66 protein-coding genes and 1 pseudogene (1 of these 67 only partly in view) are annotated in these 54,831 nt (G+C 55.0%); 47 read left to right on the top strand and 20 right to left on the bottom strand.

The window, feature by feature from the left end; translation table 11 throughout:
* From cheD to AC14IB_RS07630, 17 genes and pseudogenes are all read left to right on the top strand, one after another.
* On the top strand, window positions 1–150 hold the 3' portion of the coding sequence (gene cheD / locus AC14IB_RS07710; protein WP_484231332.1) for a chemoreceptor glutamine deamidase CheD. It extends 453 nt beyond the left edge of the window; 150 of the gene's 603 nt are visible here — the last part of the coding sequence; its start codon lies beyond the left edge, outside the window; the stop codon is at window positions 148–150.
* Between the two features lies 1 nt (window position 151).
* On the top strand, window positions 152–1,240 hold the full coding sequence (locus AC14IB_RS07705; RefSeq protein ID WP_484231331.1) for a protein-glutamate methylesterase/protein-glutamine glutaminase: 1,089 nt from the start codon (window positions 152–154) through the stop codon (window positions 1,238–1,240).
* A gap of 154 nt (window positions 1,241–1,394) precedes the next feature.
* Complete coding sequence (locus AC14IB_RS07700) at window positions 1,395–1,868, top strand: flagellar basal body-associated FliL family protein (RefSeq protein WP_484231330.1); 474 nt, start codon at window positions 1,395–1,397, stop codon at window positions 1,866–1,868.
* A 12-nt stretch (window positions 1,869–1,880) separates the two neighbouring features.
* The gene (locus tag AC14IB_RS07695) at window positions 1,881–2,852 is read left to right on the top strand and encodes a flagellar motor switch protein FliM (RefSeq protein ID WP_484231329.1); all 972 of its coding nucleotides are present in this window, start codon (window positions 1,881–1,883) and stop codon (window positions 2,850–2,852) included.
* A 122-nt stretch (window positions 2,853–2,974) separates the two neighbouring features.
* Window positions 2,975–3,235: pseudogene (fliN, locus tag AC14IB_RS07690) on the top strand (flagellar motor switch protein FliN); the annotation flags it as partial.
* 10 nt (window positions 3,236–3,245) lie between these two features.
* Complete coding sequence (locus AC14IB_RS07685; RefSeq protein ID WP_484231328.1) at window positions 3,246–3,668, top strand: FliO/MopB family protein; 423 nt, start codon at window positions 3,246–3,248, stop codon at window positions 3,666–3,668.
* A 23-nt stretch (window positions 3,669–3,691) separates the two neighbouring features.
* Window positions 3,692–4,453: a flagellar type III secretion system pore protein FliP gene (gene fliP / locus AC14IB_RS07680; RefSeq protein ID WP_484231347.1), complete on the top strand. Its 762-nt coding sequence runs from the start codon at window positions 3,692–3,694 to the stop codon at window positions 4,451–4,453.
* An 8-nt stretch (window positions 4,454–4,461) separates the two neighbouring features.
* A complete protein-coding gene (fliQ, locus tag AC14IB_RS07675; protein WP_068858975.1) occupies window positions 4,462–4,731 on the top strand; it encodes a flagellar biosynthesis protein FliQ in 270 nt (89 codons plus the stop codon).
* A gap of 13 nt (window positions 4,732–4,744) precedes the next feature.
* Entirely contained in the window at window positions 4,745–5,533 is a 789-nt protein-coding gene (gene fliR / locus AC14IB_RS07670) for a flagellar biosynthetic protein FliR (protein WP_484231327.1), read from the top strand.
* Window positions 5,520–6,680 (top strand): flagellar biosynthesis protein FlhB, encoded by a 1,161-nt coding sequence (gene flhB / locus AC14IB_RS07665; RefSeq protein ID WP_484231326.1) that lies wholly within the window; start codon window positions 5,520–5,522, stop codon window positions 6,678–6,680. Before fliR ends, flhB begins: the two co-directional genes overlap by 14 nt.
* Window positions 6,677–8,794: a flagellar biosynthesis protein FlhA gene (flhA, locus tag AC14IB_RS07660; protein ID WP_484231325.1), complete on the top strand. Its 2,118-nt coding sequence runs from the start codon at window positions 6,677–6,679 to the stop codon at window positions 8,792–8,794. Before flhB ends, flhA begins: the two co-directional genes overlap by 4 nt.
* Before the next feature lie 37 nt (window positions 8,795–8,831).
* Window positions 8,832–10,019: a flagellar biosynthesis protein FlhF gene (locus AC14IB_RS07655; RefSeq protein WP_484231324.1), complete on the top strand. Its 1,188-nt coding sequence runs from the start codon at window positions 8,832–8,834 to the stop codon at window positions 10,017–10,019.
* 26 nt (window positions 10,020–10,045) lie between these two features.
* Complete coding sequence (locus AC14IB_RS07650; RefSeq protein ID WP_484231323.1) at window positions 10,046–10,870, top strand: MinD/ParA family protein; 825 nt, start codon at window positions 10,046–10,048, stop codon at window positions 10,868–10,870.
* Complete coding sequence (locus AC14IB_RS07645) at window positions 10,864–11,601, top strand: RNA polymerase sigma factor FliA (protein WP_484231322.1); 738 nt, start codon at window positions 10,864–10,866, stop codon at window positions 11,599–11,601. Before AC14IB_RS07650 ends, AC14IB_RS07645 begins: the two co-directional genes overlap by 7 nt.
* 22 nt (window positions 11,602–11,623) lie before the next feature.
* On the top strand, window positions 11,624–12,403 hold the full coding sequence (locus AC14IB_RS07640; protein WP_484231321.1) for a flagellar motor protein: 780 nt from the start codon (window positions 11,624–11,626) through the stop codon (window positions 12,401–12,403).
* Between the two features lie 2 nt (window positions 12,404–12,405).
* Window positions 12,406–13,239, top strand: coding sequence for a flagellar motor protein MotD (gene motD, locus AC14IB_RS07635; protein ID WP_484231320.1), 834 nt, complete (start codon window positions 12,406–12,408; stop codon window positions 13,237–13,239).
* Window positions 13,220–14,014 (top strand): DUF2802 domain-containing protein, encoded by a 795-nt coding sequence (locus tag AC14IB_RS07630; RefSeq protein ID WP_484231319.1) that lies wholly within the window; start codon window positions 13,220–13,222, stop codon window positions 14,012–14,014. Before motD ends, AC14IB_RS07630 begins: the two co-directional genes overlap by 20 nt.
* 16 nt (window positions 14,015–14,030) lie before the next feature.
* Here AC14IB_RS07630 and flgN read toward each other — a convergent pair whose 3' ends face one another.
* The 3 genes from flgN to flgA form a co-directional block, all read right to left on the bottom strand.
* Window positions 14,031–14,483 carry a flagellar export chaperone FlgN gene (flgN, locus tag AC14IB_RS07625; protein ID WP_484231318.1) on the bottom strand — a complete coding sequence of 151 codons (453 nt, stop codon included), beginning with the start codon at window positions 14,481–14,483 and terminating at the stop codon, window positions 14,031–14,033.
* A 29-nt stretch (window positions 14,484–14,512) separates the two neighbouring features.
* Window positions 14,513–14,794: a flagellar biosynthesis anti-sigma factor FlgM gene (flgM, locus tag AC14IB_RS07620; RefSeq protein ID WP_484231317.1), complete on the bottom strand. Its 282-nt coding sequence runs from the start codon at window positions 14,792–14,794 to the stop codon at window positions 14,513–14,515.
* A gap of 85 nt (window positions 14,795–14,879) precedes the next feature.
* A complete protein-coding gene (flgA, locus tag AC14IB_RS07615; protein ID WP_484231316.1) occupies window positions 14,880–15,608 on the bottom strand; it encodes a flagellar basal body P-ring formation chaperone FlgA in 729 nt (242 codons plus the stop codon).
* Between the two features lie 238 nt (window positions 15,609–15,846).
* Here flgA and flgB point away from each other — a divergent pair, with 238 nt between their 5' ends.
* From flgB to nadA, 29 genes are all read left to right on the top strand, one after another.
* Entirely contained in the window at window positions 15,847–16,266 is a 420-nt protein-coding gene (gene flgB / locus AC14IB_RS07610) for a flagellar basal body rod protein FlgB (RefSeq protein ID WP_484231315.1), read from the top strand.
* Window positions 16,267–16,268: 2 nt separating this feature from the next.
* Window positions 16,269–16,694 carry a flagellar basal body rod protein FlgC gene (gene flgC, locus AC14IB_RS07605; RefSeq protein WP_068859010.1) on the top strand — a complete coding sequence of 142 codons (426 nt, stop codon included), beginning with the start codon at window positions 16,269–16,271 and terminating at the stop codon, window positions 16,692–16,694.
* A 15-nt stretch (window positions 16,695–16,709) separates the two neighbouring features.
* Window positions 16,710–17,402, top strand: coding sequence for a flagellar hook assembly protein FlgD (locus tag AC14IB_RS07600; RefSeq protein WP_484231314.1), 693 nt, complete (start codon window positions 16,710–16,712; stop codon window positions 17,400–17,402).
* A gap of 32 nt (window positions 17,403–17,434) precedes the next feature.
* Window positions 17,435–18,661, top strand: coding sequence for a flagellar hook protein FlgE (flgE, locus tag AC14IB_RS07595; protein ID WP_484231313.1), 1,227 nt, complete (start codon window positions 17,435–17,437; stop codon window positions 18,659–18,661).
* Window positions 18,662–18,690: 29 nt separating this feature from the next.
* Window positions 18,691–19,431, top strand: a complete 741-nt coding sequence (locus tag AC14IB_RS07590) for a flagellar basal body rod protein FlgF (RefSeq protein WP_068859019.1) — start codon at window positions 18,691–18,693, stop codon at window positions 19,429–19,431.
* 16 nt (window positions 19,432–19,447) lie between these two features.
* Window positions 19,448–20,233 carry a flagellar basal-body rod protein FlgG gene (flgG, locus tag AC14IB_RS07585; RefSeq protein WP_484231312.1) on the top strand — a complete coding sequence of 262 codons (786 nt, stop codon included), beginning with the start codon at window positions 19,448–19,450 and terminating at the stop codon, window positions 20,231–20,233.
* Window positions 20,234–20,248: 15 nt separating this feature from the next.
* On the top strand, window positions 20,249–20,938 hold the full coding sequence (gene flgH / locus AC14IB_RS07580) for a flagellar basal body L-ring protein FlgH (protein WP_484231311.1): 690 nt from the start codon (window positions 20,249–20,251) through the stop codon (window positions 20,936–20,938).
* 10 nt (window positions 20,939–20,948) lie between these two features.
* Complete coding sequence (locus AC14IB_RS07575) at window positions 20,949–22,055, top strand: flagellar basal body P-ring protein FlgI (RefSeq protein WP_484231310.1); 1,107 nt, start codon at window positions 20,949–20,951, stop codon at window positions 22,053–22,055.
* 16 nt (window positions 22,056–22,071) lie between these two features.
* The gene (locus AC14IB_RS07570; RefSeq protein WP_484231309.1) at window positions 22,072–22,464 is read left to right on the top strand and encodes a rod-binding protein; all 393 of its coding nucleotides are present in this window, start codon (window positions 22,072–22,074) and stop codon (window positions 22,462–22,464) included.
* 45 nt (window positions 22,465–22,509) lie between these two features.
* Complete coding sequence (flgK, locus tag AC14IB_RS07565; RefSeq protein ID WP_484231308.1) at window positions 22,510–24,126, top strand: flagellar hook-associated protein FlgK; 1,617 nt, start codon at window positions 22,510–22,512, stop codon at window positions 24,124–24,126.
* A 12-nt stretch (window positions 24,127–24,138) separates the two neighbouring features.
* Window positions 24,139–25,218 carry a flagellar hook-associated protein FlgL gene (gene flgL, locus AC14IB_RS07560; protein WP_484231307.1) on the top strand — a complete coding sequence of 360 codons (1,080 nt, stop codon included), beginning with the start codon at window positions 24,139–24,141 and terminating at the stop codon, window positions 25,216–25,218.
* A gap of 172 nt (window positions 25,219–25,390) precedes the next feature.
* Window positions 25,391–26,539: a flagellin gene (locus AC14IB_RS07555; protein ID WP_484231306.1), complete on the top strand. Its 1,149-nt coding sequence runs from the start codon at window positions 25,391–25,393 to the stop codon at window positions 26,537–26,539.
* A gap of 106 nt (window positions 26,540–26,645) precedes the next feature.
* A complete protein-coding gene (locus tag AC14IB_RS07550; protein ID WP_484231305.1) occupies window positions 26,646–27,008 on the top strand; it encodes a flagellar protein FlaG in 363 nt (120 codons plus the stop codon).
* Between the two features lie 29 nt (window positions 27,009–27,037).
* Window positions 27,038–28,456, top strand: a complete 1,419-nt coding sequence (fliD, locus tag AC14IB_RS07545; protein WP_484231304.1) for a flagellar filament capping protein FliD — start codon at window positions 27,038–27,040, stop codon at window positions 28,454–28,456.
* Window positions 28,457–28,523: 67 nt separating this feature from the next.
* Complete coding sequence (gene fliS / locus AC14IB_RS07540; protein WP_484231303.1) at window positions 28,524–28,979, top strand: flagellar export chaperone FliS; 456 nt, start codon at window positions 28,524–28,526, stop codon at window positions 28,977–28,979.
* Window positions 28,979–29,332, top strand: a complete 354-nt coding sequence (gene fliT / locus AC14IB_RS07535) for a flagellar protein FliT (RefSeq protein ID WP_068859048.1) — start codon at window positions 28,979–28,981, stop codon at window positions 29,330–29,332. The genes fliS and fliT overlap by 1 nt, the downstream gene beginning before the upstream one ends.
* A gap of 32 nt (window positions 29,333–29,364) precedes the next feature.
* Entirely contained in the window at window positions 29,365–29,928 is a 564-nt protein-coding gene (locus tag AC14IB_RS07530; protein WP_068859051.1) for a PilZ domain-containing protein, read from the top strand.
* A gap of 161 nt (window positions 29,929–30,089) precedes the next feature.
* Window positions 30,090–31,169, top strand: coding sequence for a sigma-54 interaction domain-containing protein (locus AC14IB_RS07525; protein ID WP_484231302.1), 1,080 nt, complete (start codon window positions 30,090–30,092; stop codon window positions 31,167–31,169).
* A gap of 15 nt (window positions 31,170–31,184) precedes the next feature.
* On the top strand, window positions 31,185–31,553 hold the full coding sequence (gene fliE, locus AC14IB_RS07520; RefSeq protein ID WP_484231301.1) for a flagellar hook-basal body complex protein FliE: 369 nt from the start codon (window positions 31,185–31,187) through the stop codon (window positions 31,551–31,553).
* Between the two features lie 34 nt (window positions 31,554–31,587).
* Window positions 31,588–33,270, top strand: coding sequence for a flagellar basal-body MS-ring/collar protein FliF (gene fliF / locus AC14IB_RS07515; protein ID WP_484231300.1), 1,683 nt, complete (start codon window positions 31,588–31,590; stop codon window positions 33,268–33,270).
* Window positions 33,260–34,279, top strand: coding sequence for a flagellar motor switch protein FliG (gene fliG / locus AC14IB_RS07510; protein ID WP_484231299.1), 1,020 nt, complete (start codon window positions 33,260–33,262; stop codon window positions 34,277–34,279). Before fliF ends, fliG begins: the two co-directional genes overlap by 11 nt.
* A gap of 25 nt (window positions 34,280–34,304) precedes the next feature.
* Window positions 34,305–34,928, top strand: a complete 624-nt coding sequence (locus AC14IB_RS07505; protein WP_484231298.1) for a FliH/SctL family protein — start codon at window positions 34,305–34,307, stop codon at window positions 34,926–34,928.
* Window positions 34,925–36,295 carry a flagellar protein export ATPase FliI gene (fliI, locus tag AC14IB_RS07500; RefSeq protein WP_484231297.1) on the top strand — a complete coding sequence of 457 codons (1,371 nt, stop codon included), beginning with the start codon at window positions 34,925–34,927 and terminating at the stop codon, window positions 36,293–36,295. Before AC14IB_RS07505 ends, fliI begins: the two co-directional genes overlap by 4 nt.
* Window positions 36,292–36,774 (top strand): flagellar export protein FliJ, encoded by a 483-nt coding sequence (fliJ, locus tag AC14IB_RS07495; protein WP_484231296.1) that lies wholly within the window; start codon window positions 36,292–36,294, stop codon window positions 36,772–36,774. Before fliI ends, fliJ begins: the two co-directional genes overlap by 4 nt.
* Entirely contained in the window at window positions 36,771–38,087 is a 1,317-nt protein-coding gene (locus tag AC14IB_RS07490; protein WP_484231295.1) for a flagellar hook-length control protein FliK, read from the top strand. The genes fliJ and AC14IB_RS07490 overlap by 4 nt, the downstream gene beginning before the upstream one ends.
* Before the next feature lie 58 nt (window positions 38,088–38,145).
* Window positions 38,146–38,862 (top strand): NAD(P)H-dependent oxidoreductase, encoded by a 717-nt coding sequence (locus tag AC14IB_RS07485; protein WP_484231294.1) that lies wholly within the window; start codon window positions 38,146–38,148, stop codon window positions 38,860–38,862.
* Between the two features lies 1 nt (window position 38,863).
* Window positions 38,864–39,766: a sterol desaturase family protein gene (locus AC14IB_RS07480; RefSeq protein ID WP_484231293.1), complete on the top strand. Its 903-nt coding sequence runs from the start codon at window positions 38,864–38,866 to the stop codon at window positions 39,764–39,766.
* Window positions 39,767–39,775: 9 nt separating this feature from the next.
* Entirely contained in the window at window positions 39,776–40,204 is a 429-nt protein-coding gene (locus tag AC14IB_RS07475; RefSeq protein ID WP_484231292.1) for an MAPEG family protein, read from the top strand.
* Window positions 40,205–40,261: 57 nt separating this feature from the next.
* Complete coding sequence (gene nadA, locus AC14IB_RS07470; protein WP_484231291.1) at window positions 40,262–41,317, top strand: quinolinate synthase NadA; 1,056 nt, start codon at window positions 40,262–40,264, stop codon at window positions 41,315–41,317.
* Between the two features lie 10 nt (window positions 41,318–41,327).
* Here the strand turns inward: nadA and AC14IB_RS07465 are convergent, their stop codons facing one another.
* A complete protein-coding gene (locus AC14IB_RS07465; protein WP_484231290.1) occupies window positions 41,328–42,830 on the bottom strand; it encodes a M48 family metalloprotease in 1,503 nt (500 codons plus the stop codon).
* On the opposite strand from AC14IB_RS07465, the gene AC14IB_RS07460 reads away from it, so the two are divergent.
* Window positions 42,813–43,082, top strand: coding sequence for a sulfurtransferase TusA family protein (locus AC14IB_RS07460; protein WP_484231289.1), 270 nt, complete (start codon window positions 42,813–42,815; stop codon window positions 43,080–43,082). The genes AC14IB_RS07465 and AC14IB_RS07460 overlap by 18 nt on opposite strands.
* On the opposite strand, the gene AC14IB_RS07455 is transcribed toward AC14IB_RS07460, so the two are convergent.
* From AC14IB_RS07455 to AC14IB_RS07380, 16 genes are all read right to left on the bottom strand, one after another.
* Window positions 43,079–43,549 (bottom strand): peroxiredoxin, encoded by a 471-nt coding sequence (locus AC14IB_RS07455; protein ID WP_484231288.1) that lies wholly within the window; start codon window positions 43,547–43,549, stop codon window positions 43,079–43,081. The two genes, AC14IB_RS07460 and AC14IB_RS07455, sit on opposite strands and share 4 nt — an antisense overlap.
* Window positions 43,550–43,559: 10 nt before the next feature.
* Window positions 43,560–44,102 carry a glycine cleavage system transcriptional repressor gene (locus AC14IB_RS07450; protein WP_484231287.1) on the bottom strand — a complete coding sequence of 181 codons (543 nt, stop codon included), beginning with the start codon at window positions 44,100–44,102 and terminating at the stop codon, window positions 43,560–43,562.
* Window positions 44,103–44,183: 81 nt separating this feature from the next.
* The gene (gene queC / locus AC14IB_RS07445; protein WP_484231286.1) at window positions 44,184–44,864 is read right to left on the bottom strand and encodes a 7-cyano-7-deazaguanine synthase QueC; all 681 of its coding nucleotides are present in this window, start codon (window positions 44,862–44,864) and stop codon (window positions 44,184–44,186) included.
* Between the two features lie 3 nt (window positions 44,865–44,867).
* On the bottom strand, window positions 44,868–45,524 hold the full coding sequence (gene queE, locus AC14IB_RS07440; RefSeq protein ID WP_484231285.1) for a 7-carboxy-7-deazaguanine synthase QueE: 657 nt from the start codon (window positions 45,522–45,524) through the stop codon (window positions 44,868–44,870).
* On the bottom strand, window positions 45,524–46,456 hold the full coding sequence (locus AC14IB_RS07435; RefSeq protein ID WP_484231284.1) for a YbgF trimerization domain-containing protein: 933 nt from the start codon (window positions 46,454–46,456) through the stop codon (window positions 45,524–45,526). The genes queE and AC14IB_RS07435 overlap by 1 nt, the downstream gene beginning before the upstream one ends.
* Before the next feature lie 82 nt (window positions 46,457–46,538).
* Window positions 46,539–47,192 carry a peptidoglycan-associated lipoprotein Pal gene (gene pal / locus AC14IB_RS07430; RefSeq protein WP_484231346.1) on the bottom strand — a complete coding sequence of 218 codons (654 nt, stop codon included), beginning with the start codon at window positions 47,190–47,192 and terminating at the stop codon, window positions 46,539–46,541.
* Window positions 47,193–47,274: 82 nt separating this feature from the next.
* The gene (tolB, locus tag AC14IB_RS07425; RefSeq protein ID WP_484231283.1) at window positions 47,275–48,579 is read right to left on the bottom strand and encodes a Tol-Pal system beta propeller repeat protein TolB; all 1,305 of its coding nucleotides are present in this window, start codon (window positions 48,577–48,579) and stop codon (window positions 47,275–47,277) included.
* Entirely contained in the window at window positions 48,579–49,391 is an 813-nt protein-coding gene (gene tolA / locus AC14IB_RS07420) for a cell envelope integrity protein TolA (RefSeq protein ID WP_484231282.1), read from the bottom strand. The genes tolB and tolA overlap by 1 nt, the downstream gene beginning before the upstream one ends.
* 8 nt (window positions 49,392–49,399) lie before the next feature.
* Window positions 49,400–49,840 (bottom strand): protein TolR, encoded by a 441-nt coding sequence (gene tolR / locus AC14IB_RS07415; RefSeq protein WP_068859112.1) that lies wholly within the window; start codon window positions 49,838–49,840, stop codon window positions 49,400–49,402.
* A gap of 2 nt (window positions 49,841–49,842) precedes the next feature.
* Window positions 49,843–50,526, bottom strand: coding sequence for a protein TolQ (gene tolQ, locus AC14IB_RS07410; protein WP_484231281.1), 684 nt, complete (start codon window positions 50,524–50,526; stop codon window positions 49,843–49,845).
* Entirely contained in the window at window positions 50,523–50,939 is a 417-nt protein-coding gene (gene ybgC / locus AC14IB_RS07405; RefSeq protein WP_068859117.1) for a tol-pal system-associated acyl-CoA thioesterase, read from the bottom strand. Before ybgC ends, tolQ begins: the two co-directional genes overlap by 4 nt.
* Complete coding sequence (gene ruvB / locus AC14IB_RS07400; RefSeq protein WP_484231280.1) at window positions 50,939–51,961, bottom strand: Holliday junction branch migration DNA helicase RuvB; 1,023 nt, start codon at window positions 51,959–51,961, stop codon at window positions 50,939–50,941. The genes ybgC and ruvB overlap by 1 nt, the downstream gene beginning before the upstream one ends.
* The gene (gene ruvA, locus AC14IB_RS07395; RefSeq protein ID WP_484231279.1) at window positions 51,958–52,566 is read right to left on the bottom strand and encodes a Holliday junction branch migration protein RuvA; all 609 of its coding nucleotides are present in this window, start codon (window positions 52,564–52,566) and stop codon (window positions 51,958–51,960) included. The genes ruvB and ruvA overlap by 4 nt, the downstream gene beginning before the upstream one ends.
* Window positions 52,567–52,618: 52 nt before the next feature.
* The gene (ruvC, locus tag AC14IB_RS07390; RefSeq protein ID WP_068859127.1) at window positions 52,619–53,137 is read right to left on the bottom strand and encodes a crossover junction endodeoxyribonuclease RuvC; all 519 of its coding nucleotides are present in this window, start codon (window positions 53,135–53,137) and stop codon (window positions 52,619–52,621) included.
* A gap of 39 nt (window positions 53,138–53,176) precedes the next feature.
* The gene (locus tag AC14IB_RS07385; RefSeq protein ID WP_484231278.1) at window positions 53,177–53,926 is read right to left on the bottom strand and encodes a YebC/PmpR family DNA-binding transcriptional regulator; all 750 of its coding nucleotides are present in this window, start codon (window positions 53,924–53,926) and stop codon (window positions 53,177–53,179) included.
* A 3-nt stretch (window positions 53,927–53,929) separates the two neighbouring features.
* The coding region (locus AC14IB_RS07380) for an amino acid--tRNA ligase-related protein (protein ID WP_484231277.1) at window positions 53,930–54,831 on the bottom strand (902 nt) is incomplete at its 5' end.

The raw sequence follows: 54,831 nt of genomic DNA, 5'->3' as shown, positions 1-54,831 counted from the left end.
GCTAGTGATCTCGGGGAAACCTGCCCCCGTAAGCTGTATTTTTTTCCGGATAGCGGTCAGGTCAAGCTTCGGCGCCTGCGAGCGGATGAAAGCTCTTTAGTGATTCGCGAAGAGCAAGAGTACCAACAGCGCATGATTCGAGGGGTCTGAAATGACAAGTTTAGCTTCTGATACAGACTCCCTCAGCACACAAAAAATCCGTGTGGTGGTGGTGGATGACTCGCCTTCGATGCGCTTATTGCTGGAGAAAATGATAAATGCCGAAAGCGATATGGTGGTGGTGGGGTGCGCAGAGGACCCATTTGCTGCCCGCGAAATTATTCGTGAGTTACAGCCAGACGTGGTGACCTTAGACATTGAAATGCCTGGCATGGATGGTCTGGACTTTCTCGAACGCCTGATGCGTCTGAATCCCATTCCGGTGCTGATGATTTCCAGCCGCACCGAGCAAGGCAGTGATTTTACCTTGCAGGCGCTGGAGCTGGGCGCGGTAGATGTGGTGTGTAAGCAAGGGTTGGGAGGAAAAGACGGCTTATCCGCGATGGCTAAAGAGGTCACGGATAAAATTCGACTTGCTGACCACAATGCCTCCCAGTCCCGGCGCAGAAACCCCATGCAAGTGATTGACTCTGCCCTTGTTAGTCCAACGAATGCAGCTTTTAACGCGGCCAAAATTATTCTGGTGGGCGCATCTACCGGTGGCACAGAAGCCCTGAAGCAATTTATTGAGGTTCTTCCCCCTAATTCGCCGCCCGTCTTGATTGCCCAGCACATGCCCGAAGGCTTTACGGCACGGTTTGCTAAGCGCTTAGACGATTGTTGCAAGGTAAGAGTAAAAGAAGCCGTGGATAAAGACATTGTGCAAGCTGGTTGGGTGTATATCGCGCCCGGTCACTCACACCTTGAAATTCATCGTCGCAGCGATGGTCGTTTTGAAACGCGTTTATCTAGCGCGCCAGAGGTGAATCGTCATCGCCCTTCAGTCGATGTGCTCTTTGATGCAGCGGCTAAAACCGTAGGCGCCAAAGCCATAGCCGTGTTGTTGACGGGTATGGGAAAAGATGGCGCCGCTGGCTTGCTGCGTTTGCGCGAGCAGGGCGCTTATACGCTGACTCAAAGTGCAGAAAGTTGTGTGGTCTACGGTATGCCCCGAGCGGCAGTGGAGATGGGGGCATCGCAAGCTTGTGGCGCGCCTTCTGAATTGGCGAGCAAGGTGCTTGCCGCCGCCCGTCAGGCCTAAGTCTCACTCCGCCAGTATTTTGACGATCGTCAACGAGACGACGCTTTAAAGTGGCTGCAGATTTATAAGCCATTGAATAATATGGTAAATTTAGTTGGCACATGAGTTGCTTTGTTAACAATATGGCGGGTCAATATTGTTAGGAAATTAACTCATGAACAAGAAAGTCATCATCCTTAGCCTCGTGGGTGTGCTGGTTTTAGCCGGCACTGTGGGTGGCACCTTACTTCTTGCTAAAAACTTTTTGATGCCTCCGGCAGTCAGTGCTGCGGCCACAAGCCCAGCCGCTGAACCTAAGCCATTGGTAAAAGAAGCTCAGTACAAAACCATTGATCCTACTTTTGTCGTCAACATTCAAGACGGCGCTCGCTATCGCTTTTTGCAGGTAGAAGTAGACGTGATGACGCGCGATACCACCGCGATCGCACGGCTCGAAAAGGTCATGCCACGCGTGAAAAGCGAGCTGACCATGCTCTTTGGTTCCTTGCTTCGCGAAAACGTACAAACCATCGATGGGCAAAAAGCACTGCAAGCGCAAGCACTGGAGCTGATTAACAACGTCTTAAAAGAAGAGACAGGGAGTGACGGAATAGCCGCCGTTTATTTCACCAAATTTGTTGTGCAATAAACGGAGCAGGTCATGAACGAGATTCTAGAGCCGGCTGAAATTGATGCGCTCATGCATGAAATGCGTGGACCGGAAACGGCTCAGCCTCAGGCTGCCGATGGCCGCGATCGCTATGACTTTGCCACACAAGACTATGCCGTTCAGCGCCTAATTCCTGCGCTCTCGTTAGTGCAAACGCAATTTGCCGAGGCGTTAAAGCAGCGCTTACGCCAGCTATCCCCCGATATCCAGGGTGTGAGAGCCGAGCGTATTGCGGTCATGAAATTTGGTGAGTTGCAACGCATGCTCACGCCGCCTTGCGATATCAGTGTGATTCTCGCATCGCCCTTGGGTGCTCCCATTTATTTGGTGTTTGAGGCCGACTTGGTCTTTGCCCTGGTCGATCAATTTTTCGGTGGCCGAGGCGGGGTAGGAATTAAGCGACTGCAAAGTGAGTTTTCGCCTTCCGAGGCGCGCTTTATGCAACAGCTTGGGCGCACGTTGCTGCCGGACTTGGGGCAGGCCTGGCATAGCGTGGTGGATATTTCTCCGACGCTGTTAGAGCGCCACAGTGACCTGCGCTTTGTCGATCACCTCAAGCAAAGCGATAACCTGCTGGCCGCGCGCTTCGCGATCACCATGCCCGGTCATGACTGTGGCGTATGGATGTTGGTGCCTTGGGCGGCCATTGATCCTGTTCGGGAGCATCTGGGCGGGCAGGGTCGCGCCAGCCGCCAAGAGCATGATGAGCAGTGGCGTCAGCGCTTGCTCGCCGGTATCGAGGCCACCAGCTTAAGTGTCGTGGCACGTCTGAATGAAAGCACGATGTCGCTCTCTAAGGTCTCACGATTGGCCGTTGGCGATGTGTTGCCGATTGATTCCCCGCAAGGTGTGACGTTGCTCATTGAGGATCTCGCGCTGATGGCGGGTACGTTCGGCACGCATCAAGGGCAGTTAGCCGTGAAAGTCCATCATCAAATTCACCCCATGTCACGAAGTGCCTAATCATGAGCCACGACCACGAGGATAACGCCATGTTTGAAGATTCTGTTGCTGGCGTCACCAGCGAAGCTGCTGAGTTAAAGGAATTAAAGGATGGCGGTGGCCAGGCCGAACGCCCTCTGGCGAACGTCAATCTCGACATGATTATGGATGTCAGCGTGACGGTTTCGATTGAAGTGGGTCGTGCACGCATGAGTATTAATGACCTGCTGAAGCTCAGTCAGGGCGCCATCATTGAGTTGGATCGCATGGCCGGTGAGCCGCTGGATGTGCTTGTTAATGGTACCTTGGTGGCTCGCGGTGAGATTGTGGTAGTGAAAGAAAAGTTTGGCATCATGCTGACCGAGGTCGTCAGCCCTGAAGAACGCTTACGGCGTTTGCGCTGAGGGGCGGGTCATGAACAAGCTCTCAATAGTTTCTTTGCTGCTTCTGTCGCTACCAGCGCAGGCATCCGCTAGTGCCAGTCAGGTCACGCCGCTGTCGTTGGGCAGTGTGTTTTCGGTGATTTTTGGCTTGATCGTGGTGCTGGCCTTACTGCTCGGTACCGCCTGGATCGTTCGGCGCTTGCAGCGGTTACAAACTACGTCTCCCGGCATTTTGCAGCCAATTGCACAGCAGCAATTTGGCTTAAAAGAACGCGTGATGCTGCTGCGTATCGATCAAGAAAATATCCTCATTGCCTGCACCGGCAATGGCATTCGCACCTTGCATACCTGGCAAGGGCCGCTACCTGCGGGAATTAATGCCCAAACCGTAGCGCTTGAAACGGCGCCTTTCGTGGACTATTTGAAGCGGCTCATGGCGGAGCGTCGGTCATGATGCAGGGACTAACAAGCCCGCGCATGGGGGCGCGGAGGCCGCGCCTAGGCAAGGGACTGTTACTGCTCATGTGTTTGCTCATGCCCGTATCGGTTTGGGCTGAAACCAAGGGCTTGCCAATGATGTCCGTAGGCCCAGGGGCTAAGGGCGGCCAAGAGTACAGCGTGTCAATTCAGCTGCTCGCCATCATGACCATGCTGACGCTGTTGCCCGCCATTTTGTTGGGTATGACCGCGTTTCCTCGCATCATTATTGTCTTGGCACTGCTACGCACGGCGCTTGGTACCGGCCAAACCCCGTCGAACCAAATTCTGCTGAGTGCCGCCTTATTTTTAACTCTGTTCATCATGTATCCGATTATGGAGAAAGTGCATGAGCAGGCTGTTGTGCCCTACATGGAAGAGAAGCTCGCCTTTGAGCCTGCACTCGCCAAAGCAGCCGAGCCCATGCGTGGCTTTATGCTGGCGCAAACTCGGGAAGATGACATTGCCTTGTTTGCTGGCATTGCCAAGTTAGACAACTTTCAAACGCCCGCCGATGTGCCATTTCCGGTGCTGGCTGCTGCCTTCTTAACCAGTGAACTAAAAACAGCCTTTCAGATTGGCTTTCTCCTGTTTATTCCCTTTGTCGTGATTGATCTGGTAGTAGCCAGCGTACTTATGGCCATGGGCATGATGATGCTCTCGCCCATGATCGTCTCGCTGCCGTTCAAAATCATGCTGTTCGTTCTGGTGGATGGTTGGGCCTTGCTCATGGGCTCACTCGCCGCCAGTTTCCAAAGCTGAGGTTTGCTATGACACCCGATATGGTGATTGAAATTGGACGTCAGGCCCTCGTGGTGACTGCGCTGCTATCGGCACCGCTCCTGATCTCGGCACTGGCGGTGGGTTTGCTGGTGGGTATGTTTCAAGCGGCCACGCAAATTCAAGACATGACGCTCAGCTTTATCCCTAAGTTAATTGTTTTGGTCATCGCCTTAGGCCTGACAGGTCATTGGATGCTGGGCTTACTCATTGATTACACGCGAAATTTATTTCTCATGATTCCAGGCATTGCCGCCTAGTGAGAGGCTGAACGTGATAATTACCGATGCTCATATAGCGACATGGATTAGCGCGGGTTGGCTGCCATTCGTGCGCATCAGTGCAGCGATGATGGCCGCGCCGTTGTTTAGCCATCGTGCCATTCCTCGGCAAATTCGACTGGGGGTGGCGTTGATGGTGGCGGTTTTGCTCATGCCTTGGCAGCCGACCATCGCAGACTTTAATCCCCTGAGTTTGCAAGGTCTGCTACTCACCGCCAATGAGTTACTGCTGGGTATTTGTTTGGGCTTTATGGTGCAGTTGGTGTTCGAGGCGGTGATGTTTGCTGGTCAATTTATTGCCACTGGCATGGGGCTAGGCTTTGCCAGCGTCATTGATCAGCAACAAGGTATTTCAGTGGCCGTGGTCGGGCAGTTCTACATGCTCATCACCATGCTGCTGTTTCTCGCCATGAATGGGCACTTAGCGTTTATTCAATTAATTGCCGACAGTTTTGCCGTGTGGCCCGTGGGTGCTGCAGTCGTTCAGGCCGAGACATTTTCAGTCGCCTTTAACGCCATCGGCGGCATGTTGCGTAACGCACTGGGTATTGCCTTGCCGGCGGTTGTCGCACTCTTGGTCGTGCAAATTGCCATGGGCGTGATGAGTCGTGCTGCACCGACCTTGAATCTCTTTGCCGTTGGTTTCCCGGTCACGCTCATGTTGGGCTTGATTGTGTTGGAGCGCACCTTGCCGGCGTTATTGCCACAGGTTGAACGCTTGTTAAGTATTGCCTTCAGCAACATGGGTGCAATTTTGGAGACTGCTCATGTCATCCGGTGACGACGGTCAGGAACGCACCCAAGACCCTACGGCTAAGCGTCTGCAAGACGCCAAGGACAAAGGCCAAGTCGCTCGCTCACGCGAGCTCTCGACCATGTTGGTTATGATTTCCTGCGCCGCTGCCTTTCTCATATTGGGCGACAGTCTGGGTCAGGGCTTTATGCGTCTCTTTCGCTACTGCCTTTCGCCACAATTTCTTAGCAGTCGCAGCAGTGATGAGTTGCCCGGGGCCTTCATGGAAGTCTTGGTCGATGGCCTATGGCTAACCTGGCCCATTATGGTGGTGTGCATCGTGGCGGCGATTTTGGCCTCGGTGATGTTGGGCGGGATGGTGTTTTCACTATCGTTCAAGCTTGAAAAGCTCAATCCCATTACAGGTATTGGCCGGCTTTTTTCCATGCAAAGCGTGGTTGAGCTGATCAAGTCCGTGGCCAAAGTGGTCTTCATTGGCGGTGTAGCCTGGATTTTATTGGATCAACTCACCGACGACATCCTTGGGCTGTCGCTGCAAACAGCCGATGTGGCCGTTGCCGGCAGCGCGCGCTTGATGCTGTGGTTCCTGTTGATGGTGAGTTTGCCCTTAATTCTCATCGCGCTGATGGATGTGCCGTGGCAGCTCTGGAGCCATCACAAGCAGTTGCGCATGACTCGCCAAGAAGTCGTTGATGAACACAAAGAAAGCGAAGGGCGACCCGAAGTAAAACAAAAAATTCGCGAGTTGCAGCAGGCGGTTGCACGGCAACGCATGATGACCAAGGTGCCTACTGCAGATGTCATCATTACCAACCCAACGCATTATGCCGTGGCCTTGCGCTATGACTTACGCCAAGGGCAGGCACCCATCTTGGTGGCTAAGGGCATTGATGAGGTGGCCGCCCGTATTCGCGCCTTGGGTGAGCAGTCTCAGGTGCCCTTAGTGGCATCACCACTGTTAGCACGCGCGGTCTATGCCAGTTGCGATCTAGACCATGAAATTCCGGCAGGGCTCTACCTCGCCGTGGCGCAAATTCTGACCTATGTCTATCAACTCAAGCAGTGGAAGGAGCAGGGCGGCGACATGCCTGATGCGCCCGTGCCCGAGGTTGATGAGCAATATCTCAAAGGCCATGCCATGGCCCCAACACCGACTGAGGAAACCCCAAGATGAGCACGCTCAATAACGCGTCGGTGCGAAACACACTCACGGATTTTGCCGGCAATGGCCTGGGGATTTTGCTGCTCCTGATGGCATTGTTGGGCATGTTGGTATTGCCCATTCCTCCCTTCCTGTTGGATTTGTTTTTTACCTTCAATATCACCTTGTCACTGGTCATTGTCTTTGCCGTGATCTATGTGAAACGACCAATGGATTTCAGTGCCTTCCCCAGTGTCTTGCTCTTAGCCACCTTGCTGCGGCTAGCCTTGAATGTAGCCTCAACGCGTGTGGTATTGCTTGAAGGCCATCAAGGCCCGGGCGCTGCGGGGAAGGTGATTGAGTCTTTTGGTCACTTCATTATTGGCGGCAACTTTGCTGTTGGCATTGTGGTGTTTGCCATTCTCGTCATCATCAATTTCATGGTGGTTACCAAGGGCGCAGGGCGCGTGTCTGAAGTCACCGCGCGTTTCACGCTGGATGCCATGCCGGGCAAGCAAATGGCCATTGATGCGGACTTAAATGCGGGCGTGCTGACGCAAGAAGAAGCGCGCACTCGCCGCGAAGAGGTGCGCATCGAAGCGGATTTTTATGGCGCGATGGATGGTGCCAGTAAGTTTGTTAAAGGCGATGCCATTGCCGGCATTCTCATTCTGTTTATCAACCTCATCGGCGGCATGATGATTGGCATGATGCAGCATGATTTATCGGCCGCTAAAGCCGCTGAGTACTATGTTTTGCTCAGTATTGGTGATGGCTTGGTGGCGCAAATTCCTGCGCTGCTGTTATCCATTGCCGTAGCCATTATTGTGACCCGCATTTCCCGCTCGGGCTCCATGAGCGATCAGGTCATGGGGCAGATGTTTGATAACCCCCGTGTGCTGTATTTATCGGGCGTGGTGCTATTTCTCATTGGCATTATCCCCAACATGCCGCATGTGGTGTTTCTGTTATTGGCTGGACTCTGCTTTGGCGGAGGTTGGCTGATTCAGCAACGGGCGCTGTCGCCAGAGTTTATTGCGGCGGGGGAGTCTGCCTTACCGGAAGCCAGCACGAGCTCAAAAGCTGCCACCGACATTCAGTGGGAGGATGTGACTCAAAATGATGTGATGGGTCTGGAGGTTGGCTACCGACTGATTCCACTGGTTGATCGAAACCAAGGTGGCGAGCTCATCGCACGAATTACCGGTGTGCGAAAAAAGCTCTCGCGAGACTTAGGTTTCTTGGTGCAGTCGGTACATATCCGCGACAACTTAGACATGTCGCCCACGGGTTACCGCCTATTGGTGCTGGGTGATGTGGTGGCTCAGGGTGACATTCAACCCGGATTGGACATGGCCATTAATCCGGGGCAGGTGCATGGCAATTTACGCGGCATGCCAACGCGTGACCCGGCCTTTGGAATGGAGGCCTTGTGGATTGAGCCCGCGCTACGAGATCAAGCGCAAACCCTGGGCTATACCGTGGTCGATTCGGGAACGGTCATTGCCACGCATTTGAGTCAGGTTATTCGTCAGCATGCGCATGAATTGCTTGGCCATGAAGAGGTTCAGCAATTGCTGGATCGCCTGGCCGAAACCGACCCAAAATTGGTCGACAACTTAGTACCCAAACAATTGCCCTTGAGTGTTGTCGTGCGTGTGCTGCAGAACCTCCTGCGAGAAGGCGTGTCCATTCGCAGCCTACGGCTCATCGCCGAATCTTTGGCGGAGCAAGCCCCCCGTAGCAAAAATCCTGACGAGTTGCTGGAGGGTGTTCGTGTTGCATTGGGCCGCATGATTGTTCAGGAAATCAATGGCTTAAATGAAGAGTTCCCTGTTGTTGTTTTAGATCCAGAGTTGGAACAGATCTTGCTCAATAGCATTAGAGGGGCAGCAGGTGCTGTGGGTTTAGAACCGGGTTTAGCCGAACGATTACAACAGGGTCTGGCGGAGTTTACGCAACGCCAGGAGCTAGCCGGTGAGGTCGCCGTGCTACTGGTGTCACCCAATATTCGGTCTTGGCTGGCGCGATTTATCCGCCGCAGCATCCCCGCACTAAATGTGCTGTCTTACAACGAAGTGCCTGATAACAAGCAGGTGCGCCTGGTGTCCAGCATCGGCCCACAAGGTCGCGCTAGCCAGAATTGATGGGGGTTTGCGCTGAGGCGCAGAGGAGCAAGTAGTAATGAAAATCAAAAAATTTCGTGCCATCGATAGTCAGCAAGCCATGCGTCAGATCCGCGCGGAAGTGGGGCCGGATGCCAGTATTTTGACGTGCTACCAAGTGCCGGAAGGCATCGAATTTGTGGTGGCGTTGGATGCACCTTCATTACTCGATTTATCGGCGCCCTCGGCTTCTAGTGCCAATGTCAGCTCAGCGATACAACGTCAGAAAATTGACAAGGTAAATCCCGCCGTAGAGGCCGACATGGCGAGCTTGAGAGAAGAGCTAGGTTCCATGCGCCACCTGTTGGAAAAGCACTTAAAACGGATCACGGTTCGCGAAGCCTCAGGCCAGCCAGAGAGCGTGGAGAGCAAATCGTCGACTGGACAAATTCAGGCTCAGGGCTTCTCGGGTCTGCTTGAACAGCGATTACACGCCTTGCTACCCGAGCGTGCCCAAGTGGATGACTGGATGTTGGCATTAGAAACCAGCTTATCCGATCTCGACATTGCAACACTGCCGCAGACAGGTGCGATCGCTTTGGTGGGAACGCCAGGTGCGGGTAAGTCGCAGCTGATGGCGACGCTGGCTTTGCAAGCCATTGCTCAAGGACAGGGGCGACACCTTCATCTCATCAGCATGGACAACCAGCGCTTTGGTGCTCGTGAACAACTTCAGGCATTGGGACGCGCCCTGGGCACATCGGTGAGCTTTGCGGTGGATGCACTGGCCTTGCGTGAACAGCTTGCCGAATTGCCGGGAGATACCCAGGTCTTGATCGATACCGCTGGCGTGGATCACCACGATTACACCGGATTAGAAAGTTTAGCGGCTGCCTTAGCGTTTGCAGGTGTTGAAAACCGAGTGTTGGTGTTGGCTGCAGATCGTCAACGCAAAATTCAAGAACAAACCCTGAGCGCCTTTGCCCGCGTGGATGTGACCGGTCTGGTGGTGACATGGGCCGATAGCCTGTGTCTGCCAGGGGAGCTGGCTTCCTGGCTGTTGAGCTCACCGCTGCCTTGGTTAGGGGCGAGCATAAACCGAGATGCCACCCAAGCCTGGATGCCTGCAGACAAAACCCTCCTGATGACGCACACCTTGGCCGACTTAGATTTTCCAGCCCCTGTCGCTGTCACCCGTGTGCCGGACTCTTCCACAACCGAGAGTGTTTCGCGCTGGCGTTGGAACACACGCAGTGTGCCGGCATGAACTCAGTCACTAAAGGAACGACGGCAATGAATCCAGTCCAAGTAATTGCAGTGACCAGTGGTAAGGGCGGGGTAGGGAAGACCAATGTTTCGGTGAATTTGTCCTGTCAGTTAGCCAAGCAAGGTAAGCGCGTGCTTCTAATGGATGCCGATTTGGGGCTAGCTAACGTCGATATTTTAATGGGCTTGCGGCCGGCTAAAAACTTGTCGCATGTTCTGGCGGGTACGTGTGAGTTGCGCGAGACCCTGATGGTGGGGGCATTCGGTGTGACGCTAATCCCTGCTGCTTCGGGCATGCGAGGCATGGCTGACCTGAGCCCCTCCCAACATGCCCGATTGGTGCAGGCGTTTAGTACGCTGGAAGACGACTACGATGTCTTGGTTGTGGATACCGCCGCCGGAATTTCGGATAGCGTGGTGACCTTTAGCCGAGCCAGCCAACATGTGTTGGTGGTCATTACCGAAGAGCCGACATCGCTGGCAGATGCCTACGGCTTAATCAAAGTCTTAGCCCGCGATGCCGGGGTTAAAAAATTCCGAATCGTCTGCAATATGGTAAGCAGCGATGCCCAAGCGCGAAAGGTGTTTGAGCGCCTCTGTGCCGTCACCGAACGCTTTCTGGATGTCCAGCTCACCTTAGAAGGTGCGATTCCTCGCGACGAATTTCTCCTGAAAGCCGTATCGCGGCAAAAACCCGTCAGTGAGTTATTCCCTGCCACCGAATGTGTGCAGGCCTTTAGTCGATTGGCAACGGCTGCTACTGGTTGGCGTTCAACCTCCAGCTTGCGGGGTCACATCGAATTTTTCTTTGAACGTATGTTGCCAGCGCCTGAGGTGAGCATTGCATGTTAACCGCTCACGCAACGTATCAGCAGTACCAACGCGGCAGTCGCGATGAGCTGGTGCTGCAACACGCGGCTCTCGTCAAGCGAACGGCCTTGCACTTGAAGGGCCGGTTACCTCCTAGCCAAGACTTAGATGATCTGATTCAGGCCGGCATGATTGGTTTATTGGAGGCGGCGAGTCACTTTTCTGCCGATAAAGGCGCAAGCTTTGAAACCTATGCCGCCATTCGAATTCGCGGCGCCATGATGGATCAGCTTCGTCGTGGCGGCTGGGCACCGCGCTCGGTCGCGAAATCCGTACGCGACATCAGTAGTGCCAGGCAAAAGGTTGAACAGCGTGTGGGGCGCTCAGCCACCGCCGCAGAGGTGGCACGCGAGTTAGCCATTGATTTACAGACCTATCACGACTGGTTGAACGATGGAGAAGCACTGTATATGTCCAGCTTGGATCAATTGCTGGAAGTACACGCGGAGTCCGGTTTGGTGGCCGATCAGGATCTCTCTGGGCCGCTAAATGAGTTAATGCACGAAGGATTTGAAAGCTCATTGGCCGACGAAATTTCGCGCTTACCGGAGCGCGAAAAAATGGTCATGGCGCTGTATTACGAGCAGAGCCTGAACATGAAGGAAATTGGCTTGGTAATGGGCGTGAGCGAATCGCGCGTTTGCCAGTTACACAGCCAGGCTGTGAGTCGTTTGCGAAAAATGCTGAATGAATGGGCGAGCGAAGCTACATGAAACATGACTGGAGGCATTTACCATGGATTTGATGACAGTCATTGGCGTCATTCTGGCCTTTGTGGCCCTGGTTCTTGGCAGTATTTTGAAGGGCGCGGGCGTTAAGGGGCTATTAGGTGGCGCTGCCTTCGTTATTGTGATTGTTGGGACTGCCGCAGCGGTCATGGCACAGACCCCGAAGTCCGTCATTATGCGGGCCATTAAAATGGGTAAGTGGCTATTTAAGCCACCAGAAATTAATCCTGATGAAGCCATCGCCAATATTGTGGAATGGAGCCGAGTGGCCCGAAAAGACGGGCTGATGGGGCTGGAAGCAAAAATCGATGAAATTTCGGATCCTTTTACCCGAAAAGGCCTCCAGCTTTTAGTGGATGGCGGAGAGCCGGAAAACATCCGTCATATCCTGGAAATTGAGGTTGAGGCATCAGAAGAGTTTGATACAGCCGGTGCCAAAGTCTACGAAGCCATGGGCATTTATGCACCCACGTTGGGGATTGTGGGCGCGGTGTTGGGCCTCATGGCGGTGATGGCGAACCTGGCTGATCCCAGTAAGTTAGGGGCTGGTATTGCTGCAGCATTTACCGCCACGATCTATGGCATCGCCTCGGCCAATTTGTTCTTCCTGCCCTTTGGCAACAAATTGAAATACCACGTTAAAGAGCAGGCAAAAATGCGCACCATGATGATTGAGGGACTGGTGCTGATTGCGCAGGGTGATAACCCCCGCAATATTGAAACGCGCTTACAAGGCTATTTTGTGGGGCATGCCAAACCTGAGGCGAAAGCCAAGGCGAAGGAATAACCATGTCACGCAAACATAAGCATGAAGAGCATATGAACCATGAAGCCTGGGCGATTCCTTATGGCGATTTGGTGACCTTGCTGCTCGCCTTATTTGTGGTGATGTATGCTATCTCTTCCGTGAATGAAGGTAAGTTTCGTGCGGCTTCTGCGTCTCTTTCGGAGGCATTTAAAGGTGTGCCTAGAACGGCTGTGCCGGTACAGATAGGCTCTATTCCGGTGCTATCTAAAGGGCGTGAGTTGGACGTAAACCTGGTCGAAAGTGAGCGCATCGAAGAGGGCGGCGCCATGACCGAAAATCCGAATGACAACTTGTCATCCAAGGAAATGGCGGAGCAGCTCAACGTAGCGATGGCGGATTTAATAAAAGCTAAAGTTATTGTGGTCCGGCAAAATCCCTATTCCATCGAAGTGGAAATTCAAACTGATTTGCTTTTCACCAGCGGTGAGGCCAAGTTGTCGATGAAAGCACAACACATTCTGCAACGCTTGGCGGATGTGCTAAAAGGATTTCCTAACCCGATTCGTGTCGAAGGCCATACCGACAATGTGCCCATTAACAGCAGCGTTTTTCCTTCGAACTGGGAGCTTTCAGCCGCACGCGCAGCGACTGTTGTGCACTTGTTAATGAAGTCCGGTGTGGCCCCGAATCGCATGTCAGTCATTGGCATGAGCGAGTATCGTCCATTGGCAGACAATATCGACGAGGCAGGGCGCAATCGCAATCGCCGTGTGCAACTGATTATTCCCACGCCGGCTTCGGGCCTAAAACCAGCGGCAGGCTCTCCCGCTGCGGCGCCTGTTGAGGATGCAAAACATGAAAGCAAGTCCTCCTGAAGTCTCGTTGATTGAGTCTCTGGAACTCAGCGCGAGTTCATTCGCCGATAATATGAGTGAATCGCTAGTCGGTTTAAATCACTGGCTAGAGCAGCAATTGGGCGCTGAGCTGACAACTGCTTTAGCGGTAGGGTTAGGCTGCGTTTCATTGTTCTTAGCCATTGTGCCGATATGGTCTGCCTGGCGCCGTGCTAGTCCACAGCAATCATCGGATCTAAGCGATACACCCGCACGAGAGTCAATGCTTAAAGAACAGGCCGAGCCCGAAGTGGTGCAAATGCATCCTGAGCGTTTGCAGCAACTCTACGGTGTGCCGCTGGCGCCCACGATGTCGACGCTTAAGCCGGAGGTTCTTGTGGCTGATGACCCCGAGCCTCTGAATAAACCTGAGATGTCGCCCAGTGCCTCGGATATGGCGCTAGGTCTAATCGCAGACTTGAGTGAAGCCTTAGCCAAACAGCAGACAGAGACGGCGGCGTTATGTCAGCAACTCAGTCAGCAGCAGCAGGTTGTTGAGCTCTTAACGAGTCAAATGAAAGCGCAAGCATCGGCTTTTTTATTGCAGGGCGAACGGCTACTGCAGCTGGAGAATGGCGCGAGTAATGAAGCGGCTCCAGAGCCACTACCCGTGGATGACTCACAGCGCTTATCTACCTTTGACCAAGCGATTAGTTTGGCCTCATCGGGTGCCAGTGCGGAACAGTTGATGGCTGAGTGCGGCTTGTCACAGTCTGAGGCTCGTTTAGTGGTGCTGGTACACGGCAAACCTGTCTAGCCCTTAAGTTAGCGGCTTATGCATGACCAATCGTCCCCAATCGGCGGCCACCCTGACAGCTACCCTGGCGCCCGTAGGTCACATCCTGATCAATTTTTAAGATCAACAGCTCCAGTGACTGCTTTAGTGCCAGTTGTTGCTTCGCTAAGCATTGCTCATGCGTGGCATTCAGTTGCTGACAGGCAGCGAGCTCTGCTCGCAAGGATTGCCAAACCGGCATCAGTTCAGTTCCCAAGGTCGCGGGGCTGTTCAAGTCTTTGCCTTGCGCTTGAATGACGCTAGTGAGTTGCGCGTGAGCCACTTCTAAATCGCGAACTAAGCGGACTTTCTCTTCTTGAATTGGCCATAAGCCTTGTGGAGGCCAATGCGCTAGCACGGACGTCTCCTGCTCTAAACACGCTTTGAATTGTGCGACGAGGTTTTGAATGGGGCTAATGGCCTTGAGAATCATGAGATCAACGGGCGACATGTTCTGACTCCGGTAGCGAGTGATTCAAACTAGGCACTTTCCATCGCGATAAAGGCACGCGCAACGGCCTTTGCATCAATCGTAAATTCACCGCGTGAAATGGCATCTTTAATGTCACGTACGCGTGACATATCCACGTCTGGGCTCGCTTTAGCTAGGCTCTGTGCGCGCTCCGTCAGCGTGGGTAATACGTCTTTATTTGCGTTCGACGAGGTGCTCGTTTCAGCCTTAAACAGTGACGGGGACTCACTGCTGCGCGACTCAATGCGGCGAATGACATTCGACGACGCACCATCCACTTTGTTCAGCATGGCTGAAACTCCTTAAAACAAGATGCTATGGAGTGATATCGGCACGTATCCGGCAAACTTTAGAAAATATTTCCAGTATTCAGGGCTAATTGGCGCGTACCAATTCCACATCGGAGGCACTGACAATCACGGCATCAATGATCCGTCCGGTACTGTTGTTCCTCACCCGAATGCGTTGGCCTATGCCGCCGTTGTCCAACGCCTCAACGACGGCCCGAATTTGGATGCTGCCCTGATCGGCCGTGAGGGTAAGCGATCGACCGCGCTCCACGATTGTTTTCGCGCGCAAGACGCTTTCACACAGTACCGTTCCCGAGGCCAAGGTCATTTTCGCTTCGTAGGCCGTGAGTGTGTCTTTATCAAAGGCGGCGCAGGGCAGGCTGGCAACATCTCGGCGCTGCCGTTGCCAATGTGCGGCATTGAAGGGTGTTGCCGCCATGATGGTTCGATTAGCAACCCAGACCCACTGTTGACGACTCAGGCTCATCGGTAGAAATAAGCGCCAGCCCGGTTTGTCATTGCATGACACAGCAACATGAACTTTCTGCTGGGAGTTCTGGCCCGGCGCAATTGTGAAACTTAAGGGTTGTGTACAGGCGGCGAGTTTAACTCTGGGGTCGAGTTCGCCGGCGCGCACCATCGCGGGCTCTTCACCTGAATGAGCCATTTGCGCCAATAGCCATTGTTCTGCTTGTAGGCGCAGTGCGGCCACGTTTTGCATAGAAGCAGACGCGGCACTCACGTTTTGGCCAGGCAAAAATGCCGTCAGGGCTAGTGCTATTCCTGCGCGATATGTCCAAGGAGCGTGATGCATAGCGTCAGATTTCCGACAGCCTATTAGGCGATACCAGACACTACGCAAAGCCTGTGCCATCTCCCCGCCAGAAATCTGGCAGTCCCGACAAAGCCTTGTCATTGCACGCAAAAATCCAGGTCAAAATTTAGGTAAGCAATTGAAATATTTAGCTAAATAAAACTGGCACATGCCTTGCTTTGATCGCTTACGACGATGTTATCGGCAGCGCATCGAGAAACTTTAGGCGGACCAGATTATGGCCATCACATTCGATAAAGCATTAGGCATTCATGAGCAGGCCCTTATGTTGAGGGCCCAGCGTAATGAAATTTTGGCGACCAATATCGCTAACGCCGACACGCCTAACTATAAGGCCAGAGATATTGATTTCGCTGCCGCGATGGAGCGTGCTCGTCCTAGGGCTGGGACTCAGTTCGTGACACTGCAGGCCACACACAGTGGCCATATCGGTGTAGATGGCCAGAGCCAATTATCTCCACTGGGGGCTCAGCTTCAGTACCGCACACCTCACCAACCCAGCCTGGATGGCAATACGGTTGAGATGCATATCGAGCAATCGGCCTATGCCGATAACGCGTTGCGGTATCAGGCCTCGCTGCAGTTCCTCGGTAGCAAATTTTCCAGTCTGAAAAATGTCATTACGGGAGGTCGCTAATCATGGCCAGTATTTTAGACATTGCCGGTTCTGCCATGAATGCTCAGATGCTGCGGCTTAACACCACGGCCAGTAATTTGGCTAATGCCAATACGGTCAGCTCCACCGAGCAAGGGGCATACCGTGCAAAGCAGACGGTATTTGCCACGGTCATGGAGACCTCCAATGCATTGTCGGCTAGTCCTGCAGGTAATCCTGTCGGGGGCGTCAATGTGCCGGAAATTGTGGAAAGCCAGGCGCCCGTTCCCAAGCGCTATGAGCCGGGTAACCCGATGGCCGATGCCGACGGCTATGTCTACGCCTCTAACGTCAATGAGGTGGAAGAGATGGCCAACATGATCTCGGCCTCACGCAGTTATCAAAGTAATGCCGAAATTTTTAATACCACTAAAACCTTGATGCTGCGCACCTTGCAGCTCGGCCAATAAGCAGGAGTTGAGGTCATGGATATTGCAACCTATCTCGGTAATAGCTCCAGCGCTGCTTCTGGTGTGTCGGCTACACCCACTGCACCTGCCCGTAAAAAGGATTTAGGCGCGCTGAATCAAGAAGATTTTATGCAGCTCATGTTGCAGCAGCTGAAGTCGCAGGACCCGTTCAAGCCCACTGATAACACTCAGTTCATCGCGCAAATGGCTCAGCTCAGCAGCGTGACGGGCATTAGTGAAATGAAAAACTCGTTGGTGGACGTGGTGGACTCATTGCGTAGCTCACAAGTGCTTAGCGCCTCGAACTTGCTAGGACGTGACGTCTTGGTCAGTAAGGACACCTTCAGCCTGAGTGCTGCAGCGCCCAGTGTTATGGGCCAAATTGAGTTAGCCAAGCCCGCGCAGCAGGTAGACATCGAAATCCGTAACGCGGCTGGAGAGGTCGTGCGTCGTATGCAATCTGGCGCACAAGCTGCAGGACCCTTGCAGTTTGCTTGGGATGGCAAAGATGACAGCGGCGCAACCGTGGCGGCTGGAGACTACAAGATTCAAGCCACTGCCATGACCAATGGTCAGCGTTTGGCCATTGAAATGCAGATGCGAGCACCCGTTACGGGCGTGAGCCTACCGACCGGGGGGCAAGGCCCTCAGTTGCAAGTTCAAGGCCTCGGCACACTTAAATTATCTGATGTGAAAGAAGTGGGCTAAGCCCACATACCGTCCAATTTCGGAGAAATACCATGAGCTTTCGTATCGCACTCAGTGGCTTGAACTCAGCAGCCACCCACTTAGATGTCACTGCCCACAACATTGCCAACGTCAACACGGCCGGCTTTAAGTCCTCGCGCGCGTTGTTTTCGGATGTGTTTGCTACCGCCAGTAATGATCTGTCGGCCACGGCGACCGGGGCAGGTGTGCAGGTGGCCTCGATTCAGCAAAAATTTGGTCAAGGTAATGTGGACTTCACCAACAACAACCTCGATATGGCCATCAGTGGCGAAGGCTTCTTTGTTATGAAGGGGCGCGAGGGCACGGTCTATACACGAGCAGGTGCTTTTAGCGTGGATCGCGAAGGCTATGTGGTGAATAACGACTTGCAGCGTCTACAAGTATTCCCGGTCTCTGAAACCGGAGAATTCGCTACGGGTGCCCTCAGTGATGTGCGTTTGCTCACCACTGAAAGCCCCCCCAAGGCCACCAATGAAATTGAAGTGGGTGTGAACTTGCCCGCTAACGCGCCTCAACCTGCGGGCGTCTTCAGCAGTGCAAACCCCAGCACCTATAACCATGCTACCTCTATGACGGTATATGACTCGCTGGGTACGCCACACACCAGCACGATCTATTTCATCAAAGAGCCCGCTGCCAACACCTGGACACAGCGTCTGTTTGTGGATGGCACTGAGCGCGGCTCACCCCAGCAGCTCACCTTTGACTCCGCCACAGGCAAATTGGCGACCCCTGCCGGTGGGGCATTACCCACGGTAACGGTGACGGGAGCTCAACTCGGTACCGGCTCTGCCGATTTGGCATTGGATTTCAATTACAACGGCTCCACTCAGTATGGCCAAGGGTTTGGTGTGAATAGCCTGTTCCAAGACGGCTACACCACGGGGCGTATGACGGGCGTGGAAGTGGATAAAACCGGCGTGGTATCGGCCCGATTCACCAATGGTCAGCTGAAGTTGCTGGGCCAGGTGGCCTTGGCCATTTTCTCTAATCCGAATGGTTTGCAGCAGCTCGGTGAAACCTCGTGGGCAGAGACGTTCACGTCGGGTGGCCCGCGCTTAGGCCAAGGCGGAAGCTCTAACTTTGGTCTGTTGCAGGCCGGTGCCTTGGAGTCGTCAAACGTGGACTTAACCGAGCAGCTGGTAGAAATGATCACGGCTCAACGCAACTTCCAAGCCAATGCCCAGATGATTTCCACCGCCGACCAGGTCACGCAAACCATCATCAACATGCGTTGATGAGGCGGCCGTAGCAGGAGGGTAGAACCATGGACCATATGCTTTATGTCGGTATGACCGGTGCGCGCGCCATGCAGTTAGCGCAAGCCACTAACGCCAACAATTTAGCCAATGCCAGTACCTCCGGTTTTCGCGCCGACTTTCATCAGCTGATGGCAGAGGCGGTGACAGGCCCTGGCTTAGCCACTCGCGTGAATGCCGTGGCCGGTGAGCGTGCCAGCCAATTGCAAGCGGGCCCCATTCAGCAGACCGGTCGCGAGTTAGATGTCGCGATCACGGGTGAGGGCTGGCTGGCCGTGCAGGATGGCCAAGGAAAAGAGGCGTATAGCCGTCGCGGGGACTTACAAATAACGGTGACGGGGCAGCTGCTAAACGGTGCCGGGCAGCCGGTTTTAGGTGAAAACGGCCCCGTCTCTATTCCGCCTCACAGCAGCCTCACCATTGGCCGTGATGGTTCTGTATCGGTGATTCCATTGGGGCAGGGGGCGGACACGCTCGCCGTGGTGGATCGCATCAAGTTAGTCACCCTTGATCAATCGCAGGTCATCAAAGGCAACGACGGCTTAATGCGCCAACAAGACGATAAGCCGGGTGAAGTGTCGGCAGCCATTGGTCTGCAGTCCGGCAGCTTGGAAGGCTCCAACGTGAATACGGTTGATGCCATGGTGAACATGATTAGCCTGTCTCGCTCCTACGAGATGCAAGTGAAGATGATGCAAACCGCAAAAGATATGGCCGATACCGGCACGCGCTTAATGCGTCTGGAATAACTCTGAGGATGTCACTATGAACGCAGCACTTTGGGTCGCCAAGACCGGCCTCGATGCCCAGCAAACCCGTATGCAGGTGGTCAGCCATAACTTGGCTAACGCCAACACCACAGGCTTTAAGAAAGATCGTGCGGTCTTCGAAGATTTGCTCTACCAGAACGTTCGCCAGGCCGGTGGCCAAGAAACACAACAGACGCGTCTGCCCACGGGCCTACATTTGGGTACCGGTGTGCGCGTTGTGGCGACAGAGAAAATTCATGCCCAAGGCACGGTGTCGCAAACGGGCAATAGCCTGGATGTAGCCATTGATGGCCGCGGCTTTTTCCAAGTGCGTCAGGCTGATGGCACCGCTGCGTATACCCGCGACGGAAACTTCGAAGTGGATAGCCAGGGTCAGTTGGTGACCGCCAGCGGCAATATTGTTGAGCCCGGCATCACCATTCCCCAAGGCACGCAGTCCATCACGATTGGTAGCGATGGCACGGTGACCGCACAGCTACCGGGACAGGCCACACCCGCGCAGATCGGCAGCTTGCAGCTCACCGATTTTGTGAACGCGGCGGGTCTCATGCCAAAGGGTGAAAACCTCTACGTAGAAACGGCTGCCAGTGGCACGCCGCAAACCGGTACGCCAGGACTTAATGGCATCGGTACCTTGGCGCAGGGTGCGCTGGAAGGTTCGAATGTGAATGTGGTGGAAGAGCTGGTGAATATGATTGAGACCCAGCGTGCGTACGAAATGAATTCGAAAGCCATTTCTGCCAGCGATCAAATGCTGCAGTACCTGAATAACAATGTGTAAGGGCGGGAGCTGACCATGCCAAGTTTTAGCGTGCTTCGCGGGCTGGTGCTGTGCCTAAGCATGACGTTATTGGCTTGTCAGCATAATGCACTCATCAAGCCCGGTGATAAGGCTTGGCAGGCCACGCCTCCGGTTTTAGTGAATCCCGCGGCGGCCACGCCGGGTGCGATTTTTCAAGCCGGGCGGGGCGCCAATTTGTTTGTGGATCATCGCGCCAATCAAGTCGGCGATATTGTCACGATTAACTTGGTGGAGAAGACGGATGCCAGCAAGCAATCCACCACGACCACAGCGAAGGAAAGCAGTGTGGCTATTCCAACCGGCAACCTGCTGGGCGGACCCGTCACCTTCAAAGGTCGTGACTTACTCGACACCTCGATCAGTTCAAATCAGGACTTCAAAGGCCAGGGCGCCAGCAGTCAAAGCAATCGACTCAGCGGCAGCATTACCGTGACCGTGGCCGAAGTATTGGCCAACGGCAATCTGCGTGTTCAGGGTGAAAAATGGGTCACGCTTAATCAGGGCGAAGAGTTTATTCGCGTTGCCGGGACGATCCGACCTGTTGATGTGGGGCCGGATAACAGTGTGCCGTCGTGGAAAGTGGCCGATGCACGCATCACCTATAGCGGCAAAGGCATGCTCAATGATGCCAATGCCATGGGCTGGCTAGGTCGGTTATTCCAATCTGTTTTAGCGCCATTGTGAGGACTTCACCATGACACTCTTTAAGCATTTGCTCTGGGCCACCGTGCTGACCCTAAGCCCGCTCATGGCGCAGGCGGAACGTATCAAAGATTTGGTGTCGATTACCGGCGTGCGTGAAAACCAACTCGTCGGTTATGGCCTCGTAGTGGGTTTGCCGGGTACAGGCGATCAAACCAGTCAGGCGCCATTTACGATTCAAAGCATTCGCAACATGTTGGCGCGCTTTGGCATCAAGGTGCCTGATAACGTCAATCCGCAGTTAAAGAACGTGGCGGCTGTGACGGTTCACGCCATGTTGCCCGCGTTTGCCAAGCCAGGCCAAAGCATTGATGTCACCGTGTCTTCTATTGGTAACGCTGGTAGCTTGCGTGGCGGCAGCCTGCTCATGGCCCCGCTTACCGGGGCTGATGGTCAAGTCTATGCCATGGCTCAGGGTAGCTTGCTGGTCGGTGGCTTAGCGGCCTCGGGTCAGGATGGGTCGCGGATTACCGTGAATGTGCCCAGCGCTGGGCGCATTCCAAATGGTGCGACAGTGGAGCGACAAGCGCCGGGTCAAATTGCTCATAATGGTGTTATCCAACTCAATTTAAAAAGCTCAGACTTCACCACTGCGCATCGGCTGGTGGAGGCTATTAATGGTCAGTTTGGTGACGGCGTGGCAAGGGCAGTAGATGCCACCTCCATAGCCGTTACGGGGCCAGTAGATAGCGACAAACAAATCACGTTTCTTTCTTTGCTAGAAAACCTGCAAGTGAAGCCGGCCGAGGCCTCCGCCAAAGTCGTCGTGAACTCACGCACAGGCACCATTGTCATTGGCGGCACGGTAAGAACCTTGCCAGCCGCCGTTACCCATGGCTCGCTCACCGTCACGATCAGTGAAAAGCCGGAAGTCAGTCAGCCCGGGCCCTTCTCCAAAGGCGAGACTACGGTCGTGCCCCGGTCCGAGATTGCCGTTGAGCAAGCCACCCCTCGCATGTTCAAGCTCGACACAGGCAACACGCTGGATGATGTGGTGCGAGCCATCAATGCCGTGGGCGCATCACCTTCGGACTTGGTCGCCATTTTAGAAGCGCTCAGTCAGGCCGGCGCCCTACGCGCTGAGCTGATCGTGATTTGACCTTGGCGATCTAATCATGGCGATTTCTAACTCAACACCTGCAGTTCTGTTTCATGACCCGCAGGCCTTACAGGGCCTTAAGCGTGAGGCCAATGCTGACCCAGCCAAAGCCTTGCTGCCGGTCGCCAAACAGTTTGAATCGGTCTACCTGCAAATGATGTTGAAAAGCATGCGCGCAGCCGTACCGGAAAGCGGCTTGTTTAGTGACGAAGCAGGCAAAACCTATCGGGATATGTTCGATAACCAACTCTCGGTAAACCTTGCTGAGCAAGGTGGCATAGGCCTTGCAAAAGTTATGGTGAAGCAACTCACGCCCGCGCCGCAAAGCGCACAAACACTGGCGTTGCAGTTGTCCCTGCGTCAAGCCGCCGTGAATACGCCGACCACGACAGGGCCCGTCGAACAGTAAAGCGTCAAGAAACCGTCAGGTGGCTTTGATGCGCAGAGGTGGTCAATGGCAGACATGATGGGTACCGCGCTTTCCGCGCTCACCACGTATCAACGGGCGTTGTCCACGACCAGTCATAACATTGCCAATGCCAACACCGAGGGCTATAGCCGCCAGCGCGTTGACATGAGCACGCGAGTGGTCAATCAAGCGGGATCGGGTGCCATTGGCTCAGGCGTTCAAGTGTCTTCCCTGCGTCGTGTCTTTGACTCGTTTGTTATCGATCAGGTGCGAAGCAATACCGCTGGCCTTGCCCGAGAAGAAACCTTTTCCGGCTTAGCCACGCGTGTTGAGTCCGTGGTGTCTGACCCAACCACCGGCATCAATGCCGCCATGTCGCGTTTTTTTAATGCCGTACAGGATGTTGCAACAGATCCTTCGTCCTTGGCCGCTCGCCGTGTTTTGCTGGGCGAAGGTGAGGCCGTTACCGCCCGCGTTCGCGACATTGATAGCCAACTTGAACGCGTCGATTTGGAAGTGAACCAACGCTTGCGAAGCTCGGTAGATGAAATTAATGGCTTTGCTAAACGTATCTCCGATTTAAACAAAGCCATTAGTGAGGCCACGGGGGCTAACCCCGGCATGCCGCCTAACGATCTCTTGGATGCACGCGATCAAGCCTTAATCGGACTGAATAAGTTGGTCAAGGTCAGCACCGTTAGCCAATCGGATGGCGCGCTCAATGTGTTTATTGGTAATGGCCAGTCGCTGGTGTTGTCCAATATTCCGCAAATGTTGACCGTGTCCGCAAATCGCTTTGACCCCAGCCGCCCTGATGTGACGCTGCCCAGCGGCGGTGTTATTACCGACGCACTTGAAGGTGGGAGCTTGGGCGGTCTCATTGCCTTTCGAGAGGAAGTGCTGGCGCCAGTGCGCAGTCAGGTGGGCTTGCTGGCGTTGGGTTTGGCTAGTCAAATCAACACCATTCAACAAGGCGGGCGTGACTTGAGTGGCGCCATGGGTCAGGCATTTTTTACCGTACCACCCGTGGTTGTGCAAAACAGTGGTTTGAATGCGGGCTCGGCTTCCGTCACCGCTAGTATCTCCCAGGTGAGCCAACTGACCGGCGACAATTACAGTGTGGTTGCCGATGGTGCGGGCGGATTTAACCTCTTTACCCAGCCCGGCAACACGCCCGTGAGTGCGGCTGCAGTGGGCCTGAATATTAGTCTCATTGGCACAGCAATCGCCGGCGACACCTTTCTCATTAAGCCCACGGGCGGTGTGGCGGCTGGTCTGCGACTCAACCTAACGGCATCGAGTCAGGTCGCAGCAGCAAGTGCCTCCGGCACATTTGGTGTGGGCGACAATCGCAATGCCTTGCTGATGGCAGCAGCGGAAAACCAACGCGTCTTTTTCGGGGGCACAACCAGCATCGCCGATGGCATGCAAAGCCTGATCAGCAATGTGGCCTCTACCGTGCGTTCCAGTGAGGTCAGTATGGCCTCACAAAGCCTTTTACTCGAACAGTCGATGTCGCGCCGCGACTCCATCTCTGGTGTGAACCTAGATGAGGAGGCCGCCAACCTCATGCGCTTTCAGCAGGCCTACCAAGCGGCAGCTCAAGTGGCCTCGGTGGCGAACTCCGTCTTTCAAACCATGATCGACACCTTCAGGCGCTAAGGGAGATTCATCATGCGTATTGCCTCCTCACAGTGGTTTCGCCAAAGCATGAGTAGCTTGCTGGAACAGCAAGCGGCTGCGGCAAAAACGCAGCAGCAATTAGCGTCGGGTAAGCGACTTTTAAAACCCTCTGATGATCCGGTGGCCGCTACGCGTGCCGTGGATGTGACTCGTGCAGTGGAAAAACTGGCTCAATACGAGCGCAACGGTGTTCAAAGCGAGAACCGTCTGCGCCTGCAAGAAACGGCGGTGGGCGGTAGCCTCGATGTGCTGCAACGCGTGCGCGAGCTAAGCGTGCAGGCCAATAACGGCACGCAAAGTAATGACACCCGTGGCGCCATTGCCGCAGAGGTTGAGCAATTACGTGATGCCTTGCTTCAACAAGTGAACATGAAAGACGGCACGGGCAAATATCTCTTTGGCGGCTTTGGTGAAGACAAGCCACCCTATATAAGCTTCGCCGGTAAAGCCTTTCCTGTACTCGAAAATGCGGCAGGCTTGCGTGTGCCTGGTTTATTAGATGGCAGTGGTCAGCTGGTGCCGGCCACCTTAGTCGCGGGCGAAGTGGTGGTAGATGTCAGCTTGAATCCTGCAGACTTTACGCCATCAGCAAATGGCCAGCGTCAGGTCGATATTGGCCCATCAGCGACGCTGGCCGATGTGGATCCCGCCCTCGCGGTATATCAGCAGGGTACAGGCAGTGGCCGCCGTGATGTCTTAGCGGATGTGCAAGCATTAGCCGAGGGCCTACGTAAGCCGATCGTGTCGGATAGCACCTTTCCTGTGCCGACGGGCTCGCTCACGCAAACTCAGTTTGCTTCCCTCATGTCTGATGGACTGAGTCGCCTAGACAGTCATATCGGGCATCTTTCTGATGTGCGTACGGGTATTGGTACGCGCCTGAATCAGCTCGATGTTCAAACCAATATTCGTGCGGAATCAAGCCTGCAGTTACAGACGACCTTGTCGTCATTGCAGGACGTGGATTACGCCGATGCGATTGCGCGATTAAACCAACAGCTCACCGGCATTCAAGCCGCCCAGCAGGTGTTTACGAAAGTGCAGGGCTTGTCTTTGTTCAATTATTTGTAACCAAACGGCACGCCGGGAGGCTCCGTGTCAGCGTTTGCAGTGATTTGTTGAGACCGTGTTAAAGCCCCTAAAGAAGTACACGGGGCTAACGATAAACAGGGTGTTAGCGAGATGAAGCCACTCCGGCAGAGACCGCTACCGCCTAGTCAATAAAGACCTTCGGAGAAACATCATGGCTCTGTCCATCAACACCAACGTGGCCTCCCTGAATGCTCAGCGCAATGTCGCCAAGTCACAGGAAGGTCTAGCAACTTCCCTGCAGCGCCTGTCGACCGGCCTGCGTATCAATAGCGCTAAGGATGACTCGGCTGGTCTCGCCATCAGCGAGCGTTTCAGCAGCCAGATCCGTGGCCTCAACCAAGCAGCGCGTAATGCCAACGACGGTATCTCGCTGGTGCAGACCGCAGAAGGCGCGCTGACCGAAGTGGGTAGCAACCTGCAGCGTATTCGTGAATTGGCGGTGCAAGCCTCTAACGGCACCAATACCCAAGCTGACCGCGATGCACTGAACGCAGAGGTTTCGCAGTTGAAATCGGAAATTCAGCGTGTTTCCGAACAAACCAACTTCAACGGCACCAAGTTGCTAGATGGTTCGTTCTCGGGTGTCGCCTTCCAAGTGGGTGCTAATGCCGGTGAAACCATCACCATCGCCAGCATTGCCAATACACAGGTGGCAACACTTGGCGGCACTATTAACCGTTTCAGTGCCTCAGTGTCGGCATCGGCAATTACCAGCTTCGCTACCGCTATTCCAGCCGGTGGTCTGACCATCAACGGTACCGATGTAGGTGCCATTGCTGCGGCAGGCAACTCGCAAGAGCGTGCAGGCCAAATCACGGAAGCGATCAACCGTGTTTCGTCCACAACGGGTGTCGGTGCATCGTATGACGCGACCTCCGGTCAGGTGACATTGACCAGCTCTGCTGCAGTCACCGTGGGGGGTGCAAGTGGTACGGTGGCCATCGCAGGCTTTGCTGCCGGCTCAGTGGGTACGTCGACTCCAGCCGTGGGTGTGAACTCGGTCAACGTGTCCAGCTTCACAGGCGCACAAGACACGATTGCCATGATGGACGCAGCCTTGAAGTCGGTGAACACCTCGCGCGGTAACTTGGGTGCCATCCAAAACCGCTTCTCGTCCACCATTGCCAACCTGCAGACCACGTCGGAAAACCTGTCGGCATCGCGTGGTCGAATTGTGGATGCGGACTTTGCGGCAGAAACGGCCAACCTGTCTAAGGGTCAGATCCTTCAGCAGGCAGGTACCGCGATGCTGTCGCAGGCTAACTCCTTGCCTCAGGGCGTGTTGGGTCTGCTGCGTTAAGCACAGCAAGTGGAGTGAGCTTAGGCTCACTCCATCCATTCCTAGCTGGCAGGGAGTGAGCGTAAAGCTCATTCCCTGTTGGCGTTGGTGATGTGTCGAGGTCATCATGAATAATCTTAATGCTTTGAGTGCCATCCCCAACGCGCTGCCTCAGCAAAAAGCACCGCAGTTAAGCGTGGTGGCTAATCTTCGTAATTTAGATATGCCAACTGCCGCGCCGGCGGGTGCGTTGAAGCGAGATAACCCGACCAGTCCCAACGTCACAGAGTTACAGGGATTGACCGAGCTATTGCAGCAACATCAACAACACTTGGCCTTCTCGATTGATGAAGGCAGTGGCACCACGGTCATGCGCGTTATCGATACCGACTCGGGCGACATCATTCGCCAAATGCCGACTGAAAGTTGGCTCAAGTTGGCGCAAGAATTAGCGGATTCAACATCGGGCTTGTTAAATGATCGGGCCTAGTGTGAGGTTTAACGAACGAGGGTAGTGCTATGCCAGGGTTAACCACGAATGGCCTAGGCTCCGGCTTAGACGTGAATAGTTTGGTGACGCAATTGGTGCAGGCAGAACGTGCGCCAACGGCGAATCGAATTACGGCACGCGAAAGTAAAGTGCAGTCTCGACTCTCCGCGTATGGTGGGTTGCGTGCCACGGTGGCCGAGTTTCAAGACACCCTGAAAAAGTTGCAAAGTGAAGCCGTGTTTAAAGCAAGAACGGCACAAGTGAGTAACGAGAGCTTAGTGAAGGCTAGTGCTAGCCCTCAGGCAACGCCGGGCACTTATAACCTGTCTGTTGAAAGTCTGGCGAGCACGCAAAAACTCGCTTCGGGTGCCTTTCTCAGTTCCTCAAGTGCCGTCGGCACAGGGCGATTAGATATTAGTGCCGGGACGAGTAACTTCAGCGTCAATATCACGGCAGGTAATGACTCATTAAGCAGTATTCGCGATGCCATAAATACCGCATCGGGGAATCCTGGCATTCGCGCCACGATAGTAACTGCCAGTACAGGAAGCCATTTGGTTTTAACCGCCGCAGGTAGTGGCAGCGCACAAGGTATTACCCTAAATGCGGTCACTACACCGCCACCACTGGTGTTTATTCCTGGTGTCACGCCACCCGGCGATACTGGCGACCTGAGCTTACTCAACTACAACCCCAGTGCTGGCAGTAACCCCATGACGGTGAAGGCGCCCGCTGCGGATGCCAGCATCATCTTGGATGGATTCAACATTACCTCACCAACGAATACGTTTAGCCAGGCAGTTGAAGGGGTTACTTTGGTCGTGGCGAAAGCATCTCCGGGAGAGAATGTTGTGCTCACGGTGAATGCGGATAAATCCAGCACCCGTAGCGCGATTGACCAATTTGTCGCGGGCTATAACAAATTGCAGACTCAGATTAATAGCTTAACGGCATATAACCCAACGACCCAGGTAGCCGGTCAGTTACAGGGAGATGCCGTCACTCAGCGTCTCGCCAGCACCTTAAAAAATGAAATTAATAACGCCTTAGCTGGCGCAGCCTTAGACCTCGATAGTCTCGCCGAGTTAGGCATTAGCAGTCAGGCCAAAAACGGGCTGCTCACCGTGAATGCCACACGAATGGACGCCGTGTTAACGACCCGCATGAGTGATGTCTCCGCGCTATTTAGTGGCACGAATGGTTTGGCGGCGCGTTTCGCACAAACGATGGATGGCTACTCGAGTAGTACCGGTGTGATTGAAAGTCGTAGCAACAGTTTACGCGGTGAAGCTAAGTCACTGGCGGCACAAAAGCAGGCTTTGGAATTACGTATGACGGCAGTGGAGTCACGTTACCGTAAGCAATTCACGGAATTAGATTCGTTGTTATCCGGCTTTGCCAATACCAGCTCATTTTTAACGCAACAACTCGCAAAATTATCGCCATGATCGTCAAGTTTTCTTTGCCAGCGCCGATAAAGCTAACAGGTATAACGGGCTGGCAAGGGGAATTATCATGAAGTCTTCAAATGCATTTGGCGCTAAGGCTTATGCCGATATCAATCGACATGCCAACGTGGAAGCGGCCAGCCCACATCGATTAATTCAAATGCTGTTTGACGGCGCTTTGGACCGTATCGCGAAAGCGCAGGGCCATATTGAGCGTCGCGACATTGCGGCCAAAGGCCACGACATTGGGCGTGCCATTGGAATTGTGGAGGGATTACGCATGAGCTTGGATCGCTCTGTTCAGCATCCGCTGACGCAACAGCTAGACCAACTCTATGACTATATTTGCCGATGCCTATTGCGCGCCAATTTAGAGAGTGACTTGGCATTGTTGGCGGAGTCCGCGGGCTTACTGCGAGAAATCAAATCGGCTTGGGATGCCATTCCCGAAGGGTATCGTCATGGGGTGCCTGTAGCGGCCATGACAGGTGCTGACAGTCGCGTTGCCATGGGAGCACGATAATGAAACCGGCCGATATCATTCATTTTCCACGCCCAGCTTCAGAGCAACGCCTGACTTGGAATGCCCTGTTAGCCATGACCCATGATTTGCTCGAGAGCGCTAAGCGAGGTGATTGGACTGCGGCCCTCAGCATTCAGCAGCAGCGTCGCCCCTTGTTAGAACATTATTTCCAGTCACACCCCGAGCTCATCGATAAAAAATCATTGGCCGATGGCATTCGTGTCATGCTCAATCTGGATGCCGAAGTCGCCGTGCTTGCAGCCGATCAGCAAGCCATTATTCGTCAAGAGGCGAGTAACAACTATATGGCGGGTGCGGTGGCGCAAGTGTATTTACGTCATCAAGGTCTGTAACGTTGAGGCCCAGCCTACTTAGGAGTCGCTCCATGGATGTCATTGAAACAAACCCTGTGACGCCGGTGGCCACCGATCTGGCCGACACCATTTGCCTAGAAGGTGTTCTGCCTGTGGCTTGGGCTGCCATGCCCGCAGGCTTTACCGACCACGAGTTCAGTGCCATGCATGAGGGCAACCTGATGTTGCTGAATGCCATTGCGGTGATTGATCAGCCTCAGGCTCATGACGGCGATGAGAGTGGCCTGCTGCATCAGGACATGTTTCGTATTGAAGCCAAACTGGATCTCTTAACCAGCTTAGTCACCCGCTTGCTGGATAAATATGCCTTAGTGCCGCCACTGGCTTCGGTCCGGCTGACCGCGCGCCAATTTCTCTGGCATGGTCAGGTGCTGCCTGCCGAGCCGGGCACCTCCGGCATCATTGAGATTTATGTGCATCCGCTTGTGGCGGCACCTTTGCGCTTACCGGCACGGGTCGAGTCTGCAGGAGTGGCGCTACTGTCAGAATTACCACTATCGATGAAAAATGCCTTGGAGAAATTTCTCTTCCGTCAACATAGACGCCAGGTTGCTGAGCACCGCTCATCACGTTAATTACGCGATTAAGCGTTAACGGCTGTGGGCGCAACACAACGAAACATTTACACCCCTGAATCCCACAAGTAGTTGCCAATTCCTCACTGAACTCTGCCGTCAAATAATCGACATTCGATGCATAGACGCAGAGACGAGCAGCAGCTCGCAGGGTGAACGTGATGGGATTAGGTGCAGTTGATACACGTCAGAGTCCATTACCGACAGTGCTTTCGCCACTGGGTAATTCACCGGCCATCTCACAAGTTCGTCGTCTCATTAGCCAGGTAGCCAATCACAATACGGTCGTCCTGATTCAGGGCGAATCGGGCAGCGGCAAGGAAGTGGTTGCGCGTGCCTTGCACCAAAATTCTGAACGCGCCAAATGCGCCTTTGTGCCGGTAAATTGCGGCGCTATTCCCGCTGACTTACTCGAAAGTGAATTGTTCGGCCATGAAAAAGGTGCTTTTACCGGTGCGGTGGCCACGCGTAAAGGTCGTTTCGAAATGGCCGAAGGCGGCACACTATTTCTGGACGAAATTGGCGACATGAGCTTGCCCATGCAGGTGAAGATCTTGCGTGTATTGCAAGAGCGTTGCTTTGAGCGGGTCGGCAGCAATCAAACCATTCGCTGCAATGTGCGAATTATTGCGGCAACGCACCGTGACCTAGATGCCATGGTCGATGCCGGTACCTTCCGCCAAGACTTGTTCTTTCGTCTCAATGTGTTTCCTATTTACGTCCCCGCACTGCGTCAACGCATTGAAGATTTGCCACTGTTACTGCAGCACTTCCGCCGCAAGCAAGAAGCCAATGGCGACCTGTCTGCGGACTTCAGCCAAGGCGCTTTGCAAGCGCTCATGCATTACGGCTGGCCGGGCAATATTCGTGAGCTGGAAAACTTGGTCGAACGCTTAGGCATTACGCACGGTGGCCAACTGGTGCGCGTCAAAGATTTGCCAACACGCTATGTCGGCCAAGTCTGTGACGATGAGGAAGAAGCAAAAGCTCTGCTGCTGGATAAGCCGCTGTTGTCTGCCATTAGCACGCAAATGTCGGTGCCTCGCAACGACGCGCCCACGGTGTTGTCGCAGGAAGGCATGGACCTTAAGCAATACCTGCAAGACCTTGAAGTGAACTACATCAACGAAGCCTTACGTCAGGTCGATGGCGTGGTGTCGCAAGCGGCCCGATTGCTGGGTCTGCAGCGCACCACACTCGTGGAAAAAATGAAGAAATTTGGCCTCCAGGTAATCTGGTAAGTCAGGAGTACAACCATGTCGAGCATATCGGGTGTCGATCAGGTTTTAGGTCAAATCCGCGCCATGCGTAGTTTGACTCAGCCCAATCAAACGTCAGCAAGTGGCTTGGGGGGTATTTCCCCGTTAGCCCCGTCTAATCCGGTGCGAGGGGTAGAGCCCAGCAACGATTTTAGCTCGGTACTCAGAACCTCGGTGGATGCCGTGAATGCCACTCAACAACGGGCACAGCAAGCCACCAGTGCTTGGGAGCGTGGCGATAGTGAAGCCAGTTTGACGCAAGTCATGGTGTCTTTACAGAAGGCGGATGTGTCCTTCAAAGCCATGATGGAAGTACGCAACAAAATGGTGGATGCCTACCAAGAAGTCATGCGCATGTCGATTTGATAGCGTTGTTTATTAGCGTAATGAGGTTAGTACCATGGCAGACGCCACGCTCTCACAGATCACCAGCCGTTTAATGCCAGCCGTTATGCCGGCCTGGTTAAAGCAAATCATTTTGCTTGCCGGTGTGGCGGGCAGCGTGGCTATCGGCTTGTCCATGGTCATGTGGTCGCAACAACCGCCCTACAGTGTGCTCTACAGCAGCTTGCCGGCCGAGCGGGCCAGCGCTGTTATGGATACCCTGACGACCCTGAATATTCCTTATCAATTAGAAAAAAACACCGGTGCTTTAATGGTGCCCGAAGCCGAGCTGCACAATGCGCGCTTGAAATTGGCCGGCAGTGGCATGGTGCAATCGGAAGATGGCACCGGCTTGGAAATGATTCGTGCTGAAAAGGGCTTTGGTGTTAGCGAGTTTATGGAGACGCGTAAGTATCAGCATGCCTTAGAGGTAGAGCTCAGCCGCACCATTGAAAGTATTCAGCAAGTGCATAAGGCACGCGTGCATTTGGCGCTGCCCAAACAAAGCGTCTTTATTCGCGATCGCAAGCCAGCCAGTGCGTCGGTGATGGTCGATATTCGTCCGGGCAGCACGCTGGATCAGCAAAACGTGCGTGCCATTATGAATTTGGTTGCCGCCAGTATTCCTGAGTTGAGTTCGGAACAGGTCACCGTGGTGGATCAGCAGGGCAATTTGCTTTCGCGTGTCGAGCGCGATGATGCCCTGGAGCTGAGTAATCGCCAGTTTGCTTATCGGCAACAGGTGGAGAAAGCCTACGAGGAGCGCATTGAGCGTCTGCTCTCGGCCATGGTGCCATCGGGTTTAGTCCGTGTGCAGGTGTCTGCCGATATGGACTTCTCCTCGCTACAAGAAAGTCGCGAGTCGTTCACCCCCGATCGCAGCGTGGTTCGCAGTGAGCAAATTACCTTGAACGGTAGCGATAAAGCGCTGCCTCCTGCGAGTGGTGTGCCCGGTGCGCTGAGTAATCAACCGCCAACTGCTGTCACGCCGCCACCGGCCAAAGCAGGAGAGGCTGCGGCTACGGCCACCACAGGTAGTCAGGCCGTGACACGAAATTATGAGGTTGAGCGTGTCCTGAACTACACCAACACGCCCGCAGGAGCGGTGCGCAAGCTCTCTGTGGCGGTAGTGGTTGATAGCTCGTCACTGCGAGACAGTCAGGGCAAAATCGTGCGTGCGGGCCCATCGCAAGCCGAGATGGATCGTATGACCAGCGTGGTACAAGGCGCGATTGGCTACACCGTGGATCGTGGCGATCAAGTCACGGTGGTCGGCTCCAACTTCTCGGCACCGGAGCCGCTGAGTGAGAGCGAGTCCGCTACGCCCATCTGGCAGGAGTCGTGGTTTGCCAGTTTGGTGAAACAGTCCTTGGTGGGTCTGGCGGTACTGCTCTTAGCGTGGGGCGTGTTACGCCCGTTGCTTAAGCAGGCCTTAGCGCCCTCGTCAGCACTGCCTGCGTTAGCTCCTGGCGACCCAGAGTCGGCATCGCGTCAGTTCTCGAACAGTCCCGATAGTTATTCACCCAATGCCATGCAATTCAGCCATAGCGGCATGAATGGGTTGCCCGCGCCGGCACCGCTGACTTTAAGCAATGCCGAACTTGACCAGCGCATGAGTGCGGTGCGCTTGGCCGCCACCGAAGACCCTCGACTGGTCGCACAAGTCGTTAAAACCTGGGTGACTCCTCATGACGCCTGAAACTGCCGTGACCGCTCAAGCACCCGGTAGCCATGAGGCTGCCATGCTCCTGCTGATGTTGGGCGAGGAGCGGGCTGCAGATGTGTTAAAGCATGTGGGCTCCGAAGCCGTGGAAAAAATTGGCATGGCCATGGCAGGGATTCGTGAGGTCAACAATGACCAAGCCTTGGCAGTGATTACCCAATTTGGACATGCCTTGCAGGCACAAACGCCGCTCGGTGTGGGCGTGCCGGACTATGTGCGCCAGGTCTTGGTCAGCACCCTTGGCGAGCAACAGGGCCGAACGCTGGCCGATCGTGTTTTGGGCGATAGCCAGCCGGTGGAGATCGACTCCTTACGGTGGCTAGATTTCGATACGGTGGTGCACATGCTGCGCGACGAACACCCCCAGATCATTGCCATCACCTTGGCGCATATGGCGAAAGATCAAGCCGCCATGATTTTGGATCGACTCGCCCCTGAATTGCAGGGAGATATTGTGCTGCGCATCGCGACGCTGGAAAAAATTCCGCAAGCGGCATTGGTCGAACTGCAAAACATTCTACGCAACAAACTGTCGCTATCGGGTTCATTCAAATCGAAACTGATTGATGGCGCGAAAGCCGTGGCCGACATCATGAACTGTGTTGGATCGGAGACGGAGGCGCGAGTGATTGCGGCCCTTAACGAAGCCGACAGCAGCCTGACCACCAAGATTCAAGACCTCATGTTTGTCTTCGATAACCTCATTGGCCTTGATGACAAAGGCATGCAGGTGCTGCTGCGTGAAGTCTCTAGCGACCTGTTGGCGTTGGCCCTGAAGGGTGCCATTGAACCCATGCGAGAAAAGATTTTCCGCAACATGTCTAAGCGTGCGGGCGAAATGCTTAGGGAAGATATGGAAACGCGCGGCCCGGTCAAAATGAGTGATGTGGAAAGCGCGCAGAAAGAAATGGTTGCGATTGCTCGACGCATGGCAGAAGCCGGTCAAATCACCTTAGCGAGCGGCCGCGATGACTATGTCGAATAATGCTACGTCGAATAAGGCGACACCTATGAATAACACCGCGAAAGCCTGGGCACGTTGGCAAATGCCGCCCATGCACACGGAGCCGATGTCGATGCCCGAAAGTCAGGAGCGTTCGGCGTATTTAACTGACGAAGCATCGTCCACGGCTCGAGATGAAGCTCGACGTGCCGGCTGGGAGCAAGGCCTGAGCGAAGGTCGTATGGCGGCGCGGGGCGAGTTGCGTCTGCAAGCTGAGCGTCTGCAGCAGCTGATTGAACAAATGGCAGCGCCCTTGTCGCAATGTAATGACGAAGTGAAAGAAGAGTTGGTGCTGTTGGCCATGGTTATTGCTAAGCAGGTATTGCATCGCGAGCTGACGCTGCAACCGGCCGACATTCACGAAATGGTCTCTCAAGCCATTAAAGCCTTACCTGCGGGTACGCGGCATGTACGTATCCACTTACACCCCGAAGACGCGCACTTGCTCTCGTCAAACCTCGAAATGAACGAAGGCTCGACGTGGAAAATGATCGAAGATGCCAGTATTGCCCGCGGTGGCTGCATGGTCGATAGCGGTGCTTCGCGTATAGATGCCCGTGTCGAGACTCGCTTGCAAGACATGCTGACACGCATGCAAGGGCATAACAGCCCTAGGGCAGAAGTCGCATGAGCCTGCACGCTGCGGTCAGTCGCAGCGCGCCCGATTGGGCGGCGCACCTGCATGCCTGCCGCGACCGTTTGAGTGAAGAAGCCCCCGTTCAAGTTGAAGGTCGCTTGCGCCGAATCGTCGGTATGTTGTTGGAGGCGGAGGGCTGTAGTGCCGCGATTGGCTCACGCTGCTTGGTCGAAACACGACAGGGCGGCTGGCTGGAATCGGAGGTCGTGGGCTTTAGCGGTGATCGTTTACAGCTCATGCCTACCGGCGAACTGGGCGGCATCGAACCCAATGCCCGCGTGCTCCCAATCAACCGCGTGGTGGATGTGCCGGTTGGTCCGAGCTTATTGGGGCGTGTCATTGATGCTTCTTCGCATCCCCTAGACGGCAAAGGCCCACTCAACACCACACATTATCAACCGCTACTCGCCACGCCCATTAACCCTTTGCAACGACAACCCATCCGCGAGCCGCTGGATGTGGGCCTTAGCGCTCTTAATGGCTTGCTCTGTGTTGGGCGAGGGCAGCGCTTGGGTTTATTTGCGGGCAGCGGCGTGGGTAAAAGCGTGCTCTTAGGCATGATGACGCGCTTTACCCGAGCCGACATTGTGGTGGTGGCGCTGATCGGCGAACGCGGCCGTGAGGTGAAAGAGTTTGTAGATCATATTTTGGGTGCCGAGGGCATGGCGCGCGCGGTGGTTGTGGCCACGCCAGCCGACCATTCACCCCTCATGCGACTTCGAGCGGCGTGGGTGGCCACGGCTATTGCCGAGTATTTTCGTGATCAGGGCAAGCAAGTACTTCTGCTCATGGATTCGTTAACGCGCTTTGCTCAGGCCCAGCGTGAAATTTCCTTAGCAGTGGGCGAACCGCCCGCCACTAAGGGCTATCCGCCCAGTGTTTTTGCTCGCTTGCCGGCCTTAGTGGAGCGTGCGGGTAATGGCCCGGCTGGAGGCGGATCAATCACCGCCTTCTACACCGTGCTTGCCGAGGGCGATGACCAACAAGACCCCATTGTGGATTCCGCACGCGCCATTCTCGATGGCCACATCGTGTTGTCGCGCGCATTGGCCGAATCTGGTCACTTTCCCGCTATTGATATTGAGCAATCGGTGAGTCGGGCCATGAACGACATCACCCCACGCGATCACAAGCTGTTGATCCGCCGCTTTCGTCAAACCTGGGCGTTGTATCAACAAAATCGCGACCTCATTTCCATTGGTGCTTATCAGCGGGGCAGCGACCCGCGAGTGGATGAAGCCGTGCGCTTACTGCCGCTCATGACCCGGTTTTTGCAACAAGACACCGATGACGCGGTATCCGTCGAGCGCGCTAAAGAAGCGCTGAGCGCACTTTTTGGCGATGAAGGGGGAGCAGCATGATGAAACGATCACAACGCATGCGGCCTGTGCTGGCCGTGGCACAACGTGCCGAAGATGTGATGCTGAAAGCCTATGCCCGCAGTCAGCAGCAGTTAGCGGATGCCGAGCATAAGCTGAACCAGCTCGTGGACTATCAATTGGAATACGCCCGTGGCCTGCACGTGGTGTCATCTCAGCTAGTCGATTTAGCGCAACTGCAAGCGCGTCGCCACTTTATGAACAAGCTCATGGCGGCAATTGCGTCTCAGCAAGCGGAAGTCGCTCGCTTTCAACAACTCGTCGTATCGGCACGCTTAGCCTGGCTGAAAACCCGTGGGCATAGTCAAAGCATGAGCAAGCTCACGGCTCGCTACGAGTCAGAAGAGTTTGTTCTGCGCGAGCAGCAGGCTCAGCGACAAGCAGATGAACTATCGGGCCAGCGCTTCACTTGGCGGCAACAAGCCGAGCAAGAGGACTGGCAGCAAGGAGCAGCATCATGATGCCTAGCCTAAGCACACAAACAGAAACTCTGGTTAATCCGCTGGCCGCCAGCCCTACAGGCTTAGCCGAGGCAACGCCAGCCGGCTCAGTTTTTGCTGAATTGTTCCAGGCCTTACAGCCCGGCTCGGCCCCCGCAGCAGATGCCACGGCGTTGCTGCCTCAGACTGCACTGTCAGAGGCTTCACTGTCAGAGGCTTCGCTGCTCAAAGCCCCCGAGCTAACCACGGTGGCCATCACGCCCGAGCTTTCCGAGGATCTTACTCACGCCTCCGTGCAAACGGCATTAGCCAGTGCTATTCACGGCTTGAATCAAGGACTGCCTCGCCACGAGGCAGCCCTTACCGATGGGCTCGCGAGCGAGGAGTTGCCGGAGGAGGCATTGCCCACACCGACGCTTGAAGCGGCAACGCCAAGTCTAGTCACATTGCCATTTGCCATTAACCTGCTGCGTGTCGAAACACCGTCTTCCATTACCCGCTCAAGTGCAGCCCCCGAAGGAAAAGGGGCTATGCCTCCTGTTGAGCAGGCACTGGCGGCGACTGCAGTGCCCACTAGCTCCGTTGCCAACGCAAGCACCGCTACCACGGCCATTAATTCGCCGCCGTTAGCATGGACCAATGGCCTGCCGGCTAGTTTTTTAAACACCCCAGTTAAGCAGGAAATGACCCTTCCTATGGGGCGTGAGGCATTGCTGGCCTTAAGTGGCGATTCGGCCTTTACGAGTGGCAGTCCTGAGTTGCCCAAGGTCGCGCTAACATCGGTCGGCCTCGCCACGGGCTTAACCTTAGCGAACCCACAAACGAGTAGCCCTTTACCCGGCCTGGTAACGCTAACGCCGAATGCCTTGCTCGACCCGAGTTGGTCCGATGCCTTTGGCCAGCGCATAGCGCTGCTGGCTCAGCAAGGCACGCAAACCGCCACGCTGCAGATGAATCCCTCCGACCTAGGGCCGATTCACGTGCGCATTTCACTGAACGAGCAAAGCGCAAAAGTGGAATTCAATACCTTGCAACAAACCACCAGCGACTTAATCACGGCCGCTATGCCACGCCTTGCCGCTGCCATGGAGCAGCAAGGCATGCGTTTGGATGACTCGCGTGTCAGCCTGATGAGCCAACGCCCAGACAGCTTTGCATCACAGTCGGGGTTCTCGCCGCGACAAGACTCATCTGGCCAGCAGGGCGGTAGCTCCTCACCTCAGCCCAATGCCTTAGAGCACCGCCAAGCGCTTGAGTTGCGTCAGGAGCGCGCGGCCCAAGCACGAGAAGCCAGCCACAGCAGGACGAATACTGGTGTAGATTATTACGCCTGAGCTTGTCATTTAGCGCCGGGCGAAGGACTATCTGCTCATCTTTTTAGGTGAGTTCGCTATGAATGTTTTGATTGTCCATGCCCATCCTGAAGCACAGTCTTTTACCTCTGCCATGAAGTCGGCCGCAGTGGCCGATTTTACCGCTGCCGGTCACACCGTCGTGGTGTCTGACCTATACGCCATGAATTGGAACCCGGTGGCCAGCGCCGCAGACTTCGGCTCGCGTGGCAATGCCGAATACTTAAATTACGCGCTGGAGCAACGCGCCAATGTCGACGCGCAAACCTTAGCGCCCGACATTGAGGCTGAGCTGAAAAAGCTCGAAGCCGCTGACCTGGTGATTTTCAGCTTCCCGCTGTATTGGTTCTCCGTACCGGCCATCCTAAAAGGTTGGTTCGACCGTGTGCTGGTCTCTGGTCGAGTGTATGGTGGCCGTCGTTTCTATGATCAAGGCGGCTTAAAAGGCAAGCACGCCATGCTCGCACTGACCTGTGGTGGTCGCGACTACATGCTGGCCGAAGGCGGCATTCACGGCGATATCGATAAGATTTTAATGCCCGTATTGCAAGGCACGCTGGCCTATACCGGCATGACCGTGCTGCCCACGTTTGTGGGCTATCACGTGCCGTATTTAACTCAGGAAGCGCGTGGTGACATTCTGCAAAACTTCCGTGAGCATGTGGCCAATTGGCAGCAGCTCAAGCCCATGAGCATGCCCGTGCTGGCCGCGTTTGACCGAGAAATGAAACGCCTACCCAGCGCTTTGGAGTTCTAAGATGGATGCCTTCATGCACAGCCTTGCGCTGCCATTGGAGCAGTGGATTGGTGGCCCCGTGGATTGGAAGCAGATCATTCTCATTGGTTTGTCGCCCATCTTCCTTGCGACATTCGCCATTGAGTGGCTGTACATGCGACGAGCAGGGCGCACCGAGCAGTTCAACGGCAAAGATATTCTCACCAACCTCAACCTCGGTGGCAGCTATCAGGTCTTTGAAATTGTGGTGCATGCACTGTTCTTCATGACCGCCATGCACTGGTTCTATGACCACCGCGTAGCCAATGTTGAGCTGAATGCCTGGACCATCCTGCCTTTATTTTTGCTCGTGGAGTTTTGCTACTACTGGTTCCACCGCACCAGTCACCGGGTGCGCTGGTTCTGGTGTGCTCATGTGGTGCATCACAGTGGCGAGCACATGAATTTCACCACGGCCATGCGCCAAAGCATGCTCTACCCACTCACGGGTTACTGGTTATTCTTCACGCCACTCATGCTCATTGGCATCAAGCCCGAATACACCATGGCGCTCTACGCCATGAATTTGGGCTACCAGTTCTTCGCGCACACGGAGTCCATCCGTAAGATGCCTGCGTGGTACGAGTACGTGTTCGTCACGCCATCGCACCATCGTGTGCACCATGGCCGCAACCCGCAATACATCGACAAAAACTATGGCGGCGTGCTCATCCTCTTTGATCGCCTGTTTGGCACTTTTGCCGAAGAAAAAGAGACCGTGGAATACGGCATCGTGCGCCAGGTCCAAAGCAACAACATCCTCACGCTAAACCTCCACGAATTCCGGGATATGGTGAAAGACATGGCCAAGCCCGGCCCCATTTGGCAGCGCTTGAAGCACCTGTGGGCGCCGCCGGAGTGGGAGCGTTCTAATAACTCTAAATAGGTCTCTGCCATGAATGACTCACTCCAACTGCTTGGCCCTGTCATTGCTTTAGTCGCGTGGTCGCAGGTGATGTGGTTATGGATGTACGCCACGCGTATTCCGGCCATGATCGCGGCCAAGATGAAGCCAGATCCAAACGCACCACGAGGCGAGCAGATGGCTCAGTTGCCTGCGTCCGTGCGCTGGAAGGCCGATAACTACAATCACCTCATGGAACAGCCCACGGTGTTTTACGCCATCGTGATCACGCTGGTGTTATTGGGCTCATCGGGCGACACCGCGTGGGTGCTGGCGTGGAGCTATGTGGCGTTGCGGGTGGTGCATAGTCTGACGCAAGCGCTGGTGAACAAAATTGAGCTGCGCTTTTTGCTCTTTGTGTTGTCGAATATTCCCTTGATCGGGCTGACCTATGAGGCCGTAATCACCTTTCTGCGCTAGAATCCTGCCTCCCATATTTTTGCCACGATCATTTTTGACACGATAGAAGAGGCCGCCATGTCCCAGCCCGTCGATCACGCTGCCCAGCGTTTGGTGCAGGAGCATCTGGCTCATTTGCATGAGGTCGTCGATACCCATACGCCAGCAGAGAAGCTGGCGCTGCGGGAGCGCATTAAAGCGTTGTTGAAGGCGCAAGATGCTGTTTTAGTCGCGCATTACTACACCGACCCCGAGTTGCAATCGCTCGCTGAAGAAACGGGCGGCTGTGTGTCGGACTCGCTGGAAATGGCGCGTTTTGGCAATGCCCATCCGGCGAAAACACTGGTGGTGGCGGGCGTGAAGTTTATGGGGGAAACCGCCAAGATTCTGAATCCGGAAAAGCGTGTGCTTATGCCGACCTTAGAGGCGACCTGCTCGCTGGATTTAGGTTGCCCCGTCGATACCTTTACCGCGTTTTGCGATTCGCACCCTGACCACACCGTGGTGGTTTATGCCAATACCTCTGCGGCGGTGAAGGCGAGGGCGGATTGGGTGGTGACGTCGAGTATTGCAGTGGACGTGGTGGATCATTTATCCAGTCTGGGTGAGAAAATTATTTGGGCTCCCGATAAGTATTTGGGCGCTTACGTGCAAAAGGTCACGGGCGCCGACATGTTGCTTTGGGATGGCTCCTGCATCGTGCACGAAGAGTTTAAGTCCAAGGGCATTCTCGACCTGAAAAAGCAATTTCCAGATGCGGCTGTGTTGGTTCATCCGGAGTCTCCCGCTTCGGTGGTGGACGTAGCAGACGCAGTGGGCTCGACGTCGCAGCTCATTGCGGCAGCGAAAAACCTCCCGAATCAACAGTTTATTGTGGCTACGGATCGCGGCATTTTCTACAAAATGCAGCAAGCGGCTCCCGGCAAAACCTTTATGGAAGCGCCCACCGCGGGCAATGGTGCAACCTGTCGTTCCTGTGCGCATTGCCCGTGGATGGCCATGAACGCGCTCGATAATTTGGCGCAGGTACTGGAGAGTGGCGGTCAGGAAGTGTTTGTTGATGAAGCCTTGCGCGTAAAGGCGATGCAGCCACTTCAGCGCATGCTAGATTTTGCTAAGACCTTAAAGCGCTAATCCGTGAGGCTTAGCGTTTGAATTCCGCATCTAAGATTTGCATGTCGTTCAAACGCTGATTGAGCTGGGCGGTCAGCGAGTAGTTGTTTGCGGCCAGTCGTAAGGCGTTTTTCAATTGATCTTCGGCGAGCTTTTGCCGATTCGTTAAGAAGAAGATCTCAGCTCGCGCACGGAACACGGCTAGGGCATCTTTTTGTTTGGCGGCGCAGTCAGCCAGCAGGCGCCATATCAGCGTGTCATTGCTGTAGTCGCGTGCGGCTTTATCCAGCAATGGCCTGACCAACTCGGGTTTATTCAGAATCAGGGCCGCTCGCGTCATTGCCTCCAGTACGCTGCGTTGACCGGGATAAATACTCCACGCGGTTTGGCTCAAATTCAGCGCACGGGGGTAATCCCGCTGAGCAAAGGCAATATCCATTTCAGTAAGTCGATACAGCAGGCGATTGGGCTCGGCGGTGAGCAAGGGCTGAAGGGTTGCCTGAGCCTCCGCTAGCCGCATTTGCCGTAGATAGGCCAGGCTCAGGCCGTAGCGCGTGGCTTCAGGCGCGTTGCCATCACTCAGTGCGCTTTCAAAGGCGCGGATATTTTCACCGAGCTGATCGCTGTAGGCCATTTGCAGGCGCATCTGCAGTAGTCGAAAGTTCGCGTCGGGTTGTCGCGGTTGGCGACGAATCTCGCTGACACGACGCTCTAAGTCAGACAGTCGGCTGCTGCTTAAGGGGTGAGTCAGCAAAAATTCCGGCACATAGCCGAGTTGCCGTGTATTGCGATCGAGCTTGGCAAAAAATGAAGACATCGCACGTGGGTCATAACCACTGTCGGCCAGGGTTTGCAGACCAATGCGGTCGGCTTCTTGCTCATAGTTACGGCTGTAGCGAAGTTGATTTTGTGCGGCTAAGGACTGAGCCGTTGCGCCCACAGCTAAGCCAATATTACCAGACTGAGAACCGCCGGCAGAGGCCGCAGCGATGCTGGCTAACAGTCCACCCAGCGCGAGCCATTGGTTGTACTTGTTGGCTTCTTGCGATCGTGCAAAATGACGCTGACTGAGATGGCCCAGCTCATGCGCCAGCACGCCCGATAGTTCATCTTCGGATTCCGAGGTGAGCATCAGTCCGGTATTGACCCCAATAACCCCACCCGGCACGGCAAACGCATTGACCTGGCGATCATCTACAACGATCAAGGAAAACGTAGGATCGACCAAGGGGCTATGTGCCGCGAGCTTGTAAAGCTGGCTTTCTAAATACTCGCGGAGCGCGGTGTCGGTGTAGAGCGGGGTGCTGGCACGCAATTGCCGTAAGAAGGCCTGGCCTAAGCGTTTTTCGGTAGCGGCATCGGCAATGAGGTCGGCAGGCTGACCGAGTTCGGGTAAGGTGGCTACATAAGCGTCTGAAGGCGCTTTGGCGGGGGCACTGGCCTGTGCCGGCAGCATGAGGCTCAGGCTGATGGCAGCGACCAGGCAACGCGCGCCCAAGGCCCGATGCGCTGTCGCATGATAAGATCCATCCACCGTGATATTCAGAGTGTGTTTGCCTTGACTGAGCCCTTGGATTTTCGTCACTTACGCTGCCCCATGCCCTTACTACGCCTGAAGCAGGCTCTGCATGCGCTGCCAACGCATACCGAGGTGATTGTGTTGACGGCGGATGCCGGGGCGCTCCGGGATATCCCTGCTTTTTTGCGTCAAGCAGGGCATGAGCTGAAGTCGCAAACCACCGACTCCGCCGGCATCACACAGTTCTGTCTGGTGAAACGCGTTTAGCCTAAGCCTTGCACGGCTTGCAAGACCTCGGCGGCATGGCCATCGGCTTTCACCTTACGCCACGCCTGCCGCAACTGACCTTGACCATCCACTAAAAACGTACTGCGCTCAATGCCCTGCACTTGTTTGCCGTACATATTTTTGGTTTTGATGACATCGAAGAGACGGCAAAGCGCTTCATCGCTATCGCTGAGGAGCTGAAACGGAAAGCACTCATTCGCGCGAAACTTTTCATGCAGTTTCAGGGTGTCGCGAGACACGCCGAAAATCTCGCAGTTCAGCGCTTGGAATTGCGCGTAGAGATCGCGAAATTGCTGACCCTCTAGCGTACAGCCGGGGGTGGCATCTTTCGGGTAGAAGTACAGCACATACGTTTTACCCGCCAAAGATGCCGAGCTGACTTCAGCCAATTCGCCCGTGCTGGCAACGGAAAAAGCAGGAATGGTCTGACCGATTTCAAGTGTCATATGCAGAGACTCAGGCTTTAAAGGGTTCAATAATGGCGTCTAAATTACGGTCATCACAGAAAATCATGAAACTTTCGCGCAAGCTGGCGATGTGCACGCTGGCTGGAATATTCACGGTCATGGACAGCGCAAACATCTGCGAGCCCGTGTGAGGAGCGGCGTAGGTATTCGTTTCCATGGCTTCAATATTGATGCCCTGGCTGGCAAAGAAATTGGCAATTTCATGCACGATGCCGGGGTTGTCCAACGCAATAACGTGCACGTTGTAGGGAATGGCTTGCTTCTGCGGCGCGCGCGACTCTGTTCGCTTGGAGATGACCTCTAAGTTGAGTCGACGCCCCAGCGCTGGCAGCTGCACTTCTAATTTTGCAATGGCGTCCCAGGTGCCTGAAACCATCATGATGATGGCGAACTCTTGGCCCATCACAATCATGCGCGAGTCGGCGATATTGCAACGGCAATCGCTGGCAACACGAGCCAATTCATCAACGATGCCGGTTTTGTCGGCGCCGAGTGCAGAGATAACAAGAAAGTGTTCGGAATCGGGTTTCATAACAGCCACTCGTTAACGGTTGCCCAGAGTCTAGTCGTCACCTTGCTTGCTCGCCAGAGGGCAAGACGACGAACAGGGGAATTAAAATGGATTCGCTTGATAGCGCGTTGGGTCAGTCACACCGGCATCATCAAAACCTTTGCGACGCAGGCGACACGAGTCGCAGCGGCCACAGGCATGGCCTTCAATATCCGCCTGATAGCACGAGACGGTTAAGGCGTAGTCCACCCCTAGATCCATGCCTAAGCGAATAATTTCGGCCTTGGTGAGGTGCATGAGCGGGGTTTCTAAGGTCAGCGGTTGGCCTTCCACGGCGGCTTTTGTGGCTAAGTTAGCCATGTGTTCAAACGCAGCGATAAATTCGGGGCGGCAGTCGGGGTAGCCAGAGTAATCCACCGCGTTCACACCAATAAAAATATGTCGGGCTTGCGTGACTTCAGCCAGACCCAAAGCAAACGACAGGAACACCGTGTTGCGCGCGGGCACATAGGTCACCGGAATGCCGGTGGTTTCACTTTCCGGCACGGCGATGCGGTTGTCGGTGAGGGCTGAGCCGCCCATTTGACCGATCTCTAAGCGCATGGTGCGATGATCATTAACGCCCATGGCCTTGGCTAAACGCACCGAGGCAGCGAGTTCAGCATTATGGCGTTGACCGTAATCAAAGCTGAGCGCCGTGATGCTATAGCCTTGAGATTTGGCTAAAGCGAGGCAAGTGGCGGAGTCGAGCCCGCCCGATAACAAAACAATCGCATGCGGCATAGTTCAGTGTCCGGGCGCGTTATTCCAAAGGTATTTATGTAGCTGAACTTGCAGCCTGACCGGTAAGCGATCCGCCAATATCCACTCTGCTAACTGACGCGGTGCCAGCGTGTCATGACCCGGAGAAAACAGCACATCGCTCACGCGCGAGTACAAATCATATTGATCGCATTGCAGCCGCGCCCAGTCATAGTCTTGCTTATCACAGATGACAAACTTGACTTGGTCGTTCGCGGTGAGGTGAGCCACGTTCTCATAACGATTGCGCTGTACTTCACCTGAGCCCGGCGCTTTTAGGTCCATGACCTTAACCACGCGTGGGTCCACCGCATCGACCGCTAAAGCGCCACTGGTTTCTAGCGATACTTCGTAACCGGCATCACACAGTGCCGTGAGCAAGAGCAGGCATTCGGGCTGAGCCAAGGGTTCGCCACCCGTCACGGTGACATAACCAGCACGATACTGGGCCACTTCAGCCAAAATAGCCGATAGTGCCCATTGGGTGCCGCCTTGAAAGGCGTAGGCGGTATCACACCAAACGCAGCGCAGTGGGCAGCCCGTGAGCCGCACAAAAACGGTAGGACGGCCAACGGTTCGCGCCTCACCCTGCAACGAATGAAAGATTTCGGTAAGACGCAGCGTGGGCTCGGATTGGCTCATCATTTCGCCGGGTTTTGATCAAGAAAAGATTGCGCGAGGCGTGCTTCCGGGCTGCCCGGAAACTGCTTCAGCAATTTAGTCATCCAGTTTTTGGCGGCTGCTTTATCGCCCTGCAAGTCAGCGATGGTGCCGAGTTTGTAGTAGGCCGAGGCCACTTTAGGGCTGGCACTGAAGTCACGCAGCACGCGCTGGAAATTAGCTTCTGCTTTTGCATAGTCTGCCGGTTCAGCCGCAAGGTGAAATTCGCCTAACCAGTAAAACGCATTTGGGGCGAAGACACTGTCTGGGAAGTTTTCCAGAAAGCGCGTCATGGACACAATGGCAGGTGCGGCGCCATCACGGCGAAAGGTTTGGTACGCAGCCAAATAGGCTGATTTTTGACGCTCTATCTCTTCGGTGGTGAGTTCAGCTTTAGGCTTACTGGCAATCACAACTGGGGCGGCGCTGGGCTCCGTTGGCTGGTCTTGAGGCGCAGGCTCACTAGGTAAAACGGGCGCTGGTGCGGGCTCTGCCACCGGTTTGCTGAGTTGTTCTAAGCGTTGGTCCAAGTCGGTGTAACGCGTGCGCAAATCACTTTGCAAACGCTCAATGAGTTGCTGTTGCTCCTCCGTTGTACCTTGAAGTTTAGCCACCGTGGCTCGTAGCTCTTCGATCTGCTGAAACATATCCCACGCAGGGTTAACCGCAGCTGGTGCGGCTTTAGCAGGCGCTGGTGCTGGTGCTTTGACCAAAGCAGGAGCGGTAGCGGGTTCGGTCGCCTGCACTGGCCTAGGTTCTGGCTTTGGCTCTGGCTTAACGACGGGCGCAGGCTCTGCATTGGTACTTAAGGGGCGCTGCTCAATTTCAATGGCGTAAGCTGAGCTCAGAAGCAGGGTGCTGGATAAAACGAGGCTGGATGCTAGTTTATTCAGCATAAAGGGTGCGGAACGCATATCGTCTCCGAGTCAAAAGCGAGTGCTGCAAATGATAAACGGGCCGAAGCCCGTTATCGTGAAACAAAAAGACTTTTTTCAGTTATTGCGCAGTGTAGTCGAGTTCTACGCGGCGGTTTTTGGCCCAGGACTCTTCATCGCTGCCATCTGCTGCGGGCTTCTCTTTGCCGTAGCTCACCACACTCAGTTGATCCGCCGAAACACCTAAGCCCACCAGGTAGCGAGCCACCGCATTGGCACGACGCTCACCCAGCGCCAAGTTGTACTCGCGTGTACCGCGCTCATCGGTGTGACCACTCAGCTGCAACTTCGCTGCGGTGTTGCCTTTCAAGTACTGGGCATGAGCATTCAAGCCACCGTAGGACAGGGCAGTGATGTCGCTCAGGTTAGTGCCGAAGTAGAAGACACGAATTTTCAGCAAATCGTTTAACGCACCAGCAGTGTTAGCGGTCGTTGCGCTTGAAATGGCTTGAGGTTCAATCACAGAGCCTTCAATCGGGCTGGCCAAGTTGGCAGAGCCGGTTTCTGGCGCTTCAGGTGCTGCCTCTGCAATCAGGCCGGGGTTGGGCTCAGCTTCTGGCGTTGCCGGGATGGCTTCAACCGCAGGGGCAGGTGGGAGGTTTTCAAACTGGCTGTCATCATTAGGGTTGATCGCCCGCGGGCCACGAAACGTAGAACAAGCAGCCATGCTAATGGCGAGCGTCGCGATGGTTACGATTTGAGCAGTTTTTTTCATGTTCACGTTAAGCTCCTTAGGGCTCTTTATTCTTACTTGAATCAAAGGTTAATAATGGTGTGGACGGTATCTGACTTAAGCGTCAGCGTAAATAGGGAGACCATACCGGTTCACGAACTTCTCCATCAACAGCGGGTAGGCGGAGCTTGAAGCGGCCATCCAACGACATAATGCCCAATACGCCTTTATTACCCTTACGAGTGGCATAGACAACCATTTTACTATTGGGGGAGAAGCTTGGGGACTCATCTAACGGCGTGTCGGTCAGCGTGCTGAAGATGCCATTGCTGAGGTCTTGCAGTGCAATGGTGTAATTATTGCCGCCCGCCTGATGCACCATGGCTAAGTGGCGATCATTGGGGCTGATGTCGGCGCGGGCATTAAATTTTCCCGTAAACGTCAAACGCTTGGTATCGCCGGTGGCAATGTTCAAACGATAAATCTGTGGGCCACCACTGCGATCAGACGTGAACACGAGCGATTTACCATCGCTGGTCCAGCGCGGCTCAGTATCAATCGCCGGGTTATTCGTGAGTCGCGTTAATGTATTCGTGGTGAGGTCCATGACATAGAGTTCAGGGTTGCCATCTCGTGAGAGTGTCATGGCCATGCGTTTGCCGTCAGGTGACCAAGAGGGCGCGCCGTTTAAACCACTAAAATCGGTCAACTTGGTGCGTTGGCGAGTGCTGAGGTTCTGCACAAAAATAGCAGGCTTACGACTCTCGAAGGAGACATAGGCAATTTGTCGGGCGCTTGGTGACCATGTCGGTGAAAGAATAGGCTCCACCGAGTCGAGCAGGGTCACTTGTCGCGCCCCATCAATATCGGAAAGCTCCAAGCGATAACGCTTTCGGCCATCTCGGTTGTACTGATTTACATACAAAATTTTGGTGGCAAAAATGCCGGGCTCGCCCGTGGCTTGCTTGTAAATTTTGTCGGCAATGTAATGCGCGGCATCGCGCGCGCGACCCGAATCTACGGTAAAGGTTTCGCCCAAAACGCGCTCCAAGCCACCGCGTTTAAGTAGTTCGTAACGATAACTTAAGCGCCCATCGGGTAAGCGACTAACGCTACCGACCACAATATAGTCAGCAGGAACGCTCTGCCAAACACTGGGTAAAATTTCTGCGCTGCTCGAGGGGAAGGAAGGCAACTTGTTGCGCTCCACCACATTAAATGAGCCGCTACGATCGAGGTCCGCGGCAATAATGGCGCCGGTATTGTCTGCACTCTGAACGCCGCCAAAGGGCACGACCGCAATCGGTGTGGCTTCGTTTAAACGCTGGGTGATTTCAATGGTTAACGCAGCATTTGCTAGGCTAGCTGCAGCGATGCCCCATGCGAGGAGACAAAATTTGAGTAAGCCGAATGGGCGGGTGAGCATCATCATTCCTCCGGCTTGAACTTGAGCAGTAACACTTTAAATTGCTCGCGAAATAAAACAGTATCTGACGGAACGGGTAAAGGGTTAGCGCGGTTGACCGCATCTTTAGCACTTTCATCAAATGCATCGTTACCGCTGGACTTTACCACGACCACTGAGGCGACTTCGCCACCTGGCAGCAAGGTAATGCGCAGTTCGGTCATTAATTTGCCAGAAACAGCCGCAGGTCTGCGCCAATTACTTTTAACTTTTCGATTAATGGCTAGTTGGAATTGTCCAATCTGAGCACTGAGCATTCTGGCTCGTTCTTTTGCTGCATCGGCAGCAATGGCGTCGGCTTCCGCTTTCAGGGCATCAGCTAATGCTTGCTGACGTGCCTCTGCCTCACGTTGCTTTCGCGCGGTCGCTTGCGCTTCGGCGAGACGTTTAGTTTCTTGCTCTACCGCTTCTAGCTCCTCATCGACAGATTCAATGATGGGCTTAGCCGTTGGCTTGGGTTCGACCTTGGGCTCTGGCTTCGGTGTGGGCTTGGGCGTAGGTAAGGGGACTTTTTTAGGCTCCGGTTTGGGCTCTGGCTTGGGCTCAGGTAAGGGTTGCGGCGCGGGCGGCTCAACAGGGGGCCTTGCGACAGGCTCGATGGGTGTACTGGCCATGGGCGCTTCGGTAGCCATCGCTGCGGGTGCCGACATCAAAATAGCCTGCATGACTTTGGGTGGCTCAGGCAATGATGCCGGTTTTGCATAGACCCAAAACAGCGCCAGCACGACGCCATGCAGCAAAAGTGATAACAGAATGTTGGGCAGTGACAGCTTCATTTAGACAATCATTGGGCGCTGGGCAATTCAGTCAACAGACCGACTTGCTTCACCCCGCCTTGTTGCAGCGAAGACATCAGCTCAATCACGCGGCCATAGCCGACTTCGCGATCGCCATTGACCAGCACTGGCACATCGCCACGCACCTCACGAAGTGCTCGAATCTCGGCGGGCAGGCTTTCAGGGCTGACCGGATGACGCGACTCCGGATCAGACTGTAGCCAAAAGCTGCCATCCGCTTTCACGGTCACAATGAGTGGCTGTTGATCTTTCAGGCTAAGCGCATCGGCTTCGGCTTGTGGCAGATCGACCTCAATGCCCTGCGTCAGCATGGGCGCAGTAATCATGAAAATCACTAACAGCACCAACATGACATCGATATACGGTACGACGTTCATTTCAGCCATGGGGGCTTTGCGTTCCCGCCGGAATTGGCTCTTGAGGCTCATGATCAACGTCCGGCGTGGGCTTCGCGATGCAAGATGGTACTGAGCTCTTCAGCAAAAATTTCGTAGCGCGATAACAGGGTGTTGCTGCGGGCAGCAAAGCGGTTGTAAGCGAGTACGGCGGGAATGGCAGCAAATAGGCCGATGGCAGTGGCAATAAGCGCTTCGGCAATGCCGGGGGCAACGACCGCCAAGGTGGCTTGTTGCACTTTAGCCAGGCCAATAAAGGAGGTCATGATGCCCCAGACGGTACCGAACAGACCCACATAGGGACTGGTAGATCCGACGCTGGCGAGAAAGGGCAGTTGAGCTTCTAATTTACTTTGCTCCACGCTAAGTGAGATACGCAGCGCACGAGATACTCCCTGCATCAAGGCGTCGGCATCGGCGCGCTTATCGCGTAAGCGCTGAAATTCTTGGAAGCCGGCGCGGAACAGATTTTCACAACCGGAGTCTGGATTGGGCTGATGGTTGACTTGCTCATGCAACTGCTGCATGTCCACACCCGACCAGAATCGCTCCTCAAAGGCTTTGCTCAAACCATCAGCACGGTAAAAAAAACCAGAACGTTGAACAATGATGGCCCAGGAAATGACCGAAGCCAGGACCAGTATCAACATGACGGCCTGCACGACAGGGCTGGCATTAAAAATCAATGAGGTAACGGTCATTTCAGGTGCGGCGGTCATGTCACGTTTTCCAGAGCAGTGGTCAGCAGTGCCGACAAGGTAGTGGGGAGTGCGCGTGGTTTCAAGCTAATGCGATCGACGCAGGCGACTTCGATCACTCCGCAGGCTATTTCCACGCCGTCACGCAGAATGCGTTGACGAAAATGCAGCGAGGCTTTGCCAATTTTCGTGACTTCTGCACACGCCATTAAGCTGTCATCCAAGCGGGCGGGTTGGCGATAGTCCACTTCGGCGCGCCGAACCACAAAAAATACAGGTTCGTCGCTAACTAAGTAGTGATCAAAACCTAAGTGCCGTAACCATTCGGTACGCGCTCTTTCCATAAACTTCAGAAAGTTAACGTAATAAACAATTCCGCCGGCGTCTGTATCTTCTATGTAAACCCGTAAGGGGTGTTGATATTCGGGTAGCATCAGAGCGCGTTCCCGCTTTCCGGTGGCTTGAGGCCGAGTAACAGCCAGCCCTGTGCACTGGCCATGCGACCTCTCGCCGTGCGCAAGATCAAGCCTTGCTGAATCAAGTAGGGTTCAATCACATCTTCCAGCGTGCCAGCATCTTCAGACAGTGCAGCCGCTAGGGATTCGACACCCACAGGGCCTCCGGAAAATTTATCGATGAGCATGTGCAAAAAGCGACGGTCGAGGCCATCGAGACCTTGCGGATCCACATCGAGCATGGCCAGTGCGGCCGCTGCGACGGGCTGGCTGATGATGCCGTCGGCCTTGAATTCGGCGTAATCGCGGACACGACGCAGCAGGCGATTGGCAATGCGTGGCGTGCCGCGTGCGCGGCGGGCGATTTCGGCGGCGCCAGCAGGATCTATCTGCAAGTTCAACAAGTGCGCGGAGCGCGACACAATGTGAGTCAGGTCAGTGACATTGTAGAACTCCAGTCGCTGCACAATGCCAAAACGATCGCGCAACGGGGAGGTCAACAAACCTGCCCGCGTGGTCGCGCCGACTAACGTAAAGGGTGGCAGGTCGAGCTTGATCGAGCGTGCGGCCGGGCCTTCACCGATCATGATGTCGAGTTGGTAGTCTTCCATGGCCGGATAGAGGATCTCCTCCACGACCGGCGACAAGCGATGAATTTCATCAATAAACAGCACATCGCCGGCTTCGAGGTTCGTCAGCAAGGCGGCAAGATCACCGGCACGCTCCAGCACGGGGCCGGAGGTGGAGCGCAGCTGCCCGCCCATTTCGCGAGCGATGATGTTGGCTAGGGTGGTTTTACCGAGGCCGGGTGGGCCAAAGATCAGGGTGTGATCCAGCGCTTCGCCACGCGCATTCGCGGCACCAATAAAAATCTCCATCTGCTCGCGCACAATGGGCTGGCCGACATAATCCGCCAGGCGGGTCGGGCGGATAGCGCGATCTATCAGTTCTTCTTGCGGCTTGCCCTGGCTGGTGATGAGGCGGTCTGATTCGATGCTCATTTCAGCAATCCTTTCAGCGCGGCACGAACCAGTTCCGCCGTTTCACTGTGTTGGCCCAAAACCACTTTAACGGCTTTTTGTGCTTCCAAGGGCTTATGACCTAGAGCCACCAAGGCGCTTTCAGCTTCTTCCTGCGGGCTGGCAGGCTCAATAAACAGCGGCGTTGCGGGTGCATTCAGCGTCACTTTCTGCACCAATTCGAGCTTGCCGATTTTATCGCGCAGCTCAATGACCAAGCGCTCGGCGGTCTTTTTGCCTACCCCTGGAATTTTGGTCAGCATCAACACATCCTCGCGTGCAATGCAGCCCCGAAAGGTGTCGATTTCCATGCCCGAAAGCAGCGCCAGCGCCACCTTGGGGCCGACGCCACTGATTTTGATGAGCAGGCGAAACACTTGCAGGCTGTCGCGATCATGAAAGCCGAAGAGCTGGTGGGCATCTTCGCGCACACTCAGGTGCGTCCACAACGTGACTGTTTCGCCAAGTGCAGGTAATTGATAGAACGTGCTCAGCGGCACATCCACTTCATAACCCACACCGTGCACATCGAGCACGACATGGGGGCTGATTTTTTCGATTAAGACACCGTTTAAACGCGCAATCATGCCAACTCTCTTTGCGGGGCTTCAGGCTTGATGCCAGCGTAACTTCTGGAGCTTAGCGGCCACGACCGCGACGCAAACCCGATAAATCCATTCTAGCCAGATTTGCACTGGCGTGGGCGTGACAAATTGCCGCAGCGAGGCCGTCGGCGGCATCGGCTTGTGGCGCTTTGTCGAGTTTTAGCAGGTGCATGACCATGTGCTGCACCTGCGCTTTTTCTGCTGCGCCGGTACCCACTACGGCCAATTTTATTTGGCGGGCGCTGTACTCGGCGACGGGAATATTCTGGCTGACCAGCGCGGCCAGTGCGGCACCGCGGGCTTGGCCAAGTTTGAGCGCTGAATCGGCATTGTTGGATAGGAATACTTGCTCAACGCTGGCCTGTGTCGGCTGCCATTGCGCGATCAGCTCGATCAAGCTGTTGAAGATGGTTTTCACGCGGTCGGGCAGGGCCTGCTCTGTGTTCATGCGGATGCAGCCGCTGTCCACATAACGCCAGCCTCGACCCTCGGCGGCGATGATGCCGTAGCCGGTAATGCGCGAGCCGGGATCGATGCCGATGATGATGCTCATGTCAGCGTTTCCGTCAGTGACATGAGCATCGAGTCGGACTCAGGCATTCAGTGCAGCCATCACGGCATCACTGAAACTGGCGTTGGAATAGACGTTTTGCACGTCGTCCAAGTCTTCCAGCATGTCGATCATCTTCATGAGTTTTTCGGCCTGCTCGAGGTCAGTGATCTCGGCTTCGGTCGAGGCCTTCATGGTGACTTCAGCATTTTCCGGCTTCAGCCCAGCACTCGTTAGCGCATCCATCACGGCACCAAAGGCTTCCGGTGAGGTCACCACGGTGATGCCGTCTTCGTCGCTTTCCACATCATCGGCACCGGCTTCGAGCGCTACTTCGATGATGCGGTCTTCATCCGTGCCGGCCGGGAAGCTGATCTCGCCGCGCTTGGCAAAGAGATAGGCCACGGAGCCGTTGGTGCCGAGATTGCCGCCATTCTTGTTGAAGGCATGGCGCACTTCAGCCACGGTACGGTTGACGCTGTCGGTCATGGTCTCGACCAGCACGGCCACGCCGCCGATGCCATAACCTTCGTAGGTCAGCTCGTCGAGCTTCTTGTCATCGTCGCCGCCGGCGCCACGCTGGATGGCCCGGTTGACGACATCGCGGCTCATGTTGGCGCCCAGCGCTTTCGCGACAATGGCGCGCAGACGCGGGTTGTCGGCTTCCGACGGCCCCCCGAGGCGGGCCGCTACCGTGATTTCACGAATGAACTTGGTGAACACCTTGCCGCGCGAGGCATCGACACGCGCCTTCTTGTGCTTGATGTTCGCCCATTTGCTGTGACCGGCCATGACTCAGGCTTCCTTTTTTACTTCTTCGCGCAGACGGATGCCCAGTTCGCGCAGCTGCTTGTTCTCGACCGGGGCCGGCGCGTGTGTCATCAGGCACTCGGCGGTCTTGGTCTTGGGGAAGGCGATGACATCGCGGATCGAGGTCGCGCCGGTCATCAGCATGACCAGGCGATCGAGGCCGAAGGCGAGGCCGCCGTGGGGCGGGGCGCCGAACTTGAGGGCATCGAGCAGGAATTCGAACTTCTCGTTGGCCTCTTCATCGCTGATGCCCAGTGCTTCGAACACGGCCTTCTGCATCTCCATGTTGTAGATACGCAGCGAGCCACCGCCCAGTTCGGTGCCGTTGAGCACCATGTCGTAGGCCACCGACAGCGCCGAGCCGGGATCGGTCTTGAGCACGGATACATCGCACTTGGGCAGCGTGAACGGGTGATGCACCGAGGTCCACTGGCCGTCACCCACTTCCTCGAACATCGGGAAATCGACCACCCAGAGCGGGGCCCATTCGCAGGTCTGCAGCTTCAGATCGTGACCGACCTTCACGCGCAGAGCACCCATGGCATCGTTGACGATCCTGGCCTTGTCAGCGCCGAAGAAAATCAAGTCGCCGTTTACTGCGCCAGTACGTTCAATGATTGCAACAAGTGCTTCATTCGGCAGGAATTTCACGATGGGTGACTGCAGGCCGCTGCCTTCACCGTTGTGAATGTTCGAGACGTCATTGACCTTGATGTAGGCCAGGCCCTTGGCGCCGTAGATGCCGACGAACTTGGTGTATTCGTCGATCTCGCCGCGGGTCAGGCTGGCGCCGCCGGGGATGCGCATGGCGGCAACGCGACCGTTTTCGCTATTGGCGACACCGGCGAAGACCTTGAAGGAGACATCCTTGACTGCATCGGTGACTT

Source organism: Perlucidibaca sp. (genome assembly GCF_057084925.1).
The sequence above is the reverse complement of the archived record's forward strand: the minus strand, read 5'-3'. Positions and strand labels throughout refer to the sequence as shown.

Bases quoted from the DNA above. Each gene is read 5' to 3' on its own strand.
- AC14IB_RS07455 (WP_484231288.1), bottom strand. From the start codon at position 43,549: ATGACACTTGAAATCGGTCAGACCATTCCTGCTTTTTCCGTTGCCAGC.
- flhB (WP_484231326.1), top strand. From the start codon at position 5,520: ATGTCATCCGGTGACGACGGTCAGGAACGCACCCAAGACCCTACGGCT.
- flgK (WP_484231308.1), top strand. From the start codon at position 22,510: ATGGCAGACATGATGGGTACCGCGCTTTCCGCGCTCACCACGTATCAA.
- flgN (WP_484231318.1), bottom strand. From the start codon at position 14,483: ATGTCGCCCGTTGATCTCATGATTCTCAAGGCCATTAGCCCCATTCAA.
- AC14IB_RS07475 (WP_484231292.1), top strand. From the start codon at position 39,776: ATGAATGACTCACTCCAACTGCTTGGCCCTGTCATTGCTTTAGTCGCG.
- queC (WP_484231286.1), bottom strand. From the start codon at position 44,864: ATGCCGCATGCGATTGTTTTGTTATCGGGCGGGCTCGACTCCGCCACT.
- fliS (WP_484231303.1), top strand. From the start codon at position 28,524: ATGAAGTCTTCAAATGCATTTGGCGCTAAGGCTTATGCCGATATCAAT.
- AC14IB_RS07555 (WP_484231306.1), top strand. From the start codon at position 25,391: ATGGCTCTGTCCATCAACACCAACGTGGCCTCCCTGAATGCTCAGCGC.
- AC14IB_RS07570 (WP_484231309.1), top strand. From the start codon at position 22,072: ATGGCGATTTCTAACTCAACACCTGCAGTTCTGTTTCATGACCCGCAG.
- AC14IB_RS07645 (WP_484231322.1), top strand. From the start codon at position 10,864: ATGTTAACCGCTCACGCAACGTATCAGCAGTACCAACGCGGCAGTCGC.
- AC14IB_RS07700 (WP_484231330.1), top strand. From the start codon at position 1,395: ATGAACAAGAAAGTCATCATCCTTAGCCTCGTGGGTGTGCTGGTTTTA.
- AC14IB_RS07450 (WP_484231287.1), bottom strand. From the start codon at position 44,102: ATGAAACCCGATTCCGAACACTTTCTTGTTATCTCTGCACTCGGCGCC.
- AC14IB_RS07385 (WP_484231278.1), bottom strand. From the start codon at position 53,926: ATGGCCGGTCACAGCAAATGGGCGAACATCAAGCACAAGAAGGCGCGT.
- flgC (WP_068859010.1), top strand. From the start codon at position 16,269: ATGGCCAGTATTTTAGACATTGCCGGTTCTGCCATGAATGCTCAGATG.
- fliJ (WP_484231296.1), top strand. From the start codon at position 36,292: ATGATGAAACGATCACAACGCATGCGGCCTGTGCTGGCCGTGGCACAA.
- flgM (WP_484231317.1), bottom strand. From the start codon at position 14,794: ATGCTGAACAAAGTGGATGGTGCGTCGTCGAATGTCATTCGCCGCATT.
- flgG (WP_484231312.1), top strand. From the start codon at position 19,448: ATGAACGCAGCACTTTGGGTCGCCAAGACCGGCCTCGATGCCCAGCAA.
- AC14IB_RS07640 (WP_484231321.1), top strand. From the start codon at position 11,624: ATGGATTTGATGACAGTCATTGGCGTCATTCTGGCCTTTGTGGCCCTG.
- AC14IB_RS07650 (WP_484231323.1), top strand. From the start codon at position 10,046: ATGAATCCAGTCCAAGTAATTGCAGTGACCAGTGGTAAGGGCGGGGTA.
- fliI (WP_484231297.1), top strand. From the start codon at position 34,925: ATGAGCCTGCACGCTGCGGTCAGTCGCAGCGCGCCCGATTGGGCGGCG.
- ruvC (WP_068859127.1), bottom strand. From the start codon at position 53,137: ATGAGCATCATCATCGGCATCGATCCCGGCTCGCGCATTACCGGCTAC.
- AC14IB_RS07590 (WP_068859019.1), top strand. From the start codon at position 18,691: ATGGACCATATGCTTTATGTCGGTATGACCGGTGCGCGCGCCATGCAG.
- queE (WP_484231285.1), bottom strand. From the start codon at position 45,524: ATGAGCCAATCCGAGCCCACGCTGCGTCTTACCGAAATCTTTCATTCG.
- fliG (WP_484231299.1), top strand. From the start codon at position 33,260: ATGACGCCTGAAACTGCCGTGACCGCTCAAGCACCCGGTAGCCATGAG.
- pal (WP_484231346.1), bottom strand. From the start codon at position 47,192: ATGAAAAAAACTGCTCAAATCGTAACCATCGCGACGCTCGCCATTAGC.
- AC14IB_RS07485 (WP_484231294.1), top strand. From the start codon at position 38,146: ATGAATGTTTTGATTGTCCATGCCCATCCTGAAGCACAGTCTTTTACC.
- flgH (WP_484231311.1), top strand. From the start codon at position 20,249: ATGCCAAGTTTTAGCGTGCTTCGCGGGCTGGTGCTGTGCCTAAGCATG.
- AC14IB_RS07705 (WP_484231331.1), top strand. From the start codon at position 152: ATGACAAGTTTAGCTTCTGATACAGACTCCCTCAGCACACAAAAAATC.
- motD (WP_484231320.1), top strand. From the start codon at position 12,406: ATGTCACGCAAACATAAGCATGAAGAGCATATGAACCATGAAGCCTGG.
- fliT (WP_068859048.1), top strand. From the start codon at position 28,979: ATGAAACCGGCCGATATCATTCATTTTCCACGCCCAGCTTCAGAGCAA.
- tolB (WP_484231283.1), bottom strand. From the start codon at position 48,579: ATGATGCTCACCCGCCCATTCGGCTTACTCAAATTTTGTCTCCTCGCA.
- fliQ (WP_068858975.1), top strand. From the start codon at position 4,462: ATGACACCCGATATGGTGATTGAAATTGGACGTCAGGCCCTCGTGGTG.
- AC14IB_RS07435 (WP_484231284.1), bottom strand. From the start codon at position 46,456: ATGCGTTCCGCACCCTTTATGCTGAATAAACTAGCATCCAGCCTCGTT.
- AC14IB_RS07630 (WP_484231319.1), top strand. From the start codon at position 13,220: ATGAAAGCAAGTCCTCCTGAAGTCTCGTTGATTGAGTCTCTGGAACTC.
- tolA (WP_484231282.1), bottom strand. From the start codon at position 49,391: ATGAAGCTGTCACTGCCCAACATTCTGTTATCACTTTTGCTGCATGGC.
- AC14IB_RS07480 (WP_484231293.1), top strand. From the start codon at position 38,864: ATGGATGCCTTCATGCACAGCCTTGCGCTGCCATTGGAGCAGTGGATT.
- AC14IB_RS07550 (WP_484231305.1), top strand. From the start codon at position 26,646: ATGAATAATCTTAATGCTTTGAGTGCCATCCCCAACGCGCTGCCTCAG.
- flgB (WP_484231315.1), top strand. From the start codon at position 15,847: ATGGCCATCACATTCGATAAAGCATTAGGCATTCATGAGCAGGCCCTT.
- AC14IB_RS07695 (WP_484231329.1), top strand. From the start codon at position 1,881: ATGAACGAGATTCTAGAGCCGGCTGAAATTGATGCGCTCATGCATGAA.
- flgL (WP_484231307.1), top strand. From the start codon at position 24,139: ATGCGTATTGCCTCCTCACAGTGGTTTCGCCAAAGCATGAGTAGCTTG.
- AC14IB_RS07685 (WP_484231328.1), top strand. From the start codon at position 3,246: ATGAACAAGCTCTCAATAGTTTCTTTGCTGCTTCTGTCGCTACCAGCG.
- AC14IB_RS07600 (WP_484231314.1), top strand. From the start codon at position 16,710: ATGGATATTGCAACCTATCTCGGTAATAGCTCCAGCGCTGCTTCTGGT.
- ybgC (WP_068859117.1), bottom strand. From the start codon at position 50,939: ATGCTACCCGAATATCAACACCCCTTACGGGTTTACATAGAAGATACA.
- AC14IB_RS07530 (WP_068859051.1), top strand. From the start codon at position 29,365: ATGGATGTCATTGAAACAAACCCTGTGACGCCGGTGGCCACCGATCTG.
- AC14IB_RS07505 (WP_484231298.1), top strand. From the start codon at position 34,305: ATGAATAACACCGCGAAAGCCTGGGCACGTTGGCAAATGCCGCCCATG.
- ruvA (WP_484231279.1), bottom strand. From the start codon at position 52,566: ATGATTGCGCGTTTAAACGGTGTCTTAATCGAAAAAATCAGCCCCCAT.
- flgA (WP_484231316.1), bottom strand. From the start codon at position 15,608: ATGCATCACGCTCCTTGGACATATCGCGCAGGAATAGCACTAGCCCTG.
- fliP (WP_484231347.1), top strand. From the start codon at position 3,692: ATGGGGGCGCGGAGGCCGCGCCTAGGCAAGGGACTGTTACTGCTCATG.
- flhA (WP_484231325.1), top strand. From the start codon at position 6,677: ATGAGCACGCTCAATAACGCGTCGGTGCGAAACACACTCACGGATTTT.
- AC14IB_RS07460 (WP_484231289.1), top strand. From the start codon at position 42,813: ATGATAAGATCCATCCACCGTGATATTCAGAGTGTGTTTGCCTTGACT.
- AC14IB_RS07525 (WP_484231302.1), top strand. From the start codon at position 30,090: ATGGGATTAGGTGCAGTTGATACACGTCAGAGTCCATTACCGACAGTG.
- ruvB (WP_484231280.1), bottom strand. From the start codon at position 51,961: ATGAGCATCGAATCAGACCGCCTCATCACCAGCCAGGGCAAGCCGCAA.
- tolR (WP_068859112.1), bottom strand. From the start codon at position 49,840: ATGAGCCTCAAGAGCCAATTCCGGCGGGAACGCAAAGCCCCCATGGCT.
- AC14IB_RS07575 (WP_484231310.1), top strand. From the start codon at position 20,949: ATGACACTCTTTAAGCATTTGCTCTGGGCCACCGTGCTGACCCTAAGC.
- fliE (WP_484231301.1), top strand. From the start codon at position 31,185: ATGTCGAGCATATCGGGTGTCGATCAGGTTTTAGGTCAAATCCGCGCC.
- flgE (WP_484231313.1), top strand. From the start codon at position 17,435: ATGAGCTTTCGTATCGCACTCAGTGGCTTGAACTCAGCAGCCACCCAC.
- tolQ (WP_484231281.1), bottom strand. From the start codon at position 50,526: ATGACCGCCGCACCTGAAATGACCGTTACCTCATTGATTTTTAATGCC.
- fliF (WP_484231300.1), top strand. From the start codon at position 31,588: ATGGCAGACGCCACGCTCTCACAGATCACCAGCCGTTTAATGCCAGCC.
- nadA (WP_484231291.1), top strand. From the start codon at position 40,262: ATGTCCCAGCCCGTCGATCACGCTGCCCAGCGTTTGGTGCAGGAGCAT.
- AC14IB_RS07490 (WP_484231295.1), top strand. From the start codon at position 36,771: ATGATGCCTAGCCTAAGCACACAAACAGAAACTCTGGTTAATCCGCTG.
- fliD (WP_484231304.1), top strand. From the start codon at position 27,038: ATGCCAGGGTTAACCACGAATGGCCTAGGCTCCGGCTTAGACGTGAAT.
- AC14IB_RS07655 (WP_484231324.1), top strand. From the start codon at position 8,832: ATGAAAATCAAAAAATTTCGTGCCATCGATAGTCAGCAAGCCATGCGT.